Below are 57,671 nucleotides of genomic sequence, written 5' to 3' on the forward strand. Positions count from 1 at the left end.
CGTATGGTTATCAGACAGGCGTTCAAAGAGAGCGACTGGATCTGCAGCAGGGTATTCTGGAAATCAAGAGTAATATTCTGGGTGCCAAGGCAGGTATTATTGGCGGTCGTCAGGTATTCCTTGATACGCCAGTCTTCATGCAGTCTGCCAGAGACCTGACCAATGCTCAGCAAACCTGGGACGGCTTCCGTGGCTATGCCATCTGGAAACGTTTTCGGGTGGATCTGTTCGATTTCATGCAGACCAATAAATTACCAGACGCTGTCTTTGGGGACGGCACGAACTACAGTGCCCGGATGTATGGCGCCATGACGTCCACGGCGCTTCCTGCATTCAGAGCCATGGGAAAGAAGAGTCAGCTTTTCGCAGACGTCTTTTACATCGGCTATCTCTACAGTGGCTCCACTGCATCTATCCCGACGACAACGGGTACAGAGGCAGGTTCCAGCCGCCGAGACAATGTCGGCATGCGACTATGGGGAAATGTCGGCCCTTTCTCGACGAGTCTGAGCGGTGTGTTTCAGGGAGGCCAGTTTCGGCCAGCACAGGAAAGCCAGCCAACCCGCGCCGTACGGGCTTATGCCGTCAATGCATCTCTGCTGTATAACCGACCCGATCTTCCGACAAAGCCAAGCGCTGGCCTTCAGGCAGACCTTTTCTCCGGCGGTTCGTACAAGAGCAAAGATGGAGCAATCGGAACATTTGCCTCCCCCTATTTTCCCCTGCCGTACTACAATGACGTCACATTGTCCGTGACGTCCCAGAACCTGATTGGTGTAGGGCCTCTCGCAACGTTTGCCCTACAGAAAAACCTCCACTTCAAGCTGCATGTTCCTTTCTTCTGGCGGGAAAGCACACAGGATGCGGTTTATGGCACAGGCAAGATCTATTCCTGGCGCAATGGGTTATCCGGCGGCTTTATCGGAGCTGCTCCCCAGACGCAGCTTGCCTGGAATTTTGCTCCGCACTGGACCTGGACGCACGACATCGTGGGCTTCATCGCGTCCCGTAGCATGCACGCAGCAGGCGCAAAGAGCGACGCATTCTACATGCAGACCCTCGAATTCAAGTTCTGACCATGACTGACCCACAGAACGGACGGATGACCATGAAAGAAAACATCATCATCATCGGCAACGGGATGGTTGGACATTACTGCGCCGAGCAGCTCGTCATGCACGGACTGCATGAAACGCATCAAATCCATGTCTTTGGTGCTGAACGCCACCATGCCTATGACCGCGTTCATCTGACGGAATACATGACGGGTCAGGATGCGCTGGCCCTGCGTCTGCATGAGGAAGATTTTCACTCGGCTCACGGCATCACCATGCATCTGGGTGTTCCTGTCATGCAGATCGACCGTGACGCCAGGACCGTTGAAAGCGAGGAAGGCGTCCTGCCCTACAGCACCCTGATCCTGGCGACCGGTTCCACGCCCTTCGTACCGTCAATCCCGGGCAATACCGGAACTGCGGGACTGGTCTACCGAACCCTTGAAGATCTGGACGTTATCCGGGCTGCAGCCGAAGGAGCTCGCCACGGAACTGTCATTGGTGGGGGCCTGCTTGGTCTGGAAGCCGCTCACGCCCTGAAACTTCTTGGTCTGGAGGTCAGCGTCGTCCAGCTTGGAACACATCTGATGTCCGCACAGCTCGATGAAGACGGAGGACGCGCCCTCCGCAGACGTATCGAGGCACTCGGGATTGATGTGAGAACATCCCATGCGACCAGAGAAATCGTTGCAGGGGAGCAGCATCGTCATCGTCTGATATTTGCAGACAGTCCTTCGTTTGAAACCGATATGGTGGTCTTTTCCGCAGGCATCCGCCCCACGGATCAACTCGGGCGGGCCTGCGGGCTGGCTGTGGGAGCCCGTGGCGGCATCGTGATCGACAATCAGTGCAGGACGTCCGATCCGGACATTTTTGCCATAGGCGAATGCGCCCTCTGGCAGGATCAGGTCTTTGGTCTGGTCGGGCCGGGATACACCATGGCGCGCACTGTGGCCTCCCTGCTGGCCGGAGAAGACGCGGCCTTCACGGGGGCGGACATGTCTACCAAGCTCAAGCTTCAGGGCGTGGATGTCGGCTCGATCGGCGATGCACATGGCCGTGAGCACGGCGCGACGAGCTATCGCTTTATCGGCGAAGCAGACGGCTCCTATCGCCGCCTCGTTCTCTCTGCGGATGGCCAGCGCGTGACAGGGGCGATCCTCGTCGGAGACAACTCCTATTATGACACCATCTTTCAGTATGTTCAGAATGGTATCAAGCCGCCGGCTGACCCTGCTGTACTGATCCTGCCGCGTGGTGAAGGGGCAGAACTCCTGGGTGCGGATGCCCTGCCCGATACGGCCATGATCTGCTCCTGCCACAACGTCACGAAAGGCTCGATCTGTAACGCTATCGACGCGGGATGCGCTGACCTTGCTGCGCTCAAGCAGGGCACAAAAGCCAGTACAGGCTGCGGGGGCTGCGCAGCCCTGCTCAAAAGCGTGTTCGAAACGGAACTGGCAGCCAGAGGCATTGAGGTCGATCACAGCCTCTGCGAGCATTTTTCCCATACGCGTCAGGAGCTCTATTCCCTGGTTCGTGTCCATGGAATCCGCAGCTTTGAAGAGCTGATGGCGCGCCATGGTAACGGGGGTCTTGGCTGCGATATCTGCAAGCCAACCGTTGGCTCGATCCTGGCCTCTGCGTGGAACAAACCCATCACAGACCCGCTCTATATTCCTTTGCAGGACACGAACGACACGTTCATGGCCAATATGCAGAAGAACGGCACTTATTCCGTGGTTCCCCGCATTGCTGGTGGGGAAATTACCCCAGACAGACTGATTGTCCTCGGGCAGGTCGCAAAGAAATATGGCCTTTACACCAAAATCACCGGTGGCCAGCGCGTCGATCTGTTTGGAGCCCAACTGCATCAGCTTCCTGAAATCTGGGGAGAGCTTCTGGATGCAGGATTTGAGACAGGGCACGCCTATGGAAAGTCTACCCGGACCGTAAAATCCTGCGTTGGCAGTACATGGTGCCGTTATGGGGTGCAGGACAGCGTCGGCAAAGCGCTGGATCTGGAGAACCGTTACAAGGGGCTGCGTTCCCCACACAAGCTCAAATTCGCCGTATCCGGCTGTACCCGTGAATGCGCCGAAGCACAGAGCAAGGATGTGGGCATCATCGCCACGGAGAATGGCTGGAACCTGTATGTCTGTGGCAATGGCGGAATGCGTCCTCGCCATGCAGAGCTGTTCGCGACCGATCTCGATTCAGAAACGCTCGTGAAATACATCGACCGGTTTCTGATGTTCTACATTCGCACCGCAGACAAGCTCCAGCGCACGTCTGTCTGGCGGGAAGGCCTGGAGGGCGGTCTGGATTATCTCAAGGACGTCATCATCAAGGACAGCCTTGGCATTGCCGAAGAGCTGGAACGTCAGATGCAACATGTGGTCGAAACATACCACTGTGAATGGAAAGATGCCCTGACGGACAGCGAGAAGCTCAAACGCTTCCGCACCTTCGTCAATGACAGCCGCCCCGATCCAAACGTTCAGCTTGTTCCTGAGCGGGATCAGGTCAAGCCAGCCCCAAATCAGGCGGCCGTTCCTGAAGAACCCGGCCCTGTGGAGTGGACAGCCCTCTGCAACACCAGCGATCTGGTCCCGAAATCAGGCGTGGTTGCTTGGTATGAAGGTGCACAGATCGCCCTGTTTTACCTGCCGGAAACGGAAACCACGATGGCTCGTGTTTTTGCCGTGGACAACCATGACCCGTTCTCGAAAGCCAATATCATCGGGCGCGGCATCATGGGGGACCTCCGGGGGCAGCTCGTTGTCGCTTCCCCGCTTTACAAACAGCACTTCAATCTGGAAAGCGGGCTCTGCCTTGAAGATCCCAGCAAATCCCTGCGGACCTGGGAGGGTCGCCTGACAGCGGAGGGCAAGGTTGAAATCCGCGCCAGAGTTATGGAGACCACCGCAGAACGTCTTTCCGCCTGACAGTCATGATACGGGAAGACATCCGTTCTGTCTGCCCCTATTGCGGTGTCGGTTGCGGCATCGTGCTGGAGGTTGAGAACCATCAGATCGTCAAGGTGCGTGGAGATACCGAGCACCCGACGAATGGTGGTCGCCTGTGCACCAAGGGAAGCTCCTGCAACAAGCCGGTGTCGTCGTCCGCGCGGCTGGATATCGCCCAGATCCGGCCTGACAGAGCGTCCCTGCCCGTTCCCGCCAAAATGAAGGCTGCCATCAAGGAAACGGCCCGTCGCCTGAAGAACATTCTGGAGAAACATGGGCCGGATGCGATCTCTCTGTATGTGTCTGGGCAGATGTCATTGGAAGCGCAGTATCTGGCGAACAAACTCGTCAAGGGATACCTGAGAACCCAGCATATCGAGTCCAACTCGCGCCTGTGCATGGCTGCGGCAGGTGCTGGATACAAGCTCTCTCTGGGCGCAGACGCTCCCCCCGGCAGCTACGAGGACTTCGACTGCACGGACCTGTTCTTCGTGATTGGCGCCAATATGGCCGACTGTCACCCGATCCTGTTCCTGCGCCTGATGGACCGTAAGCGTCAGGGAGCAAAACTCATCGTCGTTGATCCACGGCGGACTGCGACGGCAGACAAGGCCGACCTGTTCCTTCAGATCCGTCCCGGCACTGATCTGGCTCTGCTGAACGGCCTGCTTCACATTCTGGTCCGCGATGACGCGATAGATCCGGACTTTATAGCCAGTGCGACAAAAGGCTGGAGCGAGATGCCCGCTTTTCTCGCGGATTATTCTCCCGAGCGCGTTGCCGAGATTACCGGCCTTTCGAAGGACGATATCGAAACCACCGCCAGATGGATTGCGGAAGCAGATACATGGCTGACTTTATGGACCATGGGACTGAACCAGAGCACTTCGGGAGCGTGGAATACCAACGCAATTTGCAATCTTCACCTCGCGACGGGCGCCATCTGTCGCCCTGGCGCTGGGCCTTTTTCCCTTACCGGGCAGCCCAACGCCATGGGTGGCAGGGAAATGGGCTATATGGGACCCGGCCTCCCCGGGCAGCGCTCGGCATTGGTCGATGATGACCGCGCCTTTGTAGAGCAGCAATGGAAGCTACCCGCAGGAACCATTCGCAAGGCGGGCGGCAATGGCGCGATAGCAATGTTCGAGGCCATGAGCCGCGGTGAAATCCGTGCGTGCTGGATCATCTGCACCAACCCTGTCGTGACCGTGCCACGGCGCGCCAACGTCACGGCTGCCCTTGAAGCCGCAGAGCTGGTTATTGTTCAGGATACCTACGCCGACATGGAAACCGCTGCATATGCGGATATTCTTCTTCCGGGGGCATTATGGGCCGAAGGAGACGGCGTACTGGTCAACTCAGACCGCACCATGACCCTGGCCCGGCAGGCTGTCTCCGCGCCTGGTGAAGCCATCGCAGACTGGGACATCATTGCACGCGTTGCCTGCGAAATGGGCTTTGAGAAGGCTTTCACCTTCTCATCTGCTGCCGAAGTCTTCGCGGAACTCAGCCGTTTCACCAACCCCAAAACGGGGTACGATATTTCCGGGGTCAGTCATAGCCGCCTGAAATCCGGACCTGTCCAGTGGCCGAGCCAGATGGGGGACACCGTACCCCGCCATCCGATCCGCTACCGGCCAGACCCGAATAAACCGCCTGTCTTCGCCACGGATGACGGAAAAGCGGTTTTTCATCCTCGGCCTTATCTCCCCTTCGAAGAGCAGCCGGATGAGGATTTTCCTTTCCTGCTCAACACGGGCCGTCTTCAGCACCAATGGCACACGCTCACAAAAACCGGTCGGGTCGATGGACTTAACAAGCTTAACCCCGGGCCTTTTGTCGAAATCGCTCTGGCCGACGCCGAACGACTGGGTATCGGCAAGGAAGATCCTGTCGAACTTCGGTCACGCCGAGGCACAGCGGTCCTCCCCGCCCGTCCTACCGATCGCGTTTCGCCCGGAACATGCTTCACGCCCTTCCACTGGAACGACCGTTTCGGCGAAAATCTGACAATCAATGCTGTCACAGCCGACTTCACGGACCCCGTCTCGCTTCAGCCCGGGATCAAACACTGCGCGGTGTCCCTCTCGCGCATCGAACCTTTTTCTGCTTCGGCAGAGGAGAACGCTGCTACTATGCCGCTTGACCACCTGACACAGCATCTTGGCCTCGTTGCTTCAGAGCCACTGGCTCTGTCTGTCGAAAGTCGTCAGTGGTTGACGGGCTTTATGGAAGGCCTGAGGCTTGCTCCACCGGAAAACGAGCTTCCCTTTGTTCCTCCGAGCGCTCCTTTACCGACAGAGCAGAAAGCCAGAATTAATGGCCTTTTAGCAGGCCTATATGCACGCAGTCCTGTAAGGAAGGATATTGCTGTTTCAGAAAGACCGACAAACACCCAGCTCAAACTGCTTCTTCGATGGGCCTCCCAGACAGGTCGGGCAGAAGGCCTTGCCGAAGAACTCATCATCTGGCTGAAAGAAAGCGGGTACGACGTCGATGCGATGAGCCTAGAGACCTGCAAACCAGCCCATCTTTCCGGAACAGTCCTCTTCGTCGTCTCCACCTTCGGCGACGGAGATGCTCCCGATAGCGCCAGCGCTTTCTGGGATGAGCTTCGCAAAACTCAAGGATCGCTTGAAGATGTTCGTTACGCCATGGTGGCGCTGGGGGACTCTTCATACGCCAATTTCTGCGGGTTTGGTCGGGCTCTTGATGAGCGCCTGATAACCCTCGGTGCAACCCCACTTATGCCTCGGCTGGATTGCGAGCCCGATTACGAAGAAACCGTTGAGGCTTGGCAACACAGATTCCTGGCCGCCCTTGGCATCAAAGCAGTTTCCGAACCAGACGTTCCGTTACGTGACGCACCTGCCATCACACGGGCCACTCCTGCAATTGCACGCGTCAGCCTTAATCACTGCCTGACGGGGTGTAATAGCGACAAGGAAACCCGGCAGATCGTTCTGAATCTTTCAGGGACAGGGTTGCACTATGAACCTGGGGACGCTCTCGGGGTCTGGCCCTGCAATGCTGGCTTGACTGTTGAAACAGTTTTGAACTCTCTGGGTCTGTCTCCCGATACGACAGTCTCCGTTCGGGGCCATGGGATCGTATCTCTGGAAGATGCCCTGACCAGACATTTCGATCTTTCCCGGCCATCTCCTGCGCTTCTGGAAAAATTGGTAGCACAATCTGCCGGCTACCTGCCCGAATTGCTGGCTACCACCAAACTCGACGTGCAGGCGCAGGAGATCCCGAACCTTTTTCGACGGATGCAGCCGCGCCTTTATTCAATCGCATCGTCCCTGAAAGCTTGCCTTGAGAGCGTCCACATCACTGTGGGTATCAATAATGATCCCTATCCCGGCCTATGCTCAAACTGGCTGGCGAGTTTACACGAGGGGGCGGAGGTCCCGGTTTTCCTGCAGGCAACCTCCCAATTCCGTCTGCCGAAAGACGATGCCAAACCTGTCATCATGGTTGGACCGGGCACAGGCATTGCCCCCTTCCGCGCCTTTCTTCAAGAGCGTGCCGCCTGTAACAGCCCCGGCCGAAACTGGCTTTTTTTCGGAGAACGTCATGAAGAAAACGGGTTCTACTATCGCGAGGAACTCGAAGGCTTCATGGCGCAAGGCTGCCTGACGCATTTGCACACGGCATTCTCCCGTGATCAGGGCCAACGTATTTATGTCCAGGACCGGATGGAAGAAAACGGGGAAGAACTTTGGAACTGGCTGCAGGAAGGCGCCTATTTCTACGTCTGTGGAGATGCCGCCCGTATGGCTCGGGATGTGGACAGTGCCTTGCGGCGCATCGTGGCACGTCATGGCATTATGTCTTCGGAGCAGGCTGATGACTATGTCAGTACCCTCACCCGAAATGGACGCTACGTCCGTGACGTGTACTGAGCCGGGCCCATGACAATGAAAATTCTTCTCGCAGACGAGAATTCCCAGCGTGCTGGGGCCCTGTCAGAAATTTTGAAAGCTGACCCTTCACTGGAGGTCATCCGGCTTGAAGGGTATGAAAGCCTGATTGCAGCCGTCAAAACCCATGTTCCTGACATTGTGCTCGTGGATATCTGCCGCGCTGACCGCGATGGACTAGATAGTGTCCGTGCGCTGTCTTCTTCCGGTCTTGAACGCCCCATCGCACTGTTTGTCGACGAAGACGATGAGACTCTTATGGAAGATGCTTTTGCAGCAGGAGTCTGTTCCTACAACGTGATGGATACACCGCCTCGGAACGTCAAACCCCTGCTTCGATCGGCAATTGCCCTATATCGCCGTTTTCAGGAAACAACGGCTGAACTCAAAGCAGCCCGGCAGGTTCTCTCGGATCGGGAAACGGTCGATACAGCGAAGAAAATCTTCATGCGTAACGAACGCTGCGGCGAGGCTGAAGCCTATCGTTGGTTCAGACGCCGGGCCATGCAACAGGCCCGCAAAATGGTGGATGTTGCCGCCGATTACCTCCGGGTTCAGACCAAGGATGATGCATCATGAGTTCTGCCATCAGAATAGGCTTGCTGAGGCTGGCAGATAGCGCCCCTCTTATTATCGCTCGTAATCTAGGAATATTTGAGAGACATGGGCTGGATGCAGAACTTATCGTATCGCCATCCTGGGCCAATGTTGCAGATGGTCTCGTCTGGAACGGACTGGACGCTGCTCTGATTTTTCCGCCTCTGGCGATTATGACAGCGCTTGGTCACCGTGGCCGAGAAATCAATCTCGGGCCGGGAATTCCTGTCAGCCGCGGTGGTAACACGGTTGTCCTGCGTGGACAGCTCATCCCCTCTTTCCTTGATACAGATGACATAACGAGACGCCGAAGCTTTGGAAGCTGGCGTAATGGCCTAAGCCGCCGCCCAAAGCTGGCCGTTGTGCATCTGTACTCGACCCACTTCCTTATTCTGATGGATTTCCTCAGAAGCGTGAAGGTTGACACAGAACAGGACGTGGAAATCGTCATCATGCCACCGGACCGCATGATCGATGCTCTGGCTGACGGGGAAATCGACGGCTTTTGTGCGGGTCCACCATGGGGAACGGAAGCGGACCTGCGTGGCCTCGGCTCTATCGTAGCTGGCTCCGCCAATATCCATCCCGGTCATTTGGAGAAGACGCTCGTAACCACACAACGATGGGAGCAGAGTTCACCTGCGCTCTTGCAAGCTTTGCAGGCTGCCATCGGCGAAGCCACACGCTTCTGTATGAACCCCGGCAATTCTGCAGAAGTCGTTCGTCAGCTTTCCCGCTCACTTTCAAATGGCGGTTTAAGCCTTCCATCAAAAGCCACCGAGCAGATCATGCCTTATCAGAATAATCCAAACGCCATGCAATTCGATTTTTCGACCACAGGCGCCGATCTTTCAATTAACTGGATGGTCCAGGCAATGCAGGCACAGTCTTGGTTAACGCCTGCGAACATGAAGCGTCTTTACGAACTAGGCTGGCTTACACCAGCACCTATTTCGTGAACGGCCCTGCTTTTCAAGAGACAGAACCATGATCGCAAATCTACAGATATTCGGGTTCGAGCGCGATTTTGCAGAGACGTTACGTTGTATTCCCATGAGCGTACGCATGAAGCTCGATGAATGTGGAATAAAGCTCAGTCTTCGTCAGTGGAGCCGTTTCAATTATGAGGATCGCTACGAACTCTGTTACCGCTCTACAGATTCAGACACACACAGGCAGATCTATCGAGGATTACTTGAAGATTTAATTCGGGCTCGCGCCAATGAAGAGCCTGTTTTTCTTACTCAGACGCAACCTACAGAATGGAAAGAAAGCCACTCTGTGCCGACCTGCCTCCAGAAACAGCTTGTGGAAAAAGATCTCTCTCCCGTACCGCCACAAAAATGGGCGGCTCTAACGCCATTACAACGCTTCTCTCTGATAAAGCTCTGTCGATCTGGCCACGAAAATCATAACCTTCCTGCGGCTCTTAAGGAGTTCAATCTTTAAAATCGAAGATGACGTTTTCCGCCGTACAGCCGTTTCAATCATCTAAATGAACAGTCCGAGCAAATCGCAACCCTCTCTGCCCCGAAAGCAGAGGGGGCAAACTTCAAGAAACCGACGATACACTCAGCCAATCTTAAACTTGCACCAGAGCCCGTTTGAGAGACCTTTACTTACAGGACTGGCTTGGTCCCACCATGTATTTCCAACCAACTACCTGCGACATCCACCGAAATAGTCGCTGATTTATATGCGCTCTTTGGAGCGATCATAATGTTATCGACGTAAGTTTGCGGATTGCGGTCGTAAAGCGGAAACCAACTCGACTGGACTTGTATCATGATACGATGCCCTGGCAGGAAGGTATGGTTCACCATCGGCAGACGCACGGGATAGACCTGCTTTACGTTCGCCGGAATTGGCTCAGGATGTTCAAAGCTTTTGCGGTACCGACCGCGCAAAATATTGCCAGATACCATCAACTGATAACCACCCATGGCAGGCTGAGATGCAACCTCATCAGGATAAACGTCGATCAGTTTGACGACAAAATCTCCATCAGTCCCGGTTGTTGTCGCCGTGAGATGCATCAGAGGCTCACCCGTGATGGTAAACGGCTTCGTCAGAACGTCTGAAGTCAAAGATAAGACATCCGGGCGGGCGCCAGCGTTGCGCTGATCAGTAGTCAACCACCAACGCCACCCCGAATTAGCCTCATCTTTCGAAATGACGGGACGAGAGACATACGGAACCGGGTGATCCGGATCAGAAACATAGGTCAACTGCCCTGCATGTCCGTCCGGTTTTGAAAAAGAAAGACCATGGTTTGGCTGGAAATAGAGAGAGGAACAGTCACTATCACATTCCGGCGCAGGCAAAGCGTCCATGCTCTCCCATTCGTTTTCACCACTGCGATAGGCTGTCACGCGTGCAGGAAGTGGGATTGCATCATCCTTGAGATAATGCGCCAGGAACGGCATCAGAACGTGCTTGCGGAAATACAGCCCTGTATCGGAATGGAGATCCACTGAACCGAGCATACTGGCTGCGTGGATTTCACCACCATGATTCCAGGGGCCCATCGCAAGCCAGAGATTAGGCCGTGCCCCGGCGTTTTTCCGCAACGCATCATAGACGGCAATCGCGCCATAGTTGTCTTCCTGATCCCACAGACTATGCACCAGCATGGTTGGGACTTTCAGCCCCTCTTTGGGAAGAAGGCGGTCAAGCGCCTGTAACTGCCACCACGAATCATAAGCAGGATGGGCCAGCAACTGTCGAAAGAAGCCGATCTGGTCCATGCCGCGAGACTTGCCAACTGCCCCTGCGGAAACACCATTCAGGAAAAATGTGTAAGAGTCATAAGCGCTGTTCCACCATTTGGCGGTGTTTTTTCGCGTAGCCCCCTGATCGTAAATATATGGGAGCATCTCCTCGCGGAACGCACCATTATGAAACCAGTCATCCCCCATCCAGCCATCGACCATGGGGTTCATTGGCACCGAAACCTTCAAGGCCGGATGCGGATGGAATAGCGCAGTGATCGCGGTGTATCCGTCGTACGATACACCCAGAATGCCGACCTTACCGTTGCTCTGCGGGACGTTATGCACCAGCCATTCAATAGTGTCCCAGGTATCGGTACTTTCATCGACAGCGGTGCCATTCAAGGGCCCCCGCATTGGCCGGTTCATGACATAGTCACCTTCGGAACCGAATTTACCACGGATGTCCTGAAGAATGCGGATATATCCCCCTTCAACGATGACATCAGGCATGTTGTCATACCCAGGAAGAATGGATGCCATATGGTTACTCGATCCGAGCGAGGCCATATGAGCAGCATTGTAAGGTGTACGGGTCATTAACATCCCGGCGTTTTTGGCCGCTTTCGGAATGAGGATGACGGTGTGAAGCTTAACCCCGTCACGCATCGGGATCATCACATCCTGGCGGGTATAGTCGAAAGCTGAATTGGTCTCATGGAAGTCCGCCGGCATGTCTGTATAGACTGAGCCAGTAATCGGCTGTGCAAGAGCCGTTTGCGAGAACGTCAGCGCACAGACCGACACCATAAGAAGCTTTTTCATAATCGTTCCAGAGAGTGAATGGCAGGCGAGTGGTCTATGTCTATGCCATAGACCACTCCATTGAGCTATCGCGTCAGGTTAAAATTCCGCAGAGACAGTACCAAAGTACTCACGAGGCGCGCCAACAAACAGATTGGCGTTATCATCTCCGGAGACTGATGCTGCGCCGTAAATGCCCCCAATATAGTTGCTATCGAACAGATTAGTGATACCGAAAGTAGTTTTTATATTTTGCGCAAACCCGACCTTACCGAAGTTGTATGCAAGATTGAGATTTGCCATCCAATAGGACGGAACATATTCATCGTTAAGATATGTCATGGGTCTGGAACCAATGTAATTGACGTTAAAATTGAACATCGCCTTGCGCCAAGTATAATTTAGGTTCGCCTTATACATGAATTTTGGATAATATACTTGGTGCTTACCCTTCAGGCTGTAGGTGCTACCCCCATAATTGATGGATGTCGTCTGATACTCTGCGTCGTTCCAGCTAAAGCTGTTTGTAATTTCAAGCCCACGAAACGGACGGATCGTCACGGCAGCATCTGCACCATTCATGGTTTCACGGCCGACATTCAGATAGGCACTGTGGGCCGTGGCTGTGCTTCCCTCCGTAATAGATGCAAGACGATTGTAATAATCAGTATGATAGAAGTCTGCGCTTCCGGAGAAAAATTGAGAATCATACCGATAGCCTACAATGTAGTTCCACGTCCGTTCCGGCTTGAGGACATTCTTGTTGGCATCAAATACTGATTGGGCAGATTGCGAGGCATTACCAAGGCCTCCCCATGGGCCTGCGGTGGAAGTCTGGGAATAATAATCATACGCGCGTAGGTTCTCGGCAATATCCCAGTAAATTTCATGATGATCAAGAAAATGATAATCAAAGTTGAAATGAGGAAGAAACGCGCCTGAAGCCGTCATGGTGCCGTTAGCAGGATGACGGTAATAGGTATTCCAACCTTCGGCTGCCAGTTGATCCGTGTAATCAGCTTTCGTGCCACCATGAGTTGTTTGCGTCAGAGACTTGAACCCGGCCAGAACCGTCATACCCGGAATAATTTTCCAACGATCCTGAAGAAAGAACTGAAATGTGTTGGTATTGTAGGCATCATTATACCAGGTGCTTCCCGTACCCTTTTTAAAGTCAGCCAGTGGGTTATGGCCGGTCGTCAATCCATCTTCGTAAAGCATGGAGTCATAGATCCAGCGGTTATTTTCGTACCAGAGGCCGCTTTCAATATAGTTGTTGTGGGATGTTTCAATCGAGACTTTCTGAGTGAACCCCAGTCGGCGCATATCTGCATGTGACATACCCAGCGCCATCGGAACACCAGTGACCGAGCCGTCCGCCTGTAATGTCGGAGTACCGTAGCTGGGAGACGTCACGAAGTTATTGGTGCCTCCATATAGACCGCTACTGACATTTCCATATGCGACTGTATCTGAATGGATCTTCTCTGAGAGATCAAAATGGCCCGTAACCGCCGAAAGATAGGTTCTCTGCACCTGAGAGGCGTCCCAAGCGTAGTCCCCGATCTCGTCGTTGGACAACTTTCCCTCATAACCCGGAGGAACATCGGACGTGTATTGTGCATAGTAGGCCCATTGCTTGGCCTTTTCGTAATCCGGCTTCAGATAAGTCGTATCGCGTCCCATCTGCCGCCACATGTTTTTGGTGAGGGTCAGATAGTTCATCTGCTGAAAGTTGCCGTACCCAAAGAAGCCGGTAATTTTCCCATGCTGCCCAACAGGCTGAACAATCTTCGCATCTGCCTGCAATTCGCTCTGGCCTCCTGCCCCTTTCCAGAGATCACTGTCCGTACGGGCAAAGGATGCATAAAACTTCGTGCCTGTTTGATTCAGAATACCGCTATCCACGCGAGCATAGGTTCGATACGCGTTATAGCTTCCGAAAGTCTGGCTAATCTTGCCACCTGCCTTGTCTTTCGGGTCGGACGACATATAGGTCATGGCGCCACCCAGATTCTGGGCAGAAAATGAATCCAGTGCGCCCGCTCCTTGCGACATGCTCATCCCGGTAACGTCATCCTGGATCATCGCCTGAGTGATGGAAACACCGTTATTGTTGGCAAAGCCTTGCGTTCCCAGCGGTATACCATCCAGCGTTGCGCCGATCTGCATCTGGGTAAAACCGCGCACGTAGAATGTGTTGCCATATGTATCGAGGCCAAAGGCATCCGTAGACGTGAAATTTGCTCCAGGGGTTGTCATGCCCAAGACCTGCATAGGGTTTGTCCCAGCGACAAACCTGTCCATGACCTTGCGCGTCACCGCGACTTCCGGGCCATGACTGCGAACACGTGATACACTGACCGAAATCGATTCAGAATCAGCGCTCTCAATCGTACTGCGCCGTTTTCGTGAAATCGCGCCTGGATGGGAAGCCGTGGGAGACGAAACGTGTCTAGCCCTGGCGGCCGGATGTGATTCCGCAGCAGCTGCTGCCCCATAGGGAGCAACACTCGCCACAACAATTCCGAGGAGGCTGGTCGTAAACAGATAACGAGATTTGTTTCCCGACTTACCTGAGAACTTTATTGCCGACATCACCCGTATTCCCTCGAAAGATCACATCGGGTTTATGTTACGTTTTCGATATATTAAGCGTCTACGTTGATTTTTTTTAGCAACTGATAGACTAAGGTTAAGAAACAACCGCTTCAAAAGAAGGCTATTTCAGCAATATTCCCAAAATGCCACAGGAGAGCTATGAAAGCCGCACGTTTGTCGTGTTGGAAGATATGTCTGCCTATTTGCTCTCTGGAAAGTATCGCTCGTGAGATTACGTCAGATCGAAGTCTTCTATGCGATTATGACGACCGGCTCGCTGCGAAAAGCAGCCGAAGTCCTGCACGTTTCGCAACCGGCCGCCAGCAAGGTTCTTCGCTACGCGGAGCACTCTCTTGGGTTCGCATTATTCGAGCGAAAAGGTGGTCGACTGATCCCGACGCGTGAGGCACAGATCATGTTGCCCCACGTCAACGCTATCTTCGGAAAACTCTCAGACCTGCGCCGCCTGACCCATAATCTGCGCTATGCCCGTGATGGTCACTCTATCCATATCGGATGTGTGCCAAGCCTCGGCCTTAGTCTTATTCCTCGAGTGGTACGGAGCTATTGCGCCAGTCATCCTGACACGGATGTCACAATCGACACCCTGCACGGTTCCGAGATCGTCTCGCGAATTTTCAATCATGATCTCGATCTTGGTGTGGTTTTTGGCAATTATTCCCGAGAAGGCCTGACCGCACAGCATATCGGCGATATTCCGTTGGTACTGATTGATAAAGAGAGAGAAAGCGGTCCCGTGGCACTGATGGATATCGATCGCCATCGCTACCTGGGCCTCTCGGAAAAAGATCCGACAGCCGATCTGCTCGATATCGCGCTTGACGAGGCTGGCGTGACGATGACGCCCGCCATTCGGGTACGCACTCACTTCATGGCGGCAGAACTGGTCCGTCTTGGGGTTGGCTGCGCAGTCGTGGATGCTCTGACTGTGTTACATCATCCAGGCCTGCCCCGCCCCTGCGTGCTCTCTCCATCGCTGAATGTTACCTGCACAGTCCTGTACCGGGCAGACTATGCCCTCTCGCATATATCACGCGATATTCTCACGTTGATGCAGCACGAACTGGACAGTGACCTGCGTCAGCTGAATGAGATGATTTAGACTAAGGTTATCACCGACATATATCTCGTCATGGGACACGGGCCGCCATTCCATGCTTTATCTGATGCAATGAACATCAAGGTTCATTGCTGAGCCACCAAAACGGCAGGAGTATTGGAGAGGTTATGATGAAGCGTTGTGGCCTGTATGGAATGACGATCCTTTCAGGGGCGCTGCTACTGCTCCCTCTTCGTCAGGTTAAGGCCACCACTCTCCCTGCGGGACTGACAACACAGGACATCGACGCGACCGTTGAACGCGCCCGCAAAGCTTTTAATGTCCCCGGGATTGCCGTCGCCATCGTACAGGATGGAAAAATCGTTTTCAGTCGTGGATATGGACGACGCTCGGAAGATCCCGGCAGTCTGGCGGCAGACAGCCGCACTCTGTTCGCCATCGGATCCAATAGCAAAGAGTTCACGGCGACAGCGCTCGCGCAGCTTGTCGATGCCGGAAAGCTGAAATGGGATGATCATGTTATTGATCATATCCCGGAATTCCGTGTTTCCGACCCATCGATCACGCGTGATTTCCGCGTGTCGGATCTGCTGACCCATCACAGCGGCATGGGATTAGGTGCCGGGGATCTGATGCTGTTCTCGCACAGTACGTTCACGCGAAAAGACGTTTTGGCAGGGCTTGAACATATGCCGTTCACTGCCCCCTTCCGAAGTGACTACGCCTATAACAATCTGCTCTACGTTGTCGCCGGAGCACTGGTTGAGCGGATTACAGGTCATAGCTGGGAGGATGCGCTCCAAACGCGTATCATTGATGCTGCTGGTCTGCCCGCATGCCAGTCTACGCCGCCTTACCGCGGCGAGCCGGACGTTGCTACGGGCCAAGGAGATCACTCTTCCTTACCCGAGAAGGCCGCTCGTCAATTTCCCGCCGTGGCGCCTGCGGGCGGCATATGGTGTAGCGTGGACGGAATGGCCCGTTGGGCCCAGGTTTATCTTGATGGCGGTCAGACGCCTGAAGGCAGGCGAATATTCAGCACTGAAAGCCGAGATATACTCTGGTCCCCTCACGCCCTGCTTCCTCTGCCAGACATCGCGGCTTTGACCGGCACGCATTTTCGCGCTTACGGCTATGGCTGGTTCATGGAAGATTTCTTCGGCCACAAGCGCGTTTGGCATACCGGGACGATCGGTGGAATGGTCAGTTACGTCACATTCCTGCCTGAGCTGAAAAGCGCTGTTGTGATCCTGACCAATCACGATGACCATAACGCCACTTACGCTCTGGCCACGACACTCAGCGCACGCATTGCCACCGGGCACAGCGATGACTGGATCAGCTACTGGAAGCATCAGGAAGACGAAGCAAAAGCCCGGGACGCAACCTCCGCTGCCTCGACCGGACCAGGATCGCCAGCCCGGCCGTTTGTGGCGCTCTCCCCTGCACAGCAGAAGGATTATCTCGGGAACTACAAGGACGACTGGCGCGGCCTGATGTTCGTCACGCAACGCGGCAACGACCTGCGACTGACATTCTCCAAGGCTGACGGCCTAAGCGGCACCCTGCATCCTCTACCGCATGACCTGTTCTTTGTTCGATGGGACAACCGGGAACAGGATGGCGAGGACGATGCCTATGTTCAGTTTGAACGGACTGTTGAGGGTAAGGTCACTGGGATGACAATGAAGCTTCTGGGGTCGGATTTTAGTTTTGATGCGCAGGATCTGCATCCCCGGAAAGTAGAGCCAACACCCCGCGAGGCCGCACGGTGAAACAGCATATCGCGGTTATAGGCGGTGGTGTCATTGGTCTCTCTACGGCTTACGCCCTGATCCGGGCAGGCCACGACGTCACATTGATCGAGCAGAACGAAGATGTTGGTTTAGGAGCGAGCTACGCCAACGGGGGCCAGCTCAGCTATCGTTATGTCAGCCCTCTTGCCGATGCCGGAATACCCCGTCAGGCGCTCGGCTGGATGCTGAAACCCGGCTCACCGGTTTCTCTTCACCTCAGGGCTGACCCGCGGCAATGGAGATGGATGCTCTCGTTCCTTTCGGCCTGCAATCGTTCTACCAATCGCAGAAACGCGAAATCGCTCCTGCAACTCGGACTGGAGGGGCAGGCTGAGATGGCGGCGTGGCGTGCCGACGGTCTGGACGGATATTTTTGGCGGCAGGCCGGGAAGCTGGTGCTATATCGCCAGAATAAAGCCTTTCGGAAAGCAGTATCGGCCATTCAGGATCCCATACTGGAACAAGCTCTGTCTCCGGCGGAATGTGCAAAAATCGAGCCTGCATTTGCCCATCTTGAGCCCGATCTGGCGGGAGGCATCTTCTCGCCTGAAGATGAGGTTGCGGACAGTTATCTTTTCTGTAAAGCCCTGAAAACATCTCTCCTTAGCCACCAAAAGTTTCGCTTCCTTCCGGGAAAGGCTGCTCTTGTGCCGGAAACGGCCAAAAGGTGCGCACTGATGGTGGACGGAACCCGTTTTGCAACGGATCTGGTTGTCCTGGCAGCCGGTCTGAACGCACGTGACATTGCTGCCCCGCTTGGTATCCATCTCCCCCTTTATGGCCTCAAGGGATATAGCCTTACGCTGCGGCCCTCCCCTGAAACACTTCCTTCCGTCAGCGTCACTGATTACGATAACCGTATCGTTTATGCGCGCCTGGGTGATGCTCTGCGGGTAGCGGCTATGGTCGATATCGGTGCAGAGGACCGCTCTCTCAACCCTAATCGTCTGGCCTCCCTCCGCAATCTTGTCAGGCAGACACTGCCGGGTGTTATCGCCCATAATATCCCGGACGCTCCTTGGACAGGATTGCGCCCCGCCACCCCCACGGGAGTTCCCATGGTTGGACACAGCGGTTGCGAGAACCTGTTGCTCAACGTGGGGCATGGCGCGCTCGGATTTACACTTGCGGCGGGGTCAGCCGCACGGATTGTTAAAATGATCGGCCAAGCTCATGGCGACGGAGCTCAGAAATGACGCAGCGTTTTATTTGTAATCTTTCTGCCCTGTTGCTCATGACAAGCTGCGGAGCGGCCTACGCCGCCCCTTCTCCTTCGAGAGATACACAGCTTGAACAGGTTCTTGCTCACGGCGAAGCGCGTCCACTGGCAGCCATCGCCGCAATGCGCATCCATAATGGCGCAGTATCCTATCGTTATGTAGGCGGTTTCGCGCGCAAAAACGGAATGGACCTTACATCTGTGCGGTCAGACACGTTGTTTCGGATTGCCTCCGTTTCGAAATTTGTTACTACCATTGGCCTGATGCAGTTGGTCGACCAGGGAAAAGTTGACCTGGATGCCGATGCATCTCGCTATCTTGGCTTCACCATCCGTAATCCTGATTTTCCAAATGTTCCAATCACACCGCGCATGTTGCTGAGCCATACGGCCAGCATCGCCGATGCAGACGACTACGTGATCCCGGCCAATCATGCGGTTTCAGAATTTTTTGATCCGTCACGCCGCCCCGGAATGGTGACCTATCACTTCCTTCCCGGACGAAAGCCAGGGACATGGTTCAGTTATTGTAACCTGTGTTACGGCCTCATCGGCACCATGGTCGAGCGTGTCAGCAGGGAACGTTTCGACCTTTATCAGCAAAAGCATGTTCTGACGCCACTCGGAATTGATGGGGGTTACGATCCGGCACTTCTTGACCATCCAGAACGGCTCGCAACCCTCTATCATCACACAGTAAATGGCTACGAAGCGGCGAAAGACGATAGTATTCACTTTCTTCCCGAAGCCTCTGCCCAATACCGGATCGGTACGAATGCCACGATCTTCTCTCCCCAGGGAGGTCTTCGCATATCTCTGGACGGCCTTTATCGCCTGTCTCAGTTCGTATTCGGCGAAGGAAAGGTTGATGGTATAACTGTACTGTCCTCACAATCGCTTCGCACAATGTTGCAACCAGAATGGCGATACGACGGACATAATGGTGAGGGCACTTATCCTATTGCGAGCTATGGACTGGCCACCATCCAATTGACCGGCGCACACGATCCTTCGGGTCATCCAACCGCCCCATGGCGCGGGTATCGGGGAGGCTTCGTTGGTCATCTTGGAGATGCGTACGGCCTGCGATCCGGCTTCTGGCTTAATCCGAAGACGCACGAGGGTTACCTGTTCATCGTAGACGGATTTCCGGAAGATGGCCAAGAAAAACCTGGAAAATTATCTTCATTTACTAATGTGGAAGAAAAGATTTTCAGTGCTTTGGGAGGCTTGGAGGCTGTTTCACATACAACGGAATGAATATCTTGGCCTCTCGGGCCCCAAGATACCCATGCCAGCATTATCATCACATCGACGTCTTACATTCGATTCAATGCCCGTATAAATCAAGGCTGGTTCGCATGTCTTATTGCCAAAAAAACGTTACTGTAGAGAACACCATTGCTGCTTTCGTCACATTTTTCTGCTTTAGCAAAGGCGTGAGTGGTCCATGACACGGGTGTGGCCGCTAGTTTTTGTCTGCATGTCCCTACCCCCCCCGGCCAATCGTAAATATATTTGCAGGCCCGGACAGAACACGGATGATCATCCAAATCAGTGGATCCTCTTGAGAGAAACACTTAAGTTTCAGGCGAACGGTCCGCTTTTACGAAGGCCACGCAGGACTATCCACATCCCTGTAGAATATACGAGCCTATAGAATGCTAACTCTGCGATATCGCTAAAAGGGTTACACACCTTTCCTTTAGATACGACACCTAAAAGCTTGGTATTGGTGCGCAAACTTAGCCGGGCCGAAGATGATGGCCATGGAGCAGATAGTGAAAGGCGGGACCTCCCGATTGGTGACCATTTTCTTGTACCTAGAAATTTTGTTTTCAAAACTAATTGTTAAGTGAATTTATCACTCTTTTTATATTTTCAATAACATGCACGGAAGTTATTTTCTGAGTACATTCGAACTGCCGATCCGTTTTTGAATGTCTCGGGCAAAACAGAAAATCGTCATGGACAAATGGATGACGAATATCGTGCCAGCAACTATTGCAGATATTCGTATTAAAAACTCTATACGGTGTCTCGAATTCATTAATCGGATGCGTAAATCCAGAAATCATAACAACAGGTGTTTGTGCAGCCCAGGCGAGCCAGGACAAGCCGCTGGATAGCCCCACGAAAAACTCGGCATGTGCGAGCCACCAGGCTCGTTCCGATAAAGGGCGCGCTCCCGTTTGATCTTCTGCCCCGTGGGGGATTTGATTCCAGTGCAAGCCCTGCCCATAGATCTGATCTTTATCTATACAAATTACACGATAACCTGACCTCTTCAAATATTCAACAACATCGTACCATCCATATGGATTGTTCCAGTATTTACATTGAGTGCTTGCTTGAGTAGCTATTACAACATAGGGTTCAGAAATCGGTCGTTCTTCCGAAACAACCAAACGGGGTGCCTCCTCGATAGGAGAAACACCCAGAATATATCCCGCCGTTCTATGCAAGCCGACAAGTCGGAAATCTACAGGTTGCCAGGTATTATCTTCATCATGAAAAAAAAGCCCCATGTAATATGTGGCGTAGAGATTGTCTTTGATATCATCAAACGAAGACTGCTCTACAAACGTTATATTCAAATAGGCAGGTTCCAGCAATTCTTTCATATGTGGTGACAGCATAACAACCAATTGGCATTTGTGCTGCTCACAAAATCGGACAGCATAGGGAAACCATCCTATACTATCCCCCACGGTCCCACCGGGTAGAATTACTGCCACCTGTCGATTGCTGGCATCATAAATATGCGAGAAAATTAGCAGACCCTTTTGAAAGACTTCCAATTTAATGCGAAGATAGTGTTTTTTTCGCCCCTGGAAGATACAACCACTCCCCTTCCCGTCGAAAAATACAGTTGAAGTATCTAAATCCGTAAAACGGACACGCCATTCTCCAACCGGAACTTGAACACGAACACCGTGGTTAAAATCATAACGAATACCTTCAGGACCTATCTGCGTCGGTGTTTCACTTGGTGATGGATAAGACGGTTTTTTATCACTCTTAATCGATTTTCCGTGATTTTGGCCTGGAACAAAAAGGTTTTCTTTAAGCGGCGATTGCTCTGATTTTACAGTTTTTACTTCGGCAGACGTGATTGAATTGCCAGAATTCAAGATTGATTGAAGAATATCTGAAGTGTTAGCGTTGCTCATTCCGATATTCCTACAAAATCAGGGATGTTCTGAATTGTCTCGATAACCTGTTGCGACGAGATCAATTTCGTACATTCAAATTGTCTCTCTGTGTTTCTTTGACGAGGGCACCAAAAATAATCGGCCGGATCGAGTTGGCATCGGATATCATTCGAGCATCCATTGCAGGCATTCCAGTTAATCACACGATATGGCGTCTGAAATTCATTATCAGGTCTTGTAAACCCACTGATGAGAACAATAGGCACACCTACAGCCCAAGCCAGCCAACTCAGCCCACTAGACAGCCCTATAAAAAATTCCGCGTGTTGAATCCAGCGTGCCCGCTCTGATAAGGGGAGCGCCCCTGTAAAGTCCTCGGCTCCATATGGAATATGGTTCCATATAGTTGATTGCCCACTAACCCTATTTTTATCAATGCAAATAACACGATATCCATTTTTCTTTAAAAACCGAACGGTCTCCAGCCATCCATAAGGGTTATTCCAATACTTATTTTGAGATGTTGCCTGCGTAGCGATGCAGACATAGGGTTCAGCCAAAGGTCGGCCGCCATCCATAATACAAATTTCAGGCCTTCGTGAAATTTTTGACAATCCCAAGATTAAAGCCGCATTTCCTTCCAGCCCTGCTTCTCTGTAATCAACCGGACTGTGGGAATGCGATAAATCATTATAAAAAATAAGAACTTTATATTTTGCATAGTATACACCATCTACTTCAACCTCAGAGGACACCATATTTATTTCTGGGTATTTGGGCTGCAGCAATTCTACGACGTCCGGGCGCACAATGCAGGTCAGGTGACACTCATGTTTTCTTGCAAATTCTGCCACATGTCCGAACCACGCAAGGTGATCTCCTATACCTCCTTGTCGCATGGAAATAAGAACCGGTTTCCTTTTCAAGTTCATTTCATGAACAAAAAATTCTTGATCATGTTTTTTTATCTCAATTCGAAACCGCACATAATATCTTTTGGAACTCTGGACATAGCCGGAAGTGATGTCTTCTGAGAACAGAATGGTATGAGTATCCAAATCCCTTAACGTAACGTGCCAGTTGCCTGATGGCAGATACACGCGGCAACCGTCATTGAAATCAAAACGTATGCCCTCTGGCCCCTGTTGGGTCAGATGGACTGCAGACTTTTCCGCGGAAGTATCTAAGGGATAATTCACGGTCAAACTTTCCCCTCAGCAACTCTCAAAATACGGACCTGATTTGACCCCGGTTGGATATATGTTTCGTCACCAACGATACTGATATCCCCCGAAACAAGCCGCTTCCACATTTCTGAAACCCGGATTTTACCACTCGGCGTCTTCAGCATAGCACCGGGCCTCATGTATATGACACGGAAATACTGAACCGGGAAATACTCGCAGATCTTCTGACCAATATGTTGAGCGAGCACTTTCTGATCCACTTCAGATCCACTAAATAACTCGGTAATAATAACCAGATATGTACGATTTTTTTCTTTTTCCGAAACAACAGCCGTTGAAAAAAGACGAATTTCGGAAGAAAAGTTATCTAAACAGGCGATGATATCTTCAGGGTCAAGCGTGGTATTTTCAATTACTATACGATTATCCTGTCGACCAACAATATATAGTGCACTATTCAGAATAAATCCTCGATCTCCGGTTCTGAGAAAGCAGCCACTCTCTTCTACAACCTCGCTACCAAAAACTCTGCTATTTTCAACCGGTTTGTTAATATAACCTGACGCAACACCCGGACTCTGAACGCGAATTTCCCCAACATGCCCATCTGGTAATAATGCGTCTGTCTCAACGTCTGTAATTCTCACCAGAATATCTTCTGAAAGAACGCCGCAACTTGCTAATAATCGTTTATCGAGAGCATTTTCAGGAGGCACTGCGATCCCGTGAGCCAGGCCCTTTCTGGAAAACCCTTGGAATGAAACACCCTCCCCCCTTTTACTTGCCGTTACAAGAAGGGTAGCCTCTGCCAGTCCATAACACGCAAAAAATGAGTGGCCTTCGAAGCCCGTTGAGGCAAACCTCTTCTGGAAAGCCTGCATTGTATCAGGCCGAATATACTCTGCTCCGTTGAAGGCGACTTCCCAACAGGTCAGATCCAGATCGGAAATTTCATCGTCAGTGATGGAACGCGCGCACATCCCATATATAAAATCTGGTCCTCCCGAGAGAGTGGCACGATAGCGGTTGATCGCACGGAGCCATCGTACTGGCTTCTCAGCGACATTCTCCGGGGATAGAAGAATACATCGCCCTCCTGTGGCCAGCGTCATTAGAGCCCCCCCAATCAACCCCATATCATGAGAGAGCGGCAGCCAGTTCACGCCACAATCCCCCCTGCGATAGCCGAATGCCTCAGACTGACGAAACAGGTTATGAGCAATATTCCGATGTGTAAGCTGCACACCTCGCGGTGTTCGGGTTGATCCGGAGGTGTATTGTATTAATGCGATGTTTTCTGGAGCAGGTCTGAAAGGGATATCGCCGTCCGGAATGCGAAGGGTATCTGTGGGCACCCAGAGAAACTTCTCAGCGCCTTTTGCATCCGGGCAAACCTTCTGAAATTCTGTCAGGACTTTACCATTACCAATGACCGCAGAAGCAGCGCTATCGTCTCGTATAGCGAGGAAGCGGTCTCTGGCACCGAACGCCTTAGGATGAACTCCGGAAACAGGAATTAATCCTGCGCACAGACATCCCATCAGTCCCCGCACATAATCCAGACTACTCTCATAAAGCAGGATAGCCTTCTCACCTGGCGACAATAACTTCCTTAACCAAACAGCAAGAGATGAGGCCTGTAAGGCAAGTTCGGAGGCGGTAACGCTATCTGTCTCGTTCTCTCCATCTCCGAGAAACGTATACAGCTTCAGATCTGGTGTTCTCAGCGCGTGGAAGAACAAGGCATCGACGATCGTGCTTTTCTGCCAATCAAGAATGTCTTCGCCGTCTGAACTGGTGATGAGATGAAAATTTTCTGTCATGGCAAATTTGTCGTCTGTCCGATTTTGATCCTGTTCAGAAGGAACTGGGACATTTTCTGAATGCTCTCATCGCGTGCGAGAACCAGAATTGATACTTCCACTCCAAATTCGACACGAAGCGCTGTCTGCAGCTCAACTCCAGCCAGGGAATCAATTCCCAACTCGGAAAGACGTGCCCGATCGTCAATAGCAGTTGGCTCCAGATGCAAAGTATGCCCGATGAGAACTTTAACCTGTTCCACGACATAAGGGAGACGCTCATCTTCCGGTAGCACCGAAAGCGCAGCAAGCCTCGCGCTTACGCCTTCGCTGTTGCTATCTGCGAGCCGTACGAGTGAAAACCGCGCTGACTGGTCTGCCCCTGGAAAAATCTGAGCCCATTTTTTCCAGTCAATATCCACACAGGCCACCTCAGGAATGTCCAGCGTCAACATTCTGGGCAATTCCCCTAGAGCATCCTGAGCTGTCATGCCTTTCAGGCCAGCAGCTTCGAGGGCGCGAGCCGCATTTTCATTCCGACTGAGCATACCCACGTCTGAAATAGCGCCCCAATCCACGGCCAAAGCAGTATGACCTGCCTGCCAACGATTAGTTGCAATTGCGGCAAGTACGCTGTTCGCCGCTATATAAGCACTTTGCCCGATATTTCCCAGAAGCGTGGTTACTGAAGAAAACATTACAAAGTAATCAAGCTTCACAGCCCTGGTTAAATTATCCAGGATGATGGCACTTTCTGCTTTTGATCTTAGAACACGGCTAATACGCTGACTATCCAGATTATAGATCAAGCCGTCATCAAGAATGCCCGCGCAATGGAATACGCCCTTTAGCGGAGGATGTTCACCAGATTGCGTCAGATCCTCTAGGATATCCGCCATTCTGCTGGAGTCAGAAACATCCGCCTGAAGAGTTGTGATTTTTATTCCAGCGGCCAGATGTTTCGAAATTTTCTGAGAAATTTCTGTTTCTTCCAAGGCACGGCGGCTTAATAGCAGAAGATGCTGCGCTCCCTGGCCTATCAGCCACTCCGCGGTCGCCCAGCCGAAACCCCCGAGACCGCCGGTTATCAGATAGGTTCCCTCTGGACAGACATGCGGCTGAACGCGCGCGAGGGGATAGGCTTTGAGATCTTCCGGATGGGAATAATCAATCACCACTTTCCCAATGTGCTTTGCTGATGCCAGCAGGCGGAATGCGTCAGATGCTTTCTCTGCAGGAAAGTTGCTGTAAGGGAGAGGCTTGACGGACCCAGTCGTGAGAAGGCCTGCCACATCAGAGAGGAGCGAGCGCATGAGCGACGGGCGCTCATGCATCATTCGATCCAGATCCAGAGAGAAAAAAGAAAGATTTTCATTGAACGGCGCCAGTGGAAGACCGCGTTTTTCAATAATGTCTTTCTTCCCGATTTCCACAAATCGCCCATAAGGCGCGACAAGAGACAGACTATGCGTCTGCCCTTCGCCCGGCAGGGAATTCAAAACAACATCCACGCCTCGCCCATGCGTAACGGCCCAAACACCTTCAACAAATTCCAGAGATCGAGAGTCCCAGACTCCTTCGCAACCCAGGTTTTTCAGGTATTGCCGCTTTTCAGGGCTTCCGGCCGTGGCAAAAACGCGTGCACCAATTTTCTGTGCCAGTTGGATGGCGGCCAGTCCAACACCCCCCGTTCCTGCATGAATAAGGACTGTCTCGCCAGCGGCTAGCTGCGCAAGACGACACAAACCATAATATGCGGTGACGAACGCGACAGGAAGCGTCGCGGCTTCGAGGGGTGAACCAAGCCCTTGTAACGGCAAAGCGAAAATGTTTTTCGCGTCTGCCGTAAAGTGAGACGCAAAGCAACCAGGCCATGAGACAAGATACCGTTCGCCCGGTGAGAAACCTTCTACACACGATCCGACTGAAACAACTTCAACGGAGGCTTCCATGCCAAGGCTTTCCCCATGGAATGTATCCTCCACAACGCTTTGAGGAATCAGGCCAGTTGCCTTGAGAATATCCTTAAAATTAAGCGAGGCCGCCAGTGTTCGAAACACCACCTGCCCGGCTTGAGGAGGCTCGCAGACAAACCGCTCATGATGTAACTTATCCAGCGATCCCGTAGAGCCACTGACAAGACGTACTCCGACAATTTTGCCGTCTATTGTCTCACCCGAATGATACGACGTAGAGACGGGATCAGGCCTGTTTTCAGAAGGCGTCAGCCTGCAAACCGCGCGGATTTCTGGACGCAGAATAATATCGTCTTCCGCATCCTGTTGCATAACTTCAGCACAAAGCTGGCGCAGGATGAGAGGTTCGATCGCCTGTCTACCAATATCAACGATCCGCAAAGCAAGATCCGGACGTTCGGAAGAGACACCTCGGGAAAAGCCACGAACAGCGGCCTGTCCGGTAAAAAGCTGTTCCGTGAATTCTTCATCGGCTGAGACAGCCGCCCGTGTCGCGACAACAAAGCGAGGAACAGTGTCTCCCTCCTCTGACGCCTTGATACCTCGAGCCAAACGAAGAATATCCTCGATGCCATCCTCTCCAGTGCCACCAAGGTTCGTGTCGCAGAGGTAAAGAATGCTATCAGCGGTAGACGAAAGCGCGTGTTCCAGTTCTCTGTCGTCAAGCTCATGAATCGGCCAGATATCGACCATGAGGCACTGCTCGCCAAAGACCTGCTGTAGCATCGTAAGATCGCTGCTATCACGCCCGAAAGCCGTGACTGTCAGAGGCGCCGCGAACAGAGGAAGCAGGTCAGTCTTGATCCAGGTCGGTCGATAAAGGCGACGGCCAATTAAAGCGGTATCAGAGTTCCCTTTGAATTTCTGAATGGCTTTTGCTTTGAAACCAAGAATTTCTGCAACGGATTCACCCTCCTCGGTCACGAGCAGAATATTACCTTCAATTCCCTTTTCAGACTGCTTCGTCAGAATGGCACGTGCCAAAATCTGGTTATGGCGGCCACCACGGTAAATAATCTGACGGACCCCGACTGGAATGAAAACCCGTTCTTCAGCAGGGTCGTAGCCGGCACCGATGAGTGCCTGAAAGGCTCCATCCAGCAAAGCCGGATGAAGAAAATATTCTCCGATCTGCTGAGCCTCTGCAAACTCCAGACGCGCATAGGCCGCGCCTCGTCCAACCTTCAGTTCTTTGATAACTTGAAAAGACGGCCCATAGGAAAAGCCATGATCCGCCAGACGCGCATAAAAAATGTCCGGAGAGATCTCGTGGGTCAGTCCTTCCAGCAGACTATTCGGCACGACTGTTTCGACTGTCCAGGGTGCGCTTGCCAGTACACGCAATTTAGCGTGCTGGATCCATTCTTCTTCCCCGCTATTACCGTGAACAGACGATACAGTCAGAACACGTGTTTCAGCATCGAATGCCCAATCAACGACTGGCGGCGTCAAACTGTCCAGAAGAAGGGCCTGGCCGATCTCAAGATCTTCGAGGATTGCAGCATCGCTGTTCTCAATCTGCCTATGCACTGCGAGGGCGCCTTCAATGTATCCGGCAGCAGGGAAAAGGCAAAGACCATCGACCTGATGGTCTGGAATCCAGGGCATGTAATTCCGGTTTATATCTGCCCGCCACTCTGGACGCGATGCATTGATCGGCATCCCAAGAACCGGATGAACAGTCCCGTCCAGACGGTCACGGCGGGAGATTTCTGTTTCCGACCAGAACCGGCTCCGTGCCCAAGCATAATGAGGCAGGGTTGTCCTTTGGCCCCCGGTCAAAAGAGACCAGTCCAGCGGAACGCCAGCCATATAAAGCCGGGCCATGCTGCGTGCCATAGCGGTGTTTTCCGGGTCTTTCCGGCTCAGACTGGGAACAACTGTAACGTCCCCGTCGACAAACTGTGCACTTTCGCGAATAAGACCACTAAGGACCGGGTGTGCTCCAATTTCCAGAAAAACGCGGTGACCATCCTTCAGAAGCTCCTGAATCGCATCATGAAACAGGACAGGCTGTCGGGCATTTGCATACCAGTAAGCAGCGTCATGACACTCGTTCTCCTCCCACCGGGCACCCGTCACAGTGGAATAAAGAACCGTTTCAGGGAGCGTGGGAGACAGTGTCTCAAGAGGCGCGAGAAGCTCTTCCCGGATCTCTTCCATCATGATGCTGTGATACGGAATTTCCACTTTTAGCAGCCGGTTGAAGATCCCGTCCTGATCACAGTGCCTGGCGATAGCCTTGAGTGAATCCTCGTCCCCGGCAAGAGTACATGAACGTCCGCTATTGAGTGCCGCGACCGAAACCAGTTCCTTATGATCGCCGATCAGCTTCTCTTCTGCTTCAGCCCCGGAGAGCCCAACTGCCAGCATCGTACCACGTCCTGCGAGCCGGGCCTGTTGCTGACTTCGGTGGAAAATGACCGTTACGGCATCTTCAAGAGTCAGCGCGCCTGCCACATAGCTTGCTGCAACTTCCCCGACACTATGCCCGACAATAGCGACAGGCGTAACGCCATGCAGGCGAAAAAGCCCTGCCAAAGCGACCTGAATGATGAAAATAGCAGGCTGGGCAATGCTCGTCTCATCAATCCTGGACTGTTCCTCAGGACGCAGGACTTCTTCAAGTATAGACCAGCCAGCGAGAGCAGTAAAAAAGGTGTCAATGTACCGGACAGTTTCAAGGACAGACTGTGGGGCATGCCGAAGGATATGGTGCCCCATGCCCTTCCACTGAGACCCCATTCCTGAAAATACAAAGACAGGCTGTTGCATCTCGCCGTTGCGGCGGCGGCCCGTGACAACGCTGGCAGATGTTTTTCCTTCAGAAACTGCCATTAATCCCGTGACGAGAGCGTCTTTGCTCTCACCACAAATGACGGCCTGCAGCGGCAGCCGGGATCTATAGGACGCGGCAGAAAAGCAGACGTCCTCAATCGATGGACCGTCTTCGGCTCCCAAGAGTTCAGCGTAAGACCGGGCGAGTGCTCGGAGGGAGGCGTCGGCCACAGCATTGACAGGCAAAAGCAACTGTCCGGACGGTCGGAGGTGCTTGGTCCGGTCTTTTTGAAGGCATTGCGGCGTTTCGTTATAAGTACGCAGGAACGCTACAGCGTTCGTCCCACCATACCCGAAGGAATTGACGCCCGCATAGACGCGATTTCCTTCTACCGGTGCTTCCAGATGCACCTCCCCACTATTGGGAACATTCAGACCCAAGTCGCCAAATGGAATGGAAGGGTTCAACACCTCCAAATTAGGCTGGGGGGGAACAGCACCATTTTTTAGACAGAGAAGCGCCTTGATAAGACCAGTAACGCCAGCGGCAGCTTCCAGATGCCCCAGATTGGCTTTTACGGAGCCGATGACGAGTGGTTTATCAGCGGGGCGCTTTTGGCCAATGGATGTCCCAAGAGCACGAGCCTCAATAGGATCACCAACTGGCGTACCCGTGCCATGGGCTTCTACATAACCAATATCGGCAGGGTCTATCTCGGCCCTGCGAGCGACGTCCAGCAACAGGTCCCGTTGGGCGTCCTCGCTTGGCATTGTCAGGGAAAGGGTTCTACCATCCTGATTCACGCCAGTACCGGTAATCACACCGTGAATGAAATCTCCGTCTCTCTCCGCATCTGCAAGACGTTTCAGCAGGACAATACCGCACCCCTCGCCTCGCCCATAGCCGTCAGCATCGGCAGAAAAACTTTTGCATCGTCCGTCTGTCGCCAGAAAATGCCCCTTGGACATCGTAATGGACGCGGGTGGTGCGACCATGATGTTGACGCCCCCAGCAACCACAACGTCGCTTTCAGCGGTCAGCAGACTGGTGCAAGCCTGATGGACAGCGACCAGAGATGACGAACATGCCGTATCAATTGACATGCACGGCCCTTGCAGACCGAGATTATGCGAGATTCTTGCCGCCAACATCGTTGCGGACGCTGCAGTAGCAGCAAAATGATCCGTAATAAGGGGGCGATTAAGAGGAGATCCGCAGGCAACCAGCCAGTCGAGGGAAAAAGTTCCGATAAATACACCGGTTCGCGTTCCAGTAAGGCTTGCAGGCAAAATCCCTGCATCTTCCATCGCTTCCCACACGACCTCCAGCAACAACCTTTGCTGAGGGTCCATAATGGCTGCTTCGCGCGGAGATATTCCGAAAAAAAGCGGGTCCATTTCATCAATCTTCTGAGTGATGAAAGACCCTCGCCGCATATAGGTCTTGTTAGGGGTCTCATATTCAGGGTCGTAAAATCGCTTTATGCCCCATCGATCTGCCGGAACATCCGACGAAGCATCTCCCTTGTCACACAGGAAGCGCCACAGGGCGTCCGTCGTTTCGATCCCGCCCGGAAGGCGGCATCCAATCCCTACGACAGCGACTTCATTCCCGTAATCGACCATTTGTGACCTGTTTTTTCTGTAATTCTAGGAAAAATGCATCATGAGGTATCTTGCGATCAGGACGATTGAACGGCTTTCAACAACGCCACTCGATCAGGCTGACCACTTTCAAGCCTTGGGACAGCACTGATCCATACGACTGTTACATCTGGTAGATTGGGGAAAATCTCGCGCATCCATGTAGACAGCTCATCCAGTTTGAAATCCACATCTGTCACAAGTGCCACCCACGGTGCGGCCACTCCTTGCCTGTCGGGTACGACAAACATGGCACCGTCCTTCACCCCTGCACAGCCAAGGAGGCGTTCATCCAAAGCATCAAGATCGAACTTGTCTCCCCCAAAGCTGACAAGGGCATCGGTTCGTCCGACTAGATGCAGGTTCCCTTCCAGATCCAGAAAGCCCCGATCTCCAGGGTAGAACCACCCATTTTTAAACTGGGCCGCAGTTGCGTCTGGATCATTGTGATAACCGTCCACCACACCAGTCCCACAAACACGCACAGTTCCGGTACTCCCTGCCGGAACCGGACTGCCCTGCTCATCCACGATCTGAAGACCCACCCAAGGGAGAACCTGCCCGACGACATCATCACTTATCTGAGGATCTGACTGCGCAACCGTAACGACCCCGCATTCGTCAGCGCCGTAAACAACCTGAACATTTGGCGTAAGCATTTGGCAAATGCTGTCACGCAGCGTTGAAGGCAATTTTCCACCGGCGATCGTAAGATATAGTTCTGGCAGAGGAGCCATACCCGGTGGAAGCTGCGACAGTATAGCCTCAATCTGACGCGGAGATACGACAGCAACAGTCGGAGTTTTCTGACTGAAAACCAGTCCCAGTTGTGCTGCAGTGAGCATTTGTAGACGTGTACCAGCCGCCAATGCTGCCAGAATAACAAGGAAGCCGCTGGACGTTTCAGCCCCCAGTGTCGGAAGAACACGTAAGTCGCCTTCTCGATACTTCTGAGAAACCAGATCCTGAAACACCAGGTGATAGATGGCCGTTTCCACATATCGCGCTGTCAGCGCAATTCGTTTGGTCGTATGACCTGTGCCCCCTGCCAGGGAGAGACGCAAAACATCATCCGGAAGCACCGGAATGATCTCGTCCAGTTCTTTACCGATAGAACAGACATGCTCAAACCAGTTCTCGTCGAGAACCAGGGATTGCGAGAAATTCCCTTCCGTGGGTTGATCCAGCAACACAATGTCGGGCGTGAGAATATCCACCGCACGGTGAAAGTTTGCATCAACATGACCCGGCAGGGATGCTGAAGGAAGCCCCAGGCGCGCCAGGGCCAGCACAAGTATCCAATGCCTGTAGGGATGCTCATATCGTATTGCGACCACTGACGGCATCAGGGTACGAAGCTGAAACAGCGCAGAAGATACTCGGCCTACATCTTGGGCAAGCTGCCCGAATGTTGCTTCGCCTTCCAGCCAACTCATTGCGATAGAGTCTGGAGCACCAGCTCCCCGAGCCAGAGCCAAGCGATCAAACATATTGAAACAACCTATTTTTCAAAATCTATGCATACACCAAATATGGAAAACAAAAGTAACGTGCGTTCTCTACAACGCACGTTACCTTCGTCTTGTTCAGAAAAATATCGTCCTAATCAGGATGCGATGACCTCTGCGTCATCTTCCTGTTCTACAACCACATAAGGGCCGGCATGTTTCACTTCGAGCGAGAGAACTGCGATGGAAAGCGTCTGTCGCTGTGGAAGTCTCAGAAGAGCATTGCCATTTGTCCAACGAGCACCGCCGACTTCAATGGCATGCCATCCAGACAGATTTTCATCTGTCATGTGTTCCGTCAGCCTTGTCTGTCCGTTTCCGGCCCAGAGACTGATTTCCCCTACAAGAATGCCGAGATAACGACGGTCGTCCACCATCGGACCAATCACATCAGACGGGCGGGACGCACGAGAGACAATACGCACCTCTTCAATGCCCGCTGGCAGCATGAAGACCAGCTCGCCGTTCTCTGCCTTGCGAGCCATGTTGATACGATGGCCATCACGCGTCATGAGATGCAGATCAGCATCATCGGTCAGAACAACGGGAGAGCGCTGGTCCGGTAGAGAAAGTTCGGCAGCCCGACTTTCGAGCATGCGATAAACAGGCTCTACAAGTTCCCGAGAGACAGTCAGCGGTGCCGCAGCATCGACGCTCCAGTCACGGGCGCCACCAGTGACGAAGCGAACCACCCCACCTTGCTGCCCAAACTCGCGACGGTTTCCAGTATCAAGATAGCTCTCGCTCAGTGCCCCATTGGACCACAATACGGAGTGCTTCTCTGTCTCGACGTGGAAATACTCGTAATTCGTCATTGTCAGATCGTAGAAAATGCTCTGACCGTTGACGAGCATACGCGCAGGAATGAAACGTCCGTCGAAATACAGGCAGTGTTCTGGAGTAACCAGCAGGTCCTTATGCGGGACACCATGTGAAATGGCATCTTTGAGAATACGAACTGGATAGCCTGCTTCATCAACAGGGAGATCAACCCGAACCTGCGCAGTACGATGACCGACCCATGTCACTGGCTGGACAACTTCGCGTCCATCGACATAGGTAACGACCCGATCGCCAATCCTAAGGTTTTCGACAGCCTCTTCGCCATCCTGTGTCCGGATGAGCGTACCAGCGCAGAAGCAGACGAAGGTAGCAATCGTACTGCCATCTGTGTCCTTACTCAGAACGAAATAATCCGTGCTGTTGAATGTTCCACCAAGCGTTGTGCTCCAGGAGGAACCGCCCTCACTCACCGTTAGCGTATTGCCACTCAGATGAACCGTACCACCCGAAACATAGGACAACGTGTCCACGTCAATGACGGCACCCTGATTGACGACAGTTCCCGAGAGTGATGCGCCTGCAGCAACAACCAGCGATCCGCCAGACGAGATAGTCACATTCAGAGACGTGGCCCCCGAGGAAACAATTTCCTCGCCGCCCTTCAAAACGGTACCACCCGAAACTGTTCCTCCAGACTGAACAATTTCTGTGCCGCCCGAAGACACGGTGACACCGGAAGCCGTGGCACCACTGGATACGGTGACTTCGCCACCCGCAGAAACAACGGCGCCATTGAGCACTGCACCAACATTCAGAAGAACCGCACCACCAGACACCTTTGTAGCGCTAGCAATACCTGCGGAACTCACGACAGCAGTACCACCTGAACCCACCGTCGTGCTGGTTGTCGTTGCACCAGACAGAATGTTCTGAATACCGCCGCTATTAACGGTATCACTGATGGTCAGACCGCCAGCGGAAACATACTGCGCTCCCTGAATCAGAGATCCAATATCCGTGCCACCAGAACCAATATATTCTTCTGCACCGACGTGAACAGTTCCGCCTGAGACAAAGCCCGTTCCGCTAGTTGTGACCCCTTTGGATGTCAGATATCCATTGATGGTTATGTTATTGCTGAGAGCCCCGACATTGCCAACGAACAGTGCGCCCCCAGCTGCCACGTCGGGATTAACGCCTGTGCCACCGGCGAATACGGCCATCGCTGCCGAATTTGCGATGGACGCACCGGAAACATACCCAGCGTCGACAATTGCACCACCGGAAGTTGCGCTGAGGCTCTTACCAACGGCACCAGGAGAAATAACGATTGCCCCAAGAAGGCCCGCTGTATCGCTAGTAGCTGTAGCACCATTATTAATTGAAGCTAGGTGGATTGTTGCTGTGCCACCATTAGCGCTCGTAGGCGGATCACCAACAATCGTCTGACTGGACCACGCCCCATTAATACGAGTACCACTACTCGTATAGTAACTACTATACGCCGAAATGACTGTCGACGAACTCGTCACCGCATCTGCCATTTTTTCCTCCCACAACGGGTTGACGGAATCGTTAATCCCTTTGTGGGTTTTAATAAAATTAACTTCTATGTGTCAAGTATATGAAATATTTGTTTACCATTACCCCAATATGTATTCATTACGCTTAATAAATAAACGTCAAATTTAAATTAAAAGTACCGTCAATATGTCGTTAAACTTAAATACTTATTTGATAAAAACTTTTAAAAAAGTAGACCACCTCCATTTATCAAGAAATTAATCTTGCTTAATCATAAATTCCATAGCGATTTATCTATATTTTTTGTTTTTTTATTATTTATTAAATAACAAAAATTACTGATATAGATGGTGAATAAATTTTATAATATGTTATATTATTAATTATCGCTGAACTTTAATTTTTCAAAAATTTTATCAGGGCCAAAAAACTACCCCCACTTTCTCAAAACATCACAGCTTTCCGTTAAAATTTGGGGGGGGAATTTTAGGCAATTCCTTACAAGAATAGGACTTTCTGATTGCCTACATATACAAATTAGGGGTGCTTTCTGCGTCATTCATTCGTTTTTTGAAGAAAGCATAAGTTATACGCTCTATTGATCTACAAGAAAAAACTCCCTTTATGGTCCTCCCATCAGGGCAACCAGAGTGAAATCAAGAATTTTCGCGAGATGAGCACGATAGTCCGCAATCGTCAGCTCGACTGATGGGTCTTTTATAACGTCCGCTGCGAGGTATGTCGGGAGGGACGTCATACCCAGAAATTGATTGGCCTTGTGAAACGGAAAATAGACAGCATCAATTCCTTTGCCTTCGAAAAACTGGTCTGCATCCACGAAAGCTTCTTGAGGCGCATTCCATGTGAGAGACAACATATGGTGTTTCCTCTGCAGCAAACCTCCGGAACCATATTTTCTCTCCGGATGAGAACGGCTTCGGCCATCGCTCGTATAAAGTAGACCATGGCCGGCTGTAAAAACCTCGTCGATATACTTTTTGACAGTCCACGGAATTCCCATCCACCAACCTGGCATCTGGTATACAACCAGATCAGCCCAAAGAAAATTCTCGACCTCTACCTGGATATCGTAGCCGGCATCAATTTTGGTCTGACGGATCACGAACCCCGCCTTTCCTAAAGTTTCGCATGCCGTTTTGTGCAGCGTGTCGTTCAATCGACCAAGGGAATGAGCAAAAGCTTTCCCGCCATTCAGAAGAAGAATATTTTTCATCGGATACGTACTCCTGACTGTTGCGAATTTCCAAAAACTTTACACTGCGTAGACTGAGATATTTCCCCGGTGAAGCCAGTTCAACACTCGCCCACTCAGATTGACTGCTCTCAGGATGCAGGCCTACGCGTCACAGAGACATATGGACAAAAAGAGGCGGTACGTTTCCGATGTTTGCTGTCCTGCTGCAGGCGTCGGTCACGTTCACAAAATATACAGGTGAAATATCCGCACAATGGAATAGATTAAATATAAATATCTTAATGTAATAAAATATTACTGATACCATAAGAAAAACTGAAAACTTATTTATAAATTTTCAGTTTTGAAAATAATCAAGGGAAAATGATATTTTTCCATGAAATCAGGATCAATCGGATTATCATGCATTTTTCCCACCAGTAGAGTCCTGTTTAGAAAAGAGCTTTGGGTGTACGTTGAATTTGACTACGCATGATAACCTAGCAGCACCCGACATGGGCAGCCGCATCCTTGTGATTGAAGATGATCAAGACATTCGACAGCTGTTGACGCGATTTCTTTGTCTCAAGGGGTATTCGGTAAGCGTTGCGATCAACAAGGCAGAACTGCAAAAGCAGCTTCACTCCGTTTCAATAGATCTGGTGCTTCTTGACATTACCCTTCCCGAGGAAAGCGGTTACGAGCTTTTTGAATTCCTGCGGCAAACAACTGCACTCCCTGTGATCATGGTCACGGCTTTGGCGGAGACACGAGACCGGATCGCTGGCCTGGATCTGGGAGCTGATGACTATATCGGCAAACCGTTCGATCTGGCTGAACTCGAGGCACGTATTCGTGCCGTTCTCAGGCGATCCGAACGTCCTGTTCTCTCCAGTTCAGCACTCGGAGAACATCTTTTTGGGCCCTGGAAATTCATTCCTGCAAAACGCGCCCTGTACGGAAAATCGGGCATTCGCGTTACGCTTAGCAGCTCTGAAACGGATTTGATGCTCACTCTTTGCCAGCACCCCAATGTCCTTTTGACACGTCTCCAGATTATTGAATTGATTTATGATGCCAAGGACGCAGTGGAAGAAAGAACGATTGACCTTCTGATAAGCCGCCTGCGCCGAAAACTGGCCGAAGGTGGACGCCAACTGGAGTTAATACGCACCATACGTGGTGATGGATATATCTTTGATCTTAAAGGTATTTCCTCATGAATGTCGTTTCCTTTTTTTTGCATCCTAACCGGATCCTGCCAAAAACGATTTATGGGCAGATGGTCGCAATTCTGATCTCCAGTCTTCTGGTGACGCTTTTGCTAATTACCTTTCTTTTAAGCGCGTTACGTCCCGCAATTCCTCCGCTTCCCGAAGGACCATGGCCAAGCGCCCTCGCGATAGAAACTGGTATCCGTGCTATCCGCGCTGTTCCGGTTTCTGAAAGAGCAACGATGTCACGGGGATTCTCGACACCGGATTTGCGCTTCCAGGTCAATGCTGCATTTCCTTGCGTGCCGCGCACCATGGATCATGAAGCCGAACTGCTGCGTCGCATTCTTCAGTCCCACCTACCCGAGGATAAGGAAACTCTTCAGGTCTTTAATTGCGAAAAGTATGAGGGAGCAGAAAAAACAACCAACGTTTTCCTCCCGCGTGACGGCATTCATCTCTCCATACGTTCTGGCATCAATTTTCAGTTGGCCCAGATCATGCATATGACGCTACCGATCACGGTACCTTTCATTTCCCTTCTGGTCATGACGGGTGCGCTCTCCATCTGGAGTATCTGGCGCGTTAATCGTCCTCTGTCGACGCTCGCGTCCTATGCAGAAACACTGGGATACGACACCGCGTCCTCTCCTATCAAAGAGCAGGGACCGAGAGAGGTCCGACACGTTATTCGTGCTTTCAATCGTATGCAGACACGGATCAGCGCCGCCGCATCAGAACGTACCCGGATGCTGATGTCAGTCAGTCATGATCTGCGCACGCCACTAACCCGCCTGTCCATGCGTGTCGAAATGGGTGGGGAAGATGCTGCCCCCGAGGCGATGCGCCACGACCTCAATTTGATGAAGCAAATGCTCAACGGCGCCTTGTCTTTCCTGAAAGGACAGCGTGAAGCAGAGATGTTCGAAGCTGTGGAGCTTGGCTCCCTTATTGAAAGTCTGTGTGAAGAATTTTCAGCAGTTGGCAGGGACGTACAGTATCAGGGAGCAGTTCGGCTTCCGTGTTACTGCCAGCCAGTCTCCATCGCACGGGCCGTCAGCAATCTTATTGAGAACGGCTTGAAATACGGTGAACAGGCAAAGGTTGATGCCTGGGCTAACGACGGTCAGATCTTCATTGAGGTGCAAGATCGCGGACCTGGAATTCCTGAAACGATGCGACAGGCCATGCTCCAACCTTTTGCACGCATGGATCAGGCCAGGAGCTCTGACGGCAGTCTCGGATTAGGACTGTCCATTGTTTATGACGTTGTCGCACGTCATCACGGTACGATCGAATTTCGGGATGCTGCTCCCTCCTCCGGTCTTATTGTCAGGCTTGTTTTACCTGAACGCCTGAAAGCAAATTCACCAGCCAACCGTTCGAAACCAGTCTTTTCTTCCCATTCGTCCCGGTCTTCTACCCCTCAGTTATAATCTCGTGGAGCCTGTCTGGCATGTCCAAACCGAATTCTTCATTCCACTCTGTTCTCCGCTCACCTCGGATAATCCGTCAGGTCGTAATGACAGGTGTCTTCGGGATTGGAGTTCTTGCGGCGACCACCAGCCTAACCTCATTGGGCGCCCGCGCTGCGGGAGCGAACCCAGCGCAGGGTGGTCAGCCCGTTGGCGTGGAAACGGTCAGTAAAGGAGATATGCCTTATATCCTGAGCGAACTGGGGACAGTGGTACCTATTGCCACCGTCACGGTTCAATCCCGCGTCGATGGCTATCTTACACAGGTTCTCTTCACGGAAGGTCAGGAAGTCAAAGAAGGCGATTTGCTCGCGGTCATCGATCCACGGCCTTATGAGGCGCAGCTCAAGCAGTATGAGGGGCAACTTGCTGCTGACACCGCTCAGCTTGAAGAAGCAAAGATCGACGATGCGCGCTATCAGAAACTGCTCAAACACGACAGCGTGGATGCCCAGACAGCACTGGACCAACATTACAAGGTTCAGCAGTTGACCGGGACAGTCAAATACGACCAGGGCCTTGTCGATACTTACAGGCTCGATATTGAGTATTGCCATATCAAGGCACCTGTCAGTGGGCGCATCGGCATCCGTGCCGTGGACAAAGGCAATTATTTTGTCGCTGGTCAGACAGATGGTCTGGCGACACTGACACAGATGAAGCCCATCTCAGTCATTTTCACCGTCCCTCAGGACAAGCTCGGGCTCATCTGGAAGCGGCTTCGTCAGGTCAAGGAACTTCCCGTTGAAGCCTGGGATAGTGCTGATAGTGCCAAACTGACAACAGGCAAGGTCAGTAGTCTGGATAGTGAAATAGACACATCCACAGGAACGGTCCGTCTACGTGCGATTTTCGACAATCCTGATGAAGACCTGTTCCCCAATCAGTTCGTCAATGCTCACCTCATGGTAGATACGGAACAGGGTGTTCTTCTGGCTCCGACCAGTGCGCTTCAAACGGGTCCAAACGGCACGTTTGTGTACGTCGTGCAGAGCAATAACACTGTGTCCGCCAAGACTGTGAAAACGGGCATCAGTCAGGGAAGCACGGTCGTTATCACATCAGGTATCAATGCCGGTGACCGCGTCGTCACGTCTGGCGTCGACAGACTTCATGACGGTGCAAAAGTCACCGTCCCCGACAGCACTTCTGCTGGCACTACGGACAAGGCGGCGAAATGAACCCCTCACGCCTTTTTATCCAGCGGCCGGTCGCCACTACGCTTCTGATGTTCGCCCTGCTTCTCGCAGGAATGATCGGCTATCGCTTTCTGCCGATTTCAGCCCTTCCGGAAGTTGACTATCCGACAATTGTCGTCAGAACATTCTACCCTGGCGCCAGTTCGGACGTCATGATGACGTCGGTTACCGCTCCACTGGAAGACCAGATGGGTGAGATGGCAGGACTGGATCAGATGACGTCTCAGTCGTCTGCCGGGGCGTCTGTCATCACATTGCGTTTTGCCCTGACAACGTCTCTCGATGTTGCGGAGCAGGAAGTTCAGGAAGCCATCAACGCTGCTAATTCGCTCCTGCCTTCTGCGCTTCCCGCTCCTCCGATCTATTCCAAGGTCAACCCTGCGGACACACCGGTCCTCATCCTTGGTGTCACGTCCGATACGCTTCCGTTGACGGAAGTTGAGGATTACGTCGCCACACGTCTCCAGCAGAAAATCAGCGAAATTTCCGGGGTAGGTGAAGTTTCACTCTCAGGCGGAAACAAGAAGGCCTACCGCGTTCAGGTCAACGTCCAGAAAGCGACCTCCTATGGGCTGGATATGGACACCCTGCGGACGACAATCGGCAACGTGAATGTCAACTCTCCAACCGGTAGCTTCAACGGCACCGAACAGGCCCGTACGATCCGGCTGAACAGTCAGATCTCCAGTACCGAGCAGCTCATGAATCAGGTGGTCGGCTGGTCAAGCACGACTAAAGGACCTGTGCGACTGAAGAATATCGCAACCGTTGTGGAGGCTCCTGAAGACACACAACTGGCAGGCTGGGCCAATACGACGCCCGCGATCATTCTTAACATCCGTCGCCAGCCATCGGCCAACATCCTCAGCACCGTCAACGCCATCAAGACCGCCCTGCCCCGCCTTGAACAGGATATGCCCGCAGGCATTCACATCACAGCACTGACAGACCGAACCACCACCATCCGGGCTTCTGTCTCCGATGTGGAGTTTGAACTGACACTTGCTCTGGTGCTGGTCGTGGCCGTGATCTTTGTATTCCTCCATGATCCAGCGGCTACGATGGTTCCTGCCCTGTCTGTGCCCTTGTCCATTGTCGGTACTCTGGCGGTCATGCAGTTGATGGGCTTCTCCCTCGATAACCTGTCCCTGATGTCACTGACCATCGCAACGGGCTTCGTTGTGGACGATGCGATCGTCATGATCGAAAATATCGCCCGCTACATCGAAATGGGGAAAGACCGTATGACAGCGGCCCTGGAAGGGGCTGGAGAAATCGGCTTCACCATTATCTCGCTGACGGTATCGCTTATTGCAGTGCTAATTCCGCTGCTCTTCATGAGCGACGTGATTGGCCGCCTGTTTTACGAATTCGCGGTCACGCTGGCCGTAACGATTATCATCTCTGCCATCGTGTCCCTGACGCTGGTGCCCATGATGTGTGCGCGCGTTCTGAAAGATGAGGCACACCAGACCACCAAACCGAAATGGGCTCTTAAAGCCGATCAACTCATTAATGGCCTGATCTCCGCCTATGACCGCGGCCTGATCCATATCCTGCGTCACCAGACGGCGACCCTGTTGTTCTTTGTCTTCACGGTAGCGCTAACCGGCGTCCTGGTAGTCGTTATTCCGAAAGGACTGTTTCCCAATCAGGATACAGGCGTGATTCAGGGCGTTTCCGTCATGGATTCATCGATTTCCTTTGATGCGATGAAAACCCTTCAGCAGCGCCTTGGAACAGCTATCCTCAAGGACCCTGATGTCGCCAGTCTGTCATCCTATATCGGCGTGGATGGTGACAATACGACGCTGAACCGGGGGCGCTTCCAAATTACGCTTCGCGATCATGACAAGCGCAGTCTTTCGGCCAGCAAGATTTCCGCCCGCATCCTGAACGAAGTCCGCGATATTCCCGGCACGCAGCTTTATCTGCAACCTGTTCAGGATCTGACGCTCAACACGAATGTTTCCGCCACGCAGTACCAGTTCCTGATTGAGGATTCCGATAGTAGCCGCCTCAGCACCTGGTCGGACCGCCTCGTGGCCGAGATGCAGAAATCCCCTGCGCTGGCGGATGTTACATCAGACCTTCAGGCGCAAGGCCTTGCCGAGGATGTGACACTCGACCGTGCAACAGGTGCCCGGTTCTCCATCACGCCGCAAACGATCGATAATCTGCTGTATGACTCATTCGGACAACGCCAGATTTCCACAATCTACACGCAGTCCAACCAGTATCGGGTCATTCTGGAAGCATCTCCGGGATTACAGAATACTCCGGACTCTCTCGACAAACTGTATATGGCGGGAAGTGCCAGCACGGGGACCATAGATTCCGGTCCAACCCGTACGCCAACATCCGGACTGGTCCCCCTGACGGCCGTCACGAAAATGACGGCGTCCACCGCGCCACTTCTGATCACTCATGTGGCCCAGTTTCCCGCAACCACCGTCTCTTTTAACGTCGCTCCCGGCTATTCGCTTGGAGCCGCCACTTCAGCCATCGACGCGGCACGCGCAAAGCTGAAAATGCCTGATACCGTTCAGACATCTTTCATCGGCACAGCCGCCGTTTTTGAAAATAGCATGGGCAATGAGGCATGGCTGGTCGTTGCGGCCCTTGTCGCGGTCTATATCGTTTTGGGGGTGCTCTATGAGAGCTTTATTCATCCCCTCACCATTCTTTCCACCCTGCCTTCTGCCGCTATCGGCGCCCTGCTGATCCTTTGGATCACGGGAAGCGGACTGGATGTAATGGGCGTTATCGGCATCGTTCTGCTGATCGGCATCGTCAAGAAAAATGCCATCATGATGATCGACTTCGCTCTTGAAGCCGAGCGCGAGGAAGGACTTTCTCCCGTAGAATCCATTACGAAGGCAGCCCATCTGCGCTTCAGGCCAATCCTCATGACAACCCTTGCCGCCATGCTGGGTGCGGTGCCTATGGTGATTGGCAGCGGCGTAGGGTCTGAGCTTCGTCGTCCGCTTGGTTATGCGATCGTGGGTGGCCTGATGGTCAGCCAGCTTCTCACACTCTTCACCACCCCGGTCATCTATCTCTTTATGGAGCGTATAAGGCTTCGGGTGTCACGCCTGCGTCAGCATAGGGCATCATCGACACAGGGAGCCTCCTGATGTCGGTCATTGCCCTCTGCATCCGGCGACCCATCGGCACCACACTTGTCGTAATCGGGCTTATGATTGCCGGGATGATTGGCTACTGGCTTCTCCCAATTGCCGATCTTCCCAATGTGGATCTACCAGTCATTCAGGTTCAGGCCCAGCAGGCAGGCGGCACACCGGAAGAAATTGCCAGCACGATTGCCGAACCGCTGGAACGGCATCTGGGCACAATCTCCGGTCTGACGGAAATGACATCCCAGTCTGTAACCGGACAGGTCAATATTTCCCTTCAGTTCGACACCTCCCGCAACGTCAACAGCGCGGCTCGTGACGTACAGGCTGCGATCCATGCAGCGCGTGCTGACCTCCCCGCGACCCTGCGACAGGATCCGACCTATCACGCCGCCAACACTGCCGGGATGCCAATCCTCATCATGGCGCTGACATCCAAGACCAAGACTTCCGCGCAAATCTATGATGCGGCGACCAATATTCTGGAGCAGCATCTTGCCCAGATCAGCGGCGTTGGTCAGGTTGAGCTTGGCGGAAGCGCATTGCCTGCCGTCCGGGTGGAAATGAACCCACTCAAGATTTTCAAGTACGGCATTGGGTTCGAAGACATTCGCGCGGCTCTTGCCGCAGCCAATGCCAATACGCCCAAGGGGTTCGTCAATCGCGGCAACCAGCGCATCATCCTTCGGACCAACGATCAGGTGCACGGCGCCAAGGATCTTCAGGGGCTGATCGTTGCCTATCGCAGCAATCGACCCGTGCGGCTGGAAGATGTCGCGGATGTTTCAGACGGCGTGGAAGACGTGGAGAATGGCGGTTTCTATAACGGACAGCCTGCTGTTCTTGTCATCATCTTTCCTCGCGCTGGCGCAAATGTAGTTCAGACGATTGACCAGGTCCGGGCAGAATTTCCGATGCTCACCTCTGCTCTCCCAGCGGATGTGGAACTGCATGTCGGTATGGATCGCTCCTATACGATCCGCGCGGCCCTGAAAGACACGAAAAGCACCCTTGTCCTGTCGATCCTGCTGGTCGTGGGTGTTGTCCTGCTCTTTCTCCGCTCCCCACGTACAACCATCGTTCCCGCCGTCGTTATCCCAGCTTCGCTGGTTACGACGTTCGGGGTGATGAAGCTGCTGCATTATTCTCTCGACAGCCTGTCACTGATGGCCCTGACAATCGCAACAGGCTTTGTCGTGGATGACGCCATTGTGGTGATCGAGAACATCAGCCGTCACATGGAGATGGGAAAGACACGGGCAGAGGCGGTTCTTCTGGGAGCACAGGAAGTCTCGTTTACGGTGCTGTCCGTCTCAATCTCACTTGTGGCCGTGTTCTTTCCGATCCTGATGCTGGGTGGGCTGATCGGCAACGTCCTGCATGAATTCGCCGTGACGATCTCTGTCACTGTGCTGGTGTCCATGGTTCTCTCACTGACACTTACGCCCATGATGTGCTCCCGCATCCTTCGGGCCGATGACATGCACCATTCAACGGAAACGACAGGAGGGCTATGGTCCCGAGTATCAGCCTGGCTGGAACGGGCTTTCAACCGTCTTCAGCATGGCTATGAGCGCTCTCTGCTCGTCGCCCTGCGCCATCACCGGCTCGTCATTCTCTCGCTTCCACTGTCGATCGGGCTGATGATTGGCCTGTTCATGATCATGCATCGTGGCCTGCTTCCCACAACGGACAGTGGTACCATGATGGCACATCTTACCGCCGATCAAGCTGTCTCCTTTCAGAAGATGATGGGCAAGATTACAGAGGTGGAAAAGAAGATCCTTTCAAACCCGGATGTCGTAAGTGTCACAGGGTTTATCGGTGGCCGGAGCGCGGCAAACCAAGCCAACATGTTCATCGAACTGAAAGACAAGAGCGAGCGCCACGTTTCTGCCCTTGAGACCATCGCGGATCTGCGCCGCCGCACCCATGATCTTCTGGGTGCCCAGTTCATCGCCATGCTGCCGAACCTCCTGCCCTCCGGTGCACGACAGGCCAATGCGGCATATCAATATTCCCTTCAAAGCAGCGATGCGACCACCCTTTATGAATGGATGCCGCGCTTGCAGGCAGCCCTTCAGCGCCATCCGCAACTGACAGACATTTCGACGGACGTTCAGCGTGGAGGTCTGGCAACCAATGTGGATATCGACCGGGATCTTGCAGCCCGCACGACCCTAACACCCCAACTTGTTGCCAACGCCCTCTATGACGCGTTTGGGCAGCGTTCAGCCTCCGTAATTTACAACCCCCTGAACCAGTACCGCGTCGTCATGAACGTCAAACCAGAGTACTGGCAGAACGCCGAGATGCTCCAGCGCGTCTGGGTCAGCGCTTCCGGTGGCACGGCCAGTGGCAGCACTCAGACAAACACCATCCGCATGTCTTCGGACAGCAGCTCCACCACGACGTCAGCCAGTACTACCTCTTTCAAAAACTCTGTCGCCAACAGCCTCGCAGGGGGCAGCAGTACGTCCAGTGGTTCAGCCGTTTCCTCAACTGCCGAAACGCTTATTCCTCTCTCGGTTGTCTCCAGAATTTACGATGCCACGACGTCTTTGACCGTCAATCATCAGGGACAGGCGCTCGCTGCAACGCTTTCCTTCAACCTTGCTTCAGGCGCCTCGATGTCGGATGCGGTAAGGATTATCAATGAAGAGATGGTGAAGCTGAATGTGCCATCCACGATCCATGGCAGCTTCGCGGGAACAGCCGCCCAGTTCCAGAGTTCGGCCAGTTCGGAACCGCTGCTGATTATCGCTGCTCTGGCGGCTGTCTATATGGTTCTGGGTATCCTGTATGAGAGTTTCGTCCATCCTCTGACCATTCTCTCAACACTTCCCTCAGCCGGTGTCGGAGCCCTTCTGGCCCTCTACCTTTTTGGGCAGGAGTTCGACATCATTGCTCTGATCGGGCTCATCCTGCTCATCGGCATCGTCAAGAAAAATGCGATCATGCTTGTGGATTTTGCCATCAACGCGGAGCGCAACGAGAACCAGTCCGCGAAGGATGCCATCCATACTGCCTGTCTTTTACGGTTCCGCCCCATTCTCATGACAACGATCGCGGCAGCCATGGGAGCCCTTCCCCTTGTTCTTGGTAATGGTTACGGCGCGGAAATACGCCGCCCGCTGGGCATCGCTATCGTAGGCGGACTGTTCTTCAGCCAGATCCTGACGCTGTACACCACGCCCGTTGTCTATCTGTATCTCGATCATTTTGGTCAGTGGGGACGGAAAACGATCCCGCCATTTTTCCATAATCTCGTCCGGATCATCCGTCCGGCACGCTCCTCTTAATGTCACGCCTGCCCCAGGACGTTCTCATGACAAGACGCTCTCGATCTGTATTGATCAGCCTCCGCGCCAATGCGCTGGTTTTCACATCTCTGGCTCTGTCCGGCTGCCTGATGGTGGGGCCGACCTACAAGCGCCCGCATGCCATTGTCTCTGCAAAGTTCAAGGAACTGAAGCCTACTCCTGGCTGGACTGTGGCGACCCCACATATGGCCGACTATCCGAAAGGTGAATGGTGGAGGATCTATAACGATCCTGTCCTCAACCAACTTGAAAGCCAGGTTACGCTTAATAACCAGAACCTGAAGGAATATGAGGCCGCATTTCGCAAGGCTCGGGCCACAGTGACAGCAGCCAGAGCCAGTCTGTATCCGACACTCGCCGGCAGCCTGAGCTTTGCACGAAACAGCCAGGGCGGCACTGCCAGTTCCACAAGCGGCACCCAGTACACAACGGGTTCAACCAAGAATACCTATGCAGCCCAGATGACGGCAGACTGGGATCTGGACCTGTGGGGCAAGATCAGACGGCAGGTTCAGGAACAGGTTGCAGCCGCACAGATCAGTGCCGCGGACGTCGCCAATGCCCGTCTGTCTTACCAGTCCGAGCTTGCTCAGGATTATTTCTCCCTCCGATACGAAGAATCTCTGAAGTCCCTACTGGAGCGGTCTGCCGCTCTGTATGAACATTATCTGGATATCGTTCATAATCAGCATGTTGGTGGAACTGTCAGTGGTGCGGATGAATATCAGGCTGAGAACACACTCCAGCAAGCTCGGGCGAGTGCGACGGCAACGGATGTCAATCGTTCGGAGTATGAACACGCCATTGCCGTATTGATCGGCCGGGCACCTGGTGACTTTTCTTTAGCTCGAGCAGGCATGCCTAACGCCGTACCGTCCGTGCCGATAACAGTACCTTCTGAACTCCTGCAAAGACGTCCGGATATTGCTGCGGCCGAGCGGCAGATGGAAGAATACAATGCAGAGATTGGAGCTGCCATCGCAGCTTTTTTCCCAGAAGTCTCACTCTCCGCCGCATACGGGTATAGTGGAAACCCCGTTCAATCATTAATTCAGGTTTCTAACCGGATCTGGTCCCTGGGGGCTTCAGCCAGTCAAACCCTGTTTGAAGGGGGGGCCCGCACAGCAGCTGTGCAGGAAGCCAATGCTGATTATGACAGTGCCGTTGCCAATTATCGGCAGGTTGTATTGACGGCTCTTCAGGACACGGAAGATCAGCTTTCAAGCTTACGTATCCTTGAAGAACAGGGACGTCAGGAACAACAGGCCGTCACCTCTGCGCTAAAGGCAGCAGACATATCGATGAATGAATATCGTTATGGAACAGCGATTTACACCACGGTCATTACCAGTCAGCAAACAGCCCTCTCCAATCAGGAGACGGTTCTGCAAATCCAGGAAAGCCGCTTGCTGGCAAGCGTCAAACTCATAGCAGATCTCGGTGGAGGCTGGGACACGACGAAACTGCCGAGCAAGAGCTCGTTGCAGTCTGACAACCCTCTGGTTCCAACATTCCTTGAAAAGCCAGACACTTACAGGCCATAGCCCGCTTTCTGTAAGAAACTGCATTTTTTACAAAATGGGAGCATCAACGAGATGAAGGGTGTTCCCGTCTTATGGCGGGAACGGCTTGCCCATCGTAGTTTTCTATTAGCACGCATCCGCCCCATGTCTCTTTGTTCAGAGCCAGAATCAAAGGAAACTTGACTGCTCTGATTAAAATGGAACAAAACAGGAACATAAATACACCCCTCTCAAGGGTTCCAACCTGTGACATGACGATGCGCCCTGAACCAAAACCCGCGATTGAAACACTCCGTACCGCGATCAGCCGACTGGAAGGCCAGAGTGATCGCCAGCATGCGGTGTTGCCATTTGGCGTCCGTGAAATCGACAGCCGTCTTCCCAACGGGGGGCTGGCACTTGGGGCCTTACATGAGGTGACCGGAGGAGGAAACGATGCCCTTCACTGTGCGGCTGCCGGGCAATTCTGTGCCGGGATTGTGGCCCGAACACGCGGCAAGGTGCTGTGGATCCTGACACGACAAACTGTGTTTGCACCTGCCCTAAAGCAGGCAGGATTAGCGGCTCAGAGGATCATTTATGTAGAGGCCGCATCCGATACCGATGTTCTGGCCTGCTTTGAAGAAGGACTACGACACGGCGGCCTTGGCGCCGTTGTTGCCGAGGTCTCCCGCCTGCCTATGACAGCCTCAAGACGCCTGCAACTGGCCGCCGAGACCTCTGGCAGCCTGGGTCTTGCGATCCGGCGTTGGCGTCGATCAACAGATACAGCAGATTTCTGGCAACCTACCGCCAGCGTGACCCGCTGGCGCGTCTCGGTCCTCCCCTCCACGCCATTGCCCGTTCCCGGGGTGGGGCGTTCCCGCTGGTTTCTGGAACTTCTCCGCGCCCGCTCAGGCGAATGCGCCGTTTTTGAAGTGGAGGCCTGTGATGACAAGGGTCGTCTCGCTTTATCTTCCACTCTGGCCAACCGATCGAATCAGGAAACGATTGGGAAGAGACGCACCAGCGCCTGACGCTCCGCTGGCTCTGGTCGGGCGAGAAAAACAGCGAAGGGTCGTGCTGTCAGTCGACCTCGCAGCCCGGAAGCTGGGCCTGCGTCCCGGCATACCGGTCGCCAAGGCTCTGGCGCTCTATCCCGATCTGGCACTGATGGACGCCGATCCTGAAGGAGATCGTTTGGGGCTCGAAAGGCTGGCATTATGGTTTCAACACAGGATTGCACCCATTGTCGCCGCCGACCCACCGGATGGAGTGGTGCTGGACACGACAGGATCAGATCACCTCCATGGCGGTGAACCTGCCATGCTCAGCAGTATGGTTCATCGTCTGGCAGAAGCCGGGTTCCGCGCGAAAGCTGCGGTCGCCGACAGTTGGGGGGCAGCTCATGCGTTGGCCAGGTATGGTCGTGGCTCTGTTAGTGTAGTGCGGCCCGGCGAGACACAGGCTATTTTAGCCGACCTTCCAATCAAGGCACTCCGGCTTTCGCCTTCCATCGTCGCAGAACTGGCAACGTTGGGAGTAGCCCATATTGGTACTTTAGCTACCATGCCCCGAGCCCCCCTCGCCTTGCGCTTCGGCGGGCAGATTGCCCACCGCCTGGATCAGGCTTTTGGATATACAGATGAAGTCATTACGCCCATACGTTCTGTGAGTCCGGTGGAAGTCAGCAGAAATTTTGCTGAGCCTATTGCTGCAGCCGAGACCATCGCACGGTATATTGAAAAGCTTGCCTCTCCACTCTGTCAGGGGCTGGAAGAGCGTGGACAGGGTGTGCGTCATCTTGATCTGATACTACATCGTGTCGATAGCCACAAAGCAACCATCCGCGTTGCTACCGCTGTGCCTGTGCGAAACGCCAAACGACTTACACGTCTCCTTTGCGAAAAAATCGAAACCATCGATCCCGGCTTTGGCATCGAGCGCATGGTATTGCTGGCGAGCCGAGCGGAACCCATGGAACGACGACAGATCGTCTCTTCATTGATCGCTGAGGAGGAGCATGACATCTCCGATCTGATTGACACCCTGACGAACCGCGTCGGCGCGCAGGCTCTTTATCGTTTTGCACCAGTAGAAAGTGACCTGCCCGAACGCTCTTTTTGTCGTGTACCGCCTTTGTCGCCTGACGAAACAAGAGGCTGGCCAGAACACTGGCCACGGCCGCCCCGTCTTCTAGGGCGTCCTGAGCCTGTTCAGGCTATGGCTGAACTTCCGGATCAGCCACCTCTGTTCTTTATCTGGCGCGGTATTCGACACCGGGTAAAGTGCGCCGATGGACCGGAACGCGTTTTTGGCGAATGGTGGAAAAACGATGCCGAACTGACAATTTCCCGCGATTATTTCCGGGTTGAGAACACCCATGGCGAACGGTTCTGGCTTTACAGGGCGGGCGATGGAGAGCACGGCGAAACCGGTTCACAGGGCTGGTTTCTTCATGGAATTTTTGGATGATTCCGCCACAATACGCCGAACTTCAGGTGACGACTTATTTTTCGTTCCTGCGTGGTGCGTCTTCACCGATGGAACTGTTCGCAGAGGCCAAAGCGCTCGGACTTGACGCTCTCGGCGTCTGTGACCGCAACTCTCTTGCGGGCATGGTGCAAGCCCATCTGGCCGCAAAGCAGGTTGGGCTAAGGTTGATCGTCGGATGCCATCTTGATCTGGCCAATTTTCCGCCCGTATTGGTTTACCCTACTGATCGCGCAGCTTATGGCCGCCTTTGCCGCCTGCTGAGTCTGGGCAAGGCTCGTGCCGGGAAAGGGAAATGCCACCTTCTCTGGGCGGATCTTGTGACATGGGGCAAAGGCCTGATTGTCATCATGATCCCGCCTGCCGCAGATAATACCTGCGCCATGCATCTGCGCACATTGAAGGATGTTTTTACCAATCGGGCCTATGTAGCCCTGACTCTGCTTCGTCGCCCCAATGACCAGATGCGGATTTACGACCTCGCGACCATAGCCCATGAGGCATGCGTACCGACCGTTGTGACCAACGACGTGCTGTTCCACACCTATGACCGACGCATCCTTCAGGATGTCGTCACCTGCATCCGGCACAATACTACGATTGATGAAGCCGGGTTTATCCGTGAGCGTCACGCCGACCGTTATCTTAAACCGCCACAGGAAATGGCGCGCCTGTTCAGCCGCTATCCCGAAGCCATCGAACGTACGGCCGAAATTGCAAAACAGTGCCGCTTCAGTTTGGACGATCTGGCCTATCAGTACCCTGACGAAATCTCGGTGCCAGACCAGACCCCACAGCAGGCCTTGGAAACACTGACCTGGAAAGGTGCAGAAAAGACTTATCCCAAAGGCATTCCCGCCGAAGTCCGCGCCAAGCTGAACCACGAACTGGCTCTGATCGGCCGCATGAATTATGCACCGTATTTCCTGACCGTGAACAGCATCGTCCGCTATGCCCGTTCTCAGGATATCCTTTGCCAGGGACGCGGGTCGGCCGCAAATTCAGCGGTCTGTTTTGTACTCGGCATTACGGCCATTGATCCTACCCGAAGCTCACTCCTGTTCGAGCGTTTCGTATCCGAAGAGCGGGGCGAGCCACCCGATATTGACGTCGATTTTGAACATGCCCGACGCGAGCAGGTCATACAATGGATCTACGACCATTACGGACGAGACCGGGCAGCACTAACGGCTGTAGTGATCCGCTATCGTGCGAAAGGTGCACTCCGGGATGTCGGTAAGGTCATGGGACTACCGGAAGATCTGATCCGTACCCTCTCGGGACAGATATGGGGGTGGGGACGCACTCTTGATAATGAGGCTCTCAACGAGACGGGCATTGATCTGTCGGACCGACGCATTCGTCTGACGCTGGATCTGGCACGATGCCTGATGGGCGTACCACGCCATCTGTCGCAGCATCCTGGCGGATTTGTTCTCACACGAGACCGACTGGATGAGCTTGTCCCCATTGAACCGGCATCCATGGAGCACCGCCAGGTCATTGAATGGGACAAGGATGATATCGATATTTTGAAGTTCATGAAGGTTGATATTCTTGCACTCGGAATGCTGACCTGCATGAAAAAAGGGCTGGACCTTCTGGCGCGCCACAAGGGTCAGAATTTGACCCTTCAGACGATACCAGCTGAAGATCCGAAAACTTACGCGATGATCCGGAAGGCTGACACGATCGGCGTATTTCAGATCGAGAGCCGCGCGCAGATGTCCATGCTTCCACGCCTGAAACCTCGCACCTTCTACGATCTCGTCATTGAAGTTGCCATTGTGCGGCCCGGCCCTATCCAGGGGGACATGGTTCATCCTTATCTGCGGCGACGGGATGGACTGGAGAAGCCGGATTACCCCACGGAGGAATTGAAAGATGTCTTGAAGCGCACTCTTGGCGTTCCGTTGTTTCAGGAACAGGTCATGCAGGTTGCCATGGTCTGCGCCGGCTTTACAGCCTCTGAAGCCGACCAGCTTCGTCGCGCAATGGCGACATTCAAGAACAACGGAACCATCAACCATTTCAAGGAGCGCCTTCTTTCAGGGATGGCGATCCGGGAGTACCAAGCAGAATTTGCCGAGCGTATCTATCAACAGTTGGAAGGCTTTGGCTCCTACGGATTTCCAGAAAGCCATGCAGCCAGCTTTGCCATTCTGGCCTACTCCTCATCCTGGCTGAAATGCAACCATCCTGATGTCTTTCTGGCATCGCTCCTTAACAGCCAGCCGATGGGATTTTACGCCCCCGCACAACTGGTCCGGGATGCCAGGGAGCACGGGGTTGAAATTCGGCCAGTCTGTATAAATACCTCACACTGGGACAGCACGCTGGAAGAGCCGCATAAGCCAGGGGACCTGCTTGCCGTTCGATTGGGAATGAGCTTGGTAAAAGGGCTGTCGAACAAGGATGCTGCCCGACTTGTTGATGCACGCTCAAGGGGCATTTTTGCGTCGGTGGACGATCTCTGGCGGCGAACTGGAATAAAACCGGCTGCTCTGATCGAATTGGCCGAAGCAGACGCGTTCCGCCCTTCTTTAGGACTGGCCAGACGAGAAGCCATCTGGGCCGTGAAAGCCCTGCGAGACGAACCATTACCATTATTTGCAGCCGCACAGACCCCAAAAGAAATGGAAGAGCCAGATATTCTCCTACAACCCATGACGGACGGAGCGGAAGTGGTACGGGACTACAATCGCATTGGTTTGACATTGCGGGATCATCCACTGACTTTTCTACGTGAAGATCTTCAGCAGCAGAATATTGTGCCCTGCCAGCAAGCACTAACAACGAGAGATGGCAAACGTCTGGCTGTAGCTGGGCTGGTTCTGGTCAGGCAACGCCCTGGATCGGCTGAAGGTGTCGTGTTCATGACGCTGGAAGACGAAACTGCTACCCTGAACGTCATCGTCTGGCCTGCCTTATTCGATGCCAAGCGTCGCATTATTCTTGGAAGCCAGATGCTGGCTGTCCAAGGCACGCTTCAGAAGGAAGGAGATGTCGTCCATCTTGTAGCGAGAGAAATTCGGGATCTGTCAGGCATGCTGACGGGTGTCGCCAACCGCTCCCATCAAAATACAGGACAAAATCAGACCCCGCCAAGTCCTGAGTGTATCACCGTAAAAGCGCGTAATTTCCATTAACCCTGGGGGTCGCTGCCCATCCCAGCCATTTCAATGTTCCCCGAACTACAAAGACCCCCATGACCTTCGGTCGATCCGCCATGATCATCATGACGAGCATGATGGGTACTGCTGCGATACCATTCAGAACAGCGCTCCAAAACAGTGCCTTCATAGGATCAACTGGTAGGAAATTGATGATCATGCCGACAAGCGTGGCAATCATCAGTGTCGCATAAAAAGCCTGCGCCTCCTGGGGCCGTCGCTTCAATCCGGTCGGCCACTGACGTGCTTCCCCAACTACATAAGCCGCCGAACCCGCCAGAACAGGCACTGCCAATAGTCCTGTGCCAACAATTCCCAAAGCAAAGACAGCGCCTGCGAATTGCCCGGCGATAGGACGGAAGGCTTCTGCGCCCTAAGCCCTGAAAGGGCACATGCAGAATATAATAGAATGATCAAAAATGAGCATCAATCCGACCAAAATAATAACCACCGGTCATCGGTACCTGAGCCGAGTTCGCATCGTAAATCCGGGCACCGTAATTGTTGTTCAGCTCATGAACGCGTCTTGGGCGTATATTGAAAATATTATTGGCACCTACGGTCAGATGCCAATGCGAGTTGACGCGATATCCGACTTCAAGGTCAGTCAACCAGCGGGGTGTATTTTTGAACTGTGCAAAGCATTTGTTGGAGTACCGGAGAGCACTGGCCACGCCATTACTGATGCACTGAGCGCTACTGGGAGTCCAATCCTGATAGGCCAGCATTGTTGTCGTCTCGCCATAGCGGGTCTGACGAAGATTGATGTCCCAGTTATCAACCGTCCAATAGGCATTCAAAATAAGCTTGCTGCGAGGATAGGATGTCGTGATGTAGCTTGCACTGGCAGCCGTCAGCAGAGGCGTAGTAACGCCATTGACCGTCGTGGTACCCACGTGGCTCAGACGAGTGCGGTTCAGGTCCAGAGAAGCTGAAAGGGCCAGATTGCCGTATCGGTAGAAATGCAGGAGATAATCGGCTTTTAGATCAAGACCTTGGGTCCGCGTACTCGCGCCGTTCGCAAAATAATACGTGCTGACTGCATTTGGATCGAGACCAGACGGCAGAACAAAGCCTAGCTGTTGAACAGCATTGATGGCCGTCAGACCATTGGTAGAACCACCAGCAATGATACGGTCCCGGACATTGATCTGATAAGCATCAACTTCAACATGGAAATCCTTTAGAGGCTGAAGAACGAAGCCTCCACTTGCGTTCGTGGACCGTTCGGGCTTGAGAGCGGCAGCCCCCAGGATACGAGCAGATTCAGAACTGACCGGAAGCAGACCTGATACACTGGTCGCCCCAACATTGATGGCGCTGAAATGCTGCTCGGCGAGTGTCGGCGCGCGGAAGCCATTGCTAATTGTCGCACGAACGGCAATACGCGGCGTAATGTCGTATCGTGTTGAAATCTTGCCGTTTTCGGTATTACCGACATCCGTATAGTGCTCGAAACGCCCTGCGAAATCCAGATCCCAGTTTTTCGTAGGATGGAAATCGCCGTCCAGATAGCCAGCCCAGATATCCCGGCTCCAGTTTCCGGCATTCTGAGGTTGTAGCCCGACATATCCTGCCATCCCGCCAGCCTCATAAGAAGGCGGTGTTCCTGCTTCAATCTTGTATGTCTCAAGACGATGTTCCGCACCAAACGCCACGGTCACAGGAACCGTCGAGGCTATTCGGAAATTTCTCTTCAGATCGAGATTGTTTGTCCACTGAGCCATTCGATAGGTCTCAGCACGGGTCGTTGTCGGCGACCACCCGCACCCATCCGTAGAAAGATAGGGACTGGTACTCCCAGAGTTCGCCGAGCGTACAAGACAGCTGCTGCTCAACATTCCCGCATTGATACTGTTCTTGTCTCCGATATCGTCCTCATCCGCGCCATAAGTCGTGCTGAGATCCCACGAGAAGCCGAGGAAATCATTCCCTTTTAGCCCCAATGTAGCCGCATAATCGTTCTCCTCGATCGTTTCCAGAGGAGAAAAACCATAGGGATAAACTGAGGGAAGAGTGCTGGGAACGCGATAGTTCTGATAGGATTCAGCATGACGGTGAGCATAGGTAATCAGACCGTAGCCTTCTATGCCGTCCGTAATTTTTTTTCCGAAATCGATGCTTAGGTTCTGTCGGGTTTCTTCAGGTGTACTGGTCACCTTGTTGGAATCCTTGGGAACCGCGACCGAGCCAGTATACATTGTAGTTCCGGCACCAGCCGGCCTGTAATTCAGAAGACGGTGATCCTCGGTGTACGGAACCATATGATCCGTATGATAAAGCTGTCCGCTAATATGCAGATATCCGTCATGGCCCAATGACAGGCCTCCATCCACATTCGCCTGATATTGCCACCCGTCGCCATTATAAGCATTGGCACCTGTCTGGAAGCTGGTGTTCAAGCCATGATTTGTCTTCTTGGTGATGATGTTTACCACACCCGCAATGGCATCCGATCCGTAGAGAGCTGCCGCGCCATCCTCCAGAACCTCGATATGGTCGATGGCAGCTGCTGGAATCATGTTCAGATCGACCGGCGTGGCACCGAAAGCGGGACCGGCATCTGCATAGATATTCGCGGTCGTATGGCGGCGCTTGCCATCTACCAGAACAAGCACCTGATTAGGGTTCAGCCCTCGCATCCGGAAGGCTGACGTCAAGGCACCCGCGTCATTGCCCATGTTGCTCACGTTGATGGAAGAATAGGTGCGCGTAATGGCTTGTGCGAGATTCATTTCCCCGGACCGACGAAGAACTTCCGCTGAAATAACGGAGATTGGTGTCGTACTTTGCCGCGCCTTGCGGTTCGAGGCATGGGTTCCTGTAACAATAAGCGTCTCGTTATTACCCATTTCTGAAGAACGGGACGCTTTATCATGCGCCAAATGCTGCTTTGCAGGAGTATCCTCGGCTTTGAGGCGACCCGTAGCTTCTTCTGAATAAGCATTCCCAGCTAAAATCGAGGAGAAAAGGCATGAAGTTACGAGGAGAGCTTTTCTGATTTTCATGGAGAGGTTTTCCAGGCAGGGAGCAGCAGATCAGTGAACGGAGCTCTCCTACAACCAATGCCACAACGGGAGGATGAAATAAATATGACATCGTTCATTATGTTATATAGTGTTTCTTGCGAAGTTATATATTTATATTTCTAGATTAAATCTGTCATTTGCATCCATTGTCAGAAATACCTGGAGTTCCTGCTTTGTCATCTTGCAACCGTCGCACGCTATTGCAGACTGCCAGTTTTGTCCTTCCTGCCCTCGCCACAATTGGTACTCGCGAAGTCGCACAGGCTCAGGTGCCAACACACGCCCGACTTAATGTTACAGAAAATCCCTTTGGCCCCTCTCCTGCGGCCAGACGCGCTATCGCACAAAGCATTTCTCAGGCTGCTTATTACGTCGAGGATGAACATGCTCTTCGAGACATCATTGGAAAGAGAGAAAACCTGTCTCGGGAGAAAGTCGCACTTTCCAACGGCTCGCTGGATGCGCTTTCCCTTCTCTGCACGGATATCGGCCTGAAAGGGCATATCATTGCCCCCCAGCCCGGCTATTCCACTCATCTGTCCTATGCAGCTCGCCGTGGCGTCAAAACCCGCTTTATTCCTTTGAAAAATCATCAGATTGATCTGGAAGCGATAAAGAAAGCCATAACGTCTGACACCGCTCTGATCTATTTGTGCAACCCGAATAATCCGACTGGTCAGATGGTCCCGCACGCTCAACTGTCGGCTTTCTGTCAGGACATCGCCAGCAAGGTGCCCGTCATTATCGATGAAGCTTACTTCGAATTGCTGCCCTCCCCGAGGCAGCAGACAATGTCATCTCTGGTCCAGTCTGAT

At 53.0% G+C, this 57,671-nt stretch carries 30 protein-coding genes and 1 pseudogene (2 of these 31 only partly in view); 20 read left to right on the forward strand and 11 right to left on the reverse strand.

What is annotated here, in order from left to right:
* The 6 genes in view from GFR01_RS10280 to GFR01_RS10305 are tightly spaced (at most 28 nt apart) and all read left to right on the forward strand, a layout consistent with a single transcriptional unit that may run on beyond the window.
* Positions 1 to 1,076: the 3' portion of an alginate export family protein gene (locus GFR01_RS10280; protein WP_099182378.1), read on the forward strand. Its footprint begins 571 nt before the window's first position; the window shows 1,076 of its 1,647 coding nt (coding positions 572-1,647); its start codon lies beyond the left edge, outside the window; its stop codon occupies positions 1,074 to 1,076.
* Between the two features lie 26 nt (positions 1,077 to 1,102).
* Positions 1,103 to 4,003 carry a nitrite reductase large subunit NirB gene (nirB, locus tag GFR01_RS10285; RefSeq protein ID WP_099182379.1) on the forward strand — a complete coding sequence of 967 codons (2,901 nt, stop codon included), beginning with the start codon at positions 1,103 to 1,105 and terminating at the stop codon, positions 4,001 to 4,003.
* A gap of 5 nt (positions 4,004 to 4,008) precedes the next feature.
* The gene (locus tag GFR01_RS10290) at positions 4,009 to 7,932 is read left to right on the forward strand and encodes a bifunctional nitrate reductase/sulfite reductase flavoprotein subunit alpha (RefSeq protein ID WP_099182380.1); all 3,924 of its coding nucleotides are present in this window, start codon (positions 4,009 to 4,011) and stop codon (positions 7,930 to 7,932) included.
* A 15-nt stretch (positions 7,933 to 7,947) separates the two neighbouring features.
* Entirely contained in the window at positions 7,948 to 8,529 is a 582-nt protein-coding gene (locus GFR01_RS10295) for an ANTAR domain-containing response regulator (protein WP_099182495.1), read from the forward strand.
* Positions 8,526 to 9,506 (forward strand): CmpA/NrtA family ABC transporter substrate-binding protein, encoded by a 981-nt coding sequence (locus tag GFR01_RS10300; RefSeq protein WP_099182381.1) that lies wholly within the window; start codon positions 8,526 to 8,528, stop codon positions 9,504 to 9,506. The genes GFR01_RS10295 and GFR01_RS10300 overlap by 4 nt, the downstream gene beginning before the upstream one ends.
* Positions 9,507 to 9,534: 28 nt before the next feature.
* The gene (locus GFR01_RS10305) at positions 9,535 to 9,996 is read left to right on the forward strand and encodes a nitrate reductase associated protein (RefSeq protein ID WP_099182382.1); all 462 of its coding nucleotides are present in this window, start codon (positions 9,535 to 9,537) and stop codon (positions 9,994 to 9,996) included.
* Positions 9,997 to 10,166: 170 nt separating this feature from the next.
* Here the strand turns inward: GFR01_RS10305 and GFR01_RS10310 are convergent, their stop codons facing one another.
* Entirely contained in the window at positions 10,167 to 12,083 is a 1,917-nt protein-coding gene (locus GFR01_RS10310) for a CocE/NonD family hydrolase (RefSeq protein WP_099182383.1), read from the reverse strand.
* 78 nt (positions 12,084 to 12,161) lie between these two features.
* Positions 12,162 to 14,660 carry a TonB-dependent receptor domain-containing protein gene (locus GFR01_RS10315; RefSeq protein WP_145994566.1) on the reverse strand — a complete coding sequence of 833 codons (2,499 nt, stop codon included), beginning with the start codon at positions 14,658 to 14,660 and terminating at the stop codon, positions 12,162 to 12,164.
* A 229-nt stretch (positions 14,661 to 14,889) separates the two neighbouring features.
* Here GFR01_RS10315 and GFR01_RS10320 point away from each other — a divergent pair, with 229 nt between their 5' ends.
* The 4 genes from GFR01_RS10320 (at position 14,890) to GFR01_RS10335 (ending at position 20,019) form a co-directional block, all read left to right on the forward strand.
* On the forward strand, positions 14,890 to 15,786 hold the full coding sequence (locus GFR01_RS10320) for a LysR family transcriptional regulator (protein WP_099182384.1): 897 nt from the start codon (positions 14,890 to 14,892) through the stop codon (positions 15,784 to 15,786).
* Between the two features lie 125 nt (positions 15,787 to 15,911).
* Complete coding sequence (locus tag GFR01_RS10325; protein ID WP_099182385.1) at positions 15,912 to 17,519, forward strand: serine hydrolase; 1,608 nt, start codon at positions 15,912 to 15,914, stop codon at positions 17,517 to 17,519.
* Positions 17,516 to 18,736, forward strand: a complete 1,221-nt coding sequence (locus GFR01_RS10330; RefSeq protein ID WP_099182386.1) for an FAD-dependent oxidoreductase — start codon at positions 17,516 to 17,518, stop codon at positions 18,734 to 18,736. Before GFR01_RS10325 ends, GFR01_RS10330 begins: the two co-directional genes overlap by 4 nt.
* Positions 18,733 to 20,019, forward strand: coding sequence for a serine hydrolase domain-containing protein (locus tag GFR01_RS10335; protein ID WP_099182387.1), 1,287 nt, complete (start codon positions 18,733 to 18,735; stop codon positions 20,017 to 20,019). The genes GFR01_RS10330 and GFR01_RS10335 overlap by 4 nt, the downstream gene beginning before the upstream one ends.
* Before the next feature lie 584 nt (positions 20,020 to 20,603).
* Here GFR01_RS10335 and GFR01_RS10340 read toward each other — a convergent pair.
* The 7 genes from GFR01_RS10340 to GFR01_RS10370 all read right to left on the reverse strand — a co-directional run bounded on the left by GFR01_RS10340 (position 20,604) and on the right by GFR01_RS10370 (position 36,350).
* Positions 20,604 to 21,932, reverse strand: a complete 1,329-nt coding sequence (locus tag GFR01_RS10340) for an autotransporter strand-loop-strand O-heptosyltransferase (RefSeq protein WP_099182388.1) — start codon at positions 21,930 to 21,932, stop codon at positions 20,604 to 20,606.
* A complete protein-coding gene (locus GFR01_RS10345; RefSeq protein WP_099182389.1) occupies positions 21,929 to 23,113 on the reverse strand; it encodes an autotransporter strand-loop-strand O-heptosyltransferase in 1,185 nt (394 codons plus the stop codon). Before GFR01_RS10345 ends, GFR01_RS10340 begins: the two co-directional genes overlap by 4 nt.
* A gap of 2 nt (positions 23,114 to 23,115) precedes the next feature.
* On the reverse strand, positions 23,116 to 24,924 hold the full coding sequence (locus GFR01_RS10350) for a fatty acyl-AMP ligase (RefSeq protein WP_099182390.1): 1,809 nt from the start codon (positions 24,922 to 24,924) through the stop codon (positions 23,116 to 23,118).
* Positions 24,921 to 31,283: a type I polyketide synthase gene (locus GFR01_RS10355; protein ID WP_099182391.1), complete on the reverse strand. Its 6,363-nt coding sequence runs from the start codon at positions 31,281 to 31,283 to the stop codon at positions 24,921 to 24,923. Before GFR01_RS10355 ends, GFR01_RS10350 begins: the two co-directional genes overlap by 4 nt.
* A gap of 56 nt (positions 31,284 to 31,339) precedes the next feature.
* On the reverse strand, positions 31,340 to 32,791 hold the full coding sequence (locus tag GFR01_RS10360; RefSeq protein WP_099182392.1) for an AMP-binding protein: 1,452 nt from the start codon (positions 32,789 to 32,791) through the stop codon (positions 31,340 to 31,342).
* A gap of 116 nt (positions 32,792 to 32,907) precedes the next feature.
* Positions 32,908 to 35,136 (reverse strand): Hint domain-containing protein, encoded by a 2,229-nt coding sequence (locus GFR01_RS10365; protein ID WP_099182393.1) that lies wholly within the window; start codon positions 35,134 to 35,136, stop codon positions 32,908 to 32,910.
* A 602-nt stretch (positions 35,137 to 35,738) separates the two neighbouring features.
* On the reverse strand, positions 35,739 to 36,350 hold the full coding sequence (locus GFR01_RS10370; protein WP_099182394.1) for an NAD(P)H-dependent oxidoreductase: 612 nt from the start codon (positions 36,348 to 36,350) through the stop codon (positions 35,739 to 35,741).
* A 476-nt stretch (positions 36,351 to 36,826) separates the two neighbouring features.
* On the opposite strand from GFR01_RS10370, the gene GFR01_RS10375 reads away from it, so the two are divergent.
* The 9 genes from GFR01_RS10375 to GFR01_RS10415 all read left to right on the forward strand — a co-directional run bounded on the left by GFR01_RS10375 (position 36,827) and on the right by GFR01_RS10415 (position 53,803).
* Positions 36,827 to 37,534, forward strand: coding sequence for a response regulator transcription factor (locus GFR01_RS10375; protein ID WP_099182395.1), 708 nt, complete (start codon positions 36,827 to 36,829; stop codon positions 37,532 to 37,534).
* The gene (locus tag GFR01_RS10380; protein WP_099182396.1) at positions 37,531 to 38,961 is read left to right on the forward strand and encodes an ATP-binding protein; all 1,431 of its coding nucleotides are present in this window, start codon (positions 37,531 to 37,533) and stop codon (positions 38,959 to 38,961) included. Before GFR01_RS10375 ends, GFR01_RS10380 begins: the two co-directional genes overlap by 4 nt.
* Positions 38,962 to 39,047: 86 nt before the next feature.
* Positions 39,048 to 40,181, forward strand: a complete 1,134-nt coding sequence (locus tag GFR01_RS10385; RefSeq protein ID WP_373317624.1) for an MdtA/MuxA family multidrug efflux RND transporter periplasmic adaptor subunit — start codon at positions 39,048 to 39,050, stop codon at positions 40,179 to 40,181.
* Entirely contained in the window at positions 40,178 to 43,336 is a 3,159-nt protein-coding gene (locus GFR01_RS10390; protein WP_099182398.1) for an efflux RND transporter permease subunit, read from the forward strand. Before GFR01_RS10385 ends, GFR01_RS10390 begins: the two co-directional genes overlap by 4 nt.
* Entirely contained in the window at positions 43,336 to 46,638 is a 3,303-nt protein-coding gene (locus GFR01_RS10395) for an efflux RND transporter permease subunit (protein WP_099182399.1), read from the forward strand. Before GFR01_RS10390 ends, GFR01_RS10395 begins: the two co-directional genes overlap by 1 nt.
* Before the next feature lie 26 nt (positions 46,639 to 46,664).
* Complete coding sequence (locus tag GFR01_RS10400; protein ID WP_099182497.1) at positions 46,665 to 48,203, forward strand: efflux transporter outer membrane subunit; 1,539 nt, start codon at positions 46,665 to 46,667, stop codon at positions 48,201 to 48,203.
* Positions 48,204 to 48,433: 230 nt separating this feature from the next.
* Positions 48,434 to 49,198, forward strand: coding sequence for an ImuA family protein (locus GFR01_RS10405; protein ID WP_099182400.1), 765 nt, complete (start codon positions 48,434 to 48,436; stop codon positions 49,196 to 49,198).
* Entirely contained in the window at positions 49,113 to 50,636 is a 1,524-nt protein-coding gene (locus GFR01_RS10410) for a DUF6504 family protein (protein WP_099182401.1), read from the forward strand. The genes GFR01_RS10405 and GFR01_RS10410 overlap by 86 nt, the downstream gene beginning before the upstream one ends.
* Complete coding sequence (locus tag GFR01_RS10415; RefSeq protein WP_099182402.1) at positions 50,633 to 53,803, forward strand: error-prone DNA polymerase; 3,171 nt, start codon at positions 50,633 to 50,635, stop codon at positions 53,801 to 53,803. The genes GFR01_RS10410 and GFR01_RS10415 overlap by 4 nt, the downstream gene beginning before the upstream one ends.
* Here GFR01_RS10415 and GFR01_RS10420 read toward each other — a convergent pair.
* Both GFR01_RS10420 and GFR01_RS10425 read right to left on the reverse strand, forming a co-directional pair.
* Positions 53,775 to 54,185 (reverse strand): annotated as a pseudogene (locus GFR01_RS10420) (divalent metal cation transporter); the annotation flags it as partial. The gene GFR01_RS10415 and the pseudogene GFR01_RS10420 sit on opposite strands and share 29 nt — an antisense overlap.
* Positions 54,186 to 54,240: 55 nt before the next feature.
* Entirely contained in the window at positions 54,241 to 56,835 is a 2,595-nt protein-coding gene (locus GFR01_RS10425; RefSeq protein WP_099182403.1) for a TonB-dependent receptor plug domain-containing protein, read from the reverse strand.
* 194 nt (positions 56,836 to 57,029) lie between these two features.
* Between GFR01_RS10425 and GFR01_RS10430 the strand changes: the two genes are divergently transcribed.
* Positions 57,030 to 57,671, forward strand: the 5' portion of a protein-coding gene (locus tag GFR01_RS10430; RefSeq protein WP_099182404.1) for a pyridoxal phosphate-dependent aminotransferase. It continues 465 nt past the right edge of the window; 642 of the gene's 1,107 nt are visible here — the first part of the coding sequence; its start codon is at positions 57,030 to 57,032; its stop codon lies off the right edge, out of view.

This window comes from Gluconobacter frateurii (genome assembly GCF_002723955.1).
Lineage (GTDB): Bacteria > Pseudomonadota > Alphaproteobacteria > Acetobacterales > Acetobacteraceae > Gluconobacter > Gluconobacter frateurii.

Coding starts and splice junctions, on each gene's coding strand:
- nirB (WP_099182379.1), top strand. CDS start 1,103: ATGACCATGAAAGAAAACATCATCATCATCGGCAACGGGATGGTTGGA.
- GFR01_RS10290 (WP_099182380.1), top strand. CDS start 4,009: ATGATACGGGAAGACATCCGTTCTGTCTGCCCCTATTGCGGTGTCGGT.
- GFR01_RS10295 (WP_099182495.1), top strand. CDS start 7,948: ATGAAAATTCTTCTCGCAGACGAGAATTCCCAGCGTGCTGGGGCCCTG.
- GFR01_RS10300 (WP_099182381.1), top strand. CDS start 8,526: ATGAGTTCTGCCATCAGAATAGGCTTGCTGAGGCTGGCAGATAGCGCC.
- GFR01_RS10305 (WP_099182382.1), top strand. CDS start 9,535: ATGATCGCAAATCTACAGATATTCGGGTTCGAGCGCGATTTTGCAGAG.
- GFR01_RS10310 (WP_099182383.1), bottom strand. CDS start 12,083: ATGAAAAAGCTTCTTATGGTGTCGGTCTGTGCGCTGACGTTCTCGCAA.
- GFR01_RS10315 (WP_145994566.1), bottom strand. CDS start 14,660: ATGTCGGCAATAAAGTTCTCAGGTAAGTCGGGAAACAAATCTCGTTAT.
- GFR01_RS10325 (WP_099182385.1), top strand. CDS start 15,912: ATGATGAAGCGTTGTGGCCTGTATGGAATGACGATCCTTTCAGGGGCG.
- GFR01_RS10335 (WP_099182387.1), top strand. CDS start 18,733: ATGACGCAGCGTTTTATTTGTAATCTTTCTGCCCTGTTGCTCATGACA.
- GFR01_RS10340 (WP_099182388.1), bottom strand. CDS start 21,932: ATGAGCAACGCTAACACTTCAGATATTCTTCAATCAATCTTGAATTCT.
- GFR01_RS10350 (WP_099182390.1), bottom strand. CDS start 24,924: ATGACAGAAAATTTTCATCTCATCACCAGTTCAGACGGCGAAGACATT.
- GFR01_RS10355 (WP_099182391.1), bottom strand. CDS start 31,283: ATGGTCGATTACGGGAATGAAGTCGCTGTCGTAGGGATTGGATGCCGC.
- GFR01_RS10360 (WP_099182392.1), bottom strand. CDS start 32,791: ATGTTTGATCGCTTGGCTCTGGCTCGGGGAGCTGGTGCTCCAGACTCT.
- GFR01_RS10365 (WP_099182393.1), bottom strand. CDS start 35,136: ATGGCAGATGCGGTGACGAGTTCGTCGACAGTCATTTCGGCGTATAGT.
- GFR01_RS10370 (WP_099182394.1), bottom strand. CDS start 36,350: ATGAAAAATATTCTTCTTCTGAATGGCGGGAAAGCTTTTGCTCATTCC.
- GFR01_RS10375 (WP_099182395.1), top strand. CDS start 36,827: ATGGGCAGCCGCATCCTTGTGATTGAAGATGATCAAGACATTCGACAG.
- GFR01_RS10380 (WP_099182396.1), top strand. CDS start 37,531: ATGAATGTCGTTTCCTTTTTTTTGCATCCTAACCGGATCCTGCCAAAA.
- GFR01_RS10385 (WP_373317624.1), top strand. CDS start 39,048: ATGACAGGTGTCTTCGGGATTGGAGTTCTTGCGGCGACCACCAGCCTA.
- GFR01_RS10390 (WP_099182398.1), top strand. CDS start 40,178: ATGAACCCCTCACGCCTTTTTATCCAGCGGCCGGTCGCCACTACGCTT.
- GFR01_RS10395 (WP_099182399.1), top strand. CDS start 43,336: ATGTCGGTCATTGCCCTCTGCATCCGGCGACCCATCGGCACCACACTT.
- GFR01_RS10400 (WP_099182497.1), top strand. CDS start 46,665: ATGACAAGACGCTCTCGATCTGTATTGATCAGCCTCCGCGCCAATGCG.
- GFR01_RS10405 (WP_099182400.1), top strand. CDS start 48,434: ATGACGATGCGCCCTGAACCAAAACCCGCGATTGAAACACTCCGTACC.
- GFR01_RS10410 (WP_099182401.1), top strand. CDS start 49,113: ATGACAAGGGTCGTCTCGCTTTATCTTCCACTCTGGCCAACCGATCGA.
- GFR01_RS10415 (WP_099182402.1), top strand. CDS start 50,633: ATGATTCCGCCACAATACGCCGAACTTCAGGTGACGACTTATTTTTCG.
- GFR01_RS10425 (WP_099182403.1), bottom strand. CDS start 56,835: ATGAAAATCAGAAAAGCTCTCCTCGTAACTTCATGCCTTTTCTCCTCG.